Annotated in this window: 63 protein-coding genes, 1 pseudogene and 1 other annotated feature (1 of these 65 only partly in view); of the genes and pseudogenes, 45 read left to right on the top strand and 19 right to left on the bottom strand. The window is 50.2% G+C overall.

The window, feature by feature from the left end; translation table 11 throughout:
- On the top strand, positions 1-426 hold the 3' portion of the coding sequence (locus IEW70_RS10640; RefSeq protein WP_188647918.1) for a CBS domain-containing protein. It extends 3 nt beyond the left edge of the window; only the last 426 of its 429 coding nucleotides appear in the window; the start codon falls outside the window, past its left edge; its stop codon occupies positions 424-426.
- Between the two features lie 42 nt (positions 427-468).
- On the opposite strand, the gene IEW70_RS10635 is transcribed toward IEW70_RS10640, so the two are convergent.
- Positions 469-918: a YhcN/YlaJ family sporulation lipoprotein gene (locus tag IEW70_RS10635; protein ID WP_188647917.1), complete on the bottom strand. Its 450-nt coding sequence runs from the start codon at positions 916-918 to the stop codon at positions 469-471.
- Positions 919-1,011: 93 nt separating this feature from the next.
- Here IEW70_RS10635 and IEW70_RS10630 point away from each other — a divergent pair, with 93 nt between their 5' ends.
- From IEW70_RS10630 to spoVAE, 5 genes are read left to right on the top strand one after another with little or no spacing between them, the layout of a single operon-like run.
- Positions 1,012-1,218: a DUF1657 domain-containing protein gene (locus IEW70_RS10630; protein ID WP_188647916.1), complete on the top strand. Its 207-nt coding sequence runs from the start codon at positions 1,012-1,014 to the stop codon at positions 1,216-1,218.
- Positions 1,219-1,240: 22 nt separating this feature from the next.
- Positions 1,241-2,098: a DUF421 domain-containing protein gene (locus IEW70_RS10625; protein ID WP_188647915.1), complete on the top strand. Its 858-nt coding sequence runs from the start codon at positions 1,241-1,243 to the stop codon at positions 2,096-2,098.
- Positions 2,099-2,114: 16 nt separating this feature from the next.
- A complete protein-coding gene (gene spoVAC, locus IEW70_RS10620) occupies positions 2,115-2,597 on the top strand; it encodes a stage V sporulation protein AC (protein ID WP_188647914.1) in 483 nt (160 codons plus the stop codon).
- Positions 2,598-3,617 carry a stage V sporulation protein AD gene (spoVAD, locus tag IEW70_RS10615; protein WP_188647913.1) on the top strand — a complete coding sequence of 340 codons (1,020 nt, stop codon included), beginning with the start codon at positions 2,598-2,600 and terminating at the stop codon, positions 3,615-3,617.
- A complete protein-coding gene (spoVAE, locus tag IEW70_RS10610) occupies positions 3,614-3,964 on the top strand; it encodes a stage V sporulation protein AE (protein ID WP_188647912.1) in 351 nt (116 codons plus the stop codon). The genes spoVAD and spoVAE overlap by 4 nt, the downstream gene beginning before the upstream one ends.
- A gap of 57 nt (positions 3,965-4,021) precedes the next feature.
- On the opposite strand, the gene IEW70_RS10605 is transcribed toward spoVAE, so the two are convergent.
- The 3 genes from IEW70_RS10605 to IEW70_RS10595 all read right to left on the bottom strand — a co-directional run bounded on the left by IEW70_RS10605 (position 4,022) and on the right by IEW70_RS10595 (position 5,372).
- Entirely contained in the window at positions 4,022-4,699 is a 678-nt protein-coding gene (locus IEW70_RS10605; RefSeq protein ID WP_188647911.1) for a DUF421 domain-containing protein, read from the bottom strand.
- A gap of 132 nt (positions 4,700-4,831) precedes the next feature.
- Entirely contained in the window at positions 4,832-5,038 is a 207-nt protein-coding gene (locus IEW70_RS10600; protein WP_188647910.1) for a DUF1657 domain-containing protein, read from the bottom strand.
- A 127-nt stretch (positions 5,039-5,165) separates the two neighbouring features.
- The gene (locus IEW70_RS10595; RefSeq protein ID WP_188647909.1) at positions 5,166-5,372 is read right to left on the bottom strand and encodes a DUF1657 domain-containing protein; all 207 of its coding nucleotides are present in this window, start codon (positions 5,370-5,372) and stop codon (positions 5,166-5,168) included.
- 338 nt (positions 5,373-5,710) lie between these two features.
- Here IEW70_RS10595 and IEW70_RS10590 point away from each other — a divergent pair, with 338 nt between their 5' ends.
- The 4 genes from IEW70_RS10590 to IEW70_RS10575 all read left to right on the top strand — a co-directional run bounded on the left by IEW70_RS10590 (position 5,711) and on the right by IEW70_RS10575 (position 9,661).
- Positions 5,711-6,589, top strand: coding sequence for an alpha/beta fold hydrolase (locus IEW70_RS10590; protein ID WP_188647908.1), 879 nt, complete (start codon positions 5,711-5,713; stop codon positions 6,587-6,589).
- Between the two features lie 271 nt (positions 6,590-6,860).
- Positions 6,861-7,949, top strand: coding sequence for a class II aldolase/adducin family protein (locus IEW70_RS10585; protein WP_188647907.1), 1,089 nt, complete (start codon positions 6,861-6,863; stop codon positions 7,947-7,949).
- A gap of 12 nt (positions 7,950-7,961) precedes the next feature.
- Positions 7,962-8,789: an SDR family NAD(P)-dependent oxidoreductase gene (locus IEW70_RS10580; RefSeq protein WP_188647906.1), complete on the top strand. Its 828-nt coding sequence runs from the start codon at positions 7,962-7,964 to the stop codon at positions 8,787-8,789.
- Complete coding sequence (locus IEW70_RS10575) at positions 8,789-9,661, top strand: diacylglycerol/lipid kinase family protein (protein WP_188647905.1); 873 nt, start codon at positions 8,789-8,791, stop codon at positions 9,659-9,661. Before IEW70_RS10580 ends, IEW70_RS10575 begins: the two co-directional genes overlap by 1 nt.
- Positions 9,662-9,673: 12 nt before the next feature.
- Here the strand turns inward: IEW70_RS10575 and IEW70_RS10570 are convergent, their stop codons facing one another.
- On the bottom strand, positions 9,674-9,907 hold the full coding sequence (locus IEW70_RS10570) for a hypothetical protein (protein ID WP_188647904.1): 234 nt from the start codon (positions 9,905-9,907) through the stop codon (positions 9,674-9,676).
- 161 nt (positions 9,908-10,068) lie between these two features.
- Between IEW70_RS10570 and IEW70_RS10565 the strand changes: the two genes are divergently transcribed.
- The 4 genes from IEW70_RS10565 to IEW70_RS10550 all read left to right on the top strand — a co-directional run bounded on the left by IEW70_RS10565 (position 10,069) and on the right by IEW70_RS10550 (position 12,461).
- Positions 10,069-10,473 carry a YhjD family protein gene (locus IEW70_RS10565; protein WP_188647903.1) on the top strand — a complete coding sequence of 135 codons (405 nt, stop codon included), beginning with the start codon at positions 10,069-10,071 and terminating at the stop codon, positions 10,471-10,473.
- A 22-nt stretch (positions 10,474-10,495) separates the two neighbouring features.
- Positions 10,496-10,684, top strand: coding sequence for a hypothetical protein (locus IEW70_RS10560; protein WP_229751933.1), 189 nt, complete (start codon positions 10,496-10,498; stop codon positions 10,682-10,684).
- Between the two features lie 288 nt (positions 10,685-10,972).
- Entirely contained in the window at positions 10,973-11,323 is a 351-nt protein-coding gene (locus IEW70_RS10555; RefSeq protein WP_188647902.1) for a cupin domain-containing protein, read from the top strand.
- Between the two features lie 445 nt (positions 11,324-11,768).
- Positions 11,769-12,461 (top strand): SGNH/GDSL hydrolase family protein, encoded by a 693-nt coding sequence (locus tag IEW70_RS10550; RefSeq protein WP_188647901.1) that lies wholly within the window; start codon positions 11,769-11,771, stop codon positions 12,459-12,461.
- A gap of 118 nt (positions 12,462-12,579) precedes the next feature.
- Here IEW70_RS10550 and IEW70_RS10545 read toward each other — a convergent pair whose 3' ends face one another.
- Positions 12,580-13,365: an HAD family hydrolase gene (locus IEW70_RS10545; RefSeq protein ID WP_188647900.1), complete on the bottom strand. Its 786-nt coding sequence runs from the start codon at positions 13,363-13,365 to the stop codon at positions 12,580-12,582.
- 340 nt (positions 13,366-13,705) lie between these two features.
- Positions 13,706-13,952, top strand: a binding site (T-box leader).
- Between the two features lie 69 nt (positions 13,953-14,021).
- Here IEW70_RS10545 and aroF point away from each other — a divergent pair.
- The 5 genes from aroF to IEW70_RS10520 all read left to right on the top strand — a co-directional run bounded on the left by aroF (position 14,022) and on the right by IEW70_RS10520 (position 19,921).
- A complete protein-coding gene (gene aroF, locus IEW70_RS10540; protein ID WP_188647899.1) occupies positions 14,022-15,038 on the top strand; it encodes a 3-deoxy-7-phosphoheptulonate synthase in 1,017 nt (338 codons plus the stop codon).
- A 544-nt stretch (positions 15,039-15,582) separates the two neighbouring features.
- Positions 15,583-15,966 carry a DUF2642 domain-containing protein gene (locus tag IEW70_RS10535; protein WP_229751949.1) on the top strand — a complete coding sequence of 128 codons (384 nt, stop codon included), beginning with the start codon at positions 15,583-15,585 and terminating at the stop codon, positions 15,964-15,966.
- A 165-nt stretch (positions 15,967-16,131) separates the two neighbouring features.
- Positions 16,132-17,538, top strand: a complete 1,407-nt coding sequence (locus tag IEW70_RS10530) for an amino acid permease (RefSeq protein ID WP_188647897.1) — start codon at positions 16,132-16,134, stop codon at positions 17,536-17,538.
- A gap of 249 nt (positions 17,539-17,787) precedes the next feature.
- Entirely contained in the window at positions 17,788-18,864 is a 1,077-nt protein-coding gene (locus tag IEW70_RS10525) for a S8 family peptidase (protein WP_188647896.1), read from the top strand.
- A gap of 346 nt (positions 18,865-19,210) precedes the next feature.
- Positions 19,211-19,921, top strand: a complete 711-nt coding sequence (locus tag IEW70_RS10520) for a phosphoadenylyl-sulfate reductase (RefSeq protein WP_188647895.1) — start codon at positions 19,211-19,213, stop codon at positions 19,919-19,921.
- Between the two features lie 110 nt (positions 19,922-20,031).
- Here IEW70_RS10520 and IEW70_RS10515 read toward each other — a convergent pair whose 3' ends face one another.
- The 3 genes from IEW70_RS10515 to mgtE form a co-directional block, all read right to left on the bottom strand.
- Entirely contained in the window at positions 20,032-20,832 is an 801-nt protein-coding gene (locus tag IEW70_RS10515) for a PHP domain-containing protein (RefSeq protein WP_188647894.1), read from the bottom strand.
- Between the two features lie 492 nt (positions 20,833-21,324).
- Entirely contained in the window at positions 21,325-22,674 is a 1,350-nt protein-coding gene (locus tag IEW70_RS10510; RefSeq protein WP_188647893.1) for a hemolysin family protein, read from the bottom strand.
- A gap of 159 nt (positions 22,675-22,833) precedes the next feature.
- A complete protein-coding gene (mgtE, locus tag IEW70_RS10505) occupies positions 22,834-24,201 on the bottom strand; it encodes a magnesium transporter (protein WP_188647892.1) in 1,368 nt (455 codons plus the stop codon).
- Positions 24,202-24,345: 144 nt separating this feature from the next.
- Here mgtE and IEW70_RS10500 point away from each other — a divergent pair, with 144 nt between their 5' ends.
- Entirely contained in the window at positions 24,346-24,801 is a 456-nt protein-coding gene (locus IEW70_RS10500) for a hypothetical protein (protein WP_188647891.1), read from the top strand.
- Between the two features lie 207 nt (positions 24,802-25,008).
- Positions 25,009-25,140 carry a hypothetical protein gene (locus IEW70_RS18160; RefSeq protein ID WP_268234861.1) on the top strand — a complete coding sequence of 44 codons (132 nt, stop codon included), beginning with the start codon at positions 25,009-25,011 and terminating at the stop codon, positions 25,138-25,140.
- Positions 25,141-25,182: 42 nt separating this feature from the next.
- Here IEW70_RS18160 and IEW70_RS10495 read toward each other — a convergent pair whose 3' ends face one another.
- Positions 25,183-26,067 carry a protease complex subunit PrcB family protein gene (locus tag IEW70_RS10495; RefSeq protein ID WP_188647890.1) on the bottom strand — a complete coding sequence of 295 codons (885 nt, stop codon included), beginning with the start codon at positions 26,065-26,067 and terminating at the stop codon, positions 25,183-25,185.
- A gap of 159 nt (positions 26,068-26,226) precedes the next feature.
- On the opposite strand from IEW70_RS10495, the gene IEW70_RS10490 reads away from it, so the two are divergent.
- From IEW70_RS10490 to IEW70_RS10480, 3 genes are all read left to right on the top strand, one after another.
- On the top strand, positions 26,227-27,909 hold the full coding sequence (locus tag IEW70_RS10490; protein WP_188647889.1) for a DNA repair helicase XPB: 1,683 nt from the start codon (positions 26,227-26,229) through the stop codon (positions 27,907-27,909).
- Positions 27,909-29,780 (top strand): helicase-associated domain-containing protein, encoded by a 1,872-nt coding sequence (locus IEW70_RS10485; protein WP_188647888.1) that lies wholly within the window; start codon positions 27,909-27,911, stop codon positions 29,778-29,780. Before IEW70_RS10490 ends, IEW70_RS10485 begins: the two co-directional genes overlap by 1 nt.
- 124 nt (positions 29,781-29,904) lie before the next feature.
- Positions 29,905-30,318, top strand: coding sequence for a YlbF/YmcA family competence regulator (locus tag IEW70_RS10480; RefSeq protein WP_188647887.1), 414 nt, complete (start codon positions 29,905-29,907; stop codon positions 30,316-30,318).
- Between the two features lie 8 nt (positions 30,319-30,326).
- Here IEW70_RS10480 and IEW70_RS10475 read toward each other — a convergent pair whose 3' ends face one another.
- Positions 30,327-30,644 carry a hypothetical protein gene (locus IEW70_RS10475; protein WP_188647886.1) on the bottom strand — a complete coding sequence of 106 codons (318 nt, stop codon included), beginning with the start codon at positions 30,642-30,644 and terminating at the stop codon, positions 30,327-30,329.
- 177 nt (positions 30,645-30,821) lie between these two features.
- On the opposite strand from IEW70_RS10475, the gene IEW70_RS10470 reads away from it, so the two are divergent.
- From IEW70_RS10470 to IEW70_RS10450, 5 genes are all read left to right on the top strand, one after another.
- Positions 30,822-31,079 carry a YlbG family protein gene (locus tag IEW70_RS10470; RefSeq protein WP_188647885.1) on the top strand — a complete coding sequence of 86 codons (258 nt, stop codon included), beginning with the start codon at positions 30,822-30,824 and terminating at the stop codon, positions 31,077-31,079.
- 104 nt (positions 31,080-31,183) lie between these two features.
- A complete protein-coding gene (locus tag IEW70_RS10465; protein ID WP_188647884.1) occupies positions 31,184-32,416 on the top strand; it encodes an MFS transporter in 1,233 nt (410 codons plus the stop codon).
- Positions 32,417-33,051: 635 nt separating this feature from the next.
- Complete coding sequence (locus IEW70_RS10460; protein ID WP_188647883.1) at positions 33,052-33,711, top strand: zinc ribbon domain-containing protein; 660 nt, start codon at positions 33,052-33,054, stop codon at positions 33,709-33,711.
- Between the two features lie 207 nt (positions 33,712-33,918).
- Positions 33,919-34,719, top strand: coding sequence for a septum site-determining protein MinD (gene minD, locus IEW70_RS10455; RefSeq protein ID WP_188647882.1), 801 nt, complete (start codon positions 33,919-33,921; stop codon positions 34,717-34,719).
- Between the two features lie 21 nt (positions 34,720-34,740).
- Positions 34,741-35,046 (top strand): cell division topological specificity factor MinE, encoded by a 306-nt coding sequence (locus tag IEW70_RS10450; RefSeq protein ID WP_188647881.1) that lies wholly within the window; start codon positions 34,741-34,743, stop codon positions 35,044-35,046.
- Between the two features lie 16 nt (positions 35,047-35,062).
- On the opposite strand, the gene IEW70_RS10445 is transcribed toward IEW70_RS10450, so the two are convergent.
- A complete protein-coding gene (locus IEW70_RS10445; RefSeq protein WP_188647880.1) occupies positions 35,063-35,908 on the bottom strand; it encodes a hypothetical protein in 846 nt (281 codons plus the stop codon).
- Positions 35,909-36,218: 310 nt separating this feature from the next.
- Here IEW70_RS10445 and IEW70_RS10440 point away from each other — a divergent pair, with 310 nt between their 5' ends.
- Positions 36,219-36,641, top strand: a complete 423-nt coding sequence (locus IEW70_RS10440) for a hypothetical protein (RefSeq protein ID WP_188647879.1) — start codon at positions 36,219-36,221, stop codon at positions 36,639-36,641.
- 37 nt (positions 36,642-36,678) lie between these two features.
- Here the strand turns inward: IEW70_RS10440 and IEW70_RS10435 are convergent, their stop codons facing one another.
- The gene (locus IEW70_RS10435) at positions 36,679-36,897 is read right to left on the bottom strand and encodes a hypothetical protein (protein WP_188647878.1); all 219 of its coding nucleotides are present in this window, start codon (positions 36,895-36,897) and stop codon (positions 36,679-36,681) included.
- 426 nt (positions 36,898-37,323) lie between these two features.
- Between IEW70_RS10435 and IEW70_RS10430 the strand changes: the two genes are divergently transcribed.
- Positions 37,324-37,482 (top strand): hypothetical protein, encoded by a 159-nt coding sequence (locus tag IEW70_RS10430; RefSeq protein WP_188647877.1) that lies wholly within the window; start codon positions 37,324-37,326, stop codon positions 37,480-37,482.
- A gap of 70 nt (positions 37,483-37,552) precedes the next feature.
- On the opposite strand, the gene IEW70_RS10425 is transcribed toward IEW70_RS10430, so the two are convergent.
- From IEW70_RS10425 to IEW70_RS10415, 3 genes are read right to left on the bottom strand one after another with little or no spacing between them, the layout of a single operon-like run.
- Complete coding sequence (locus IEW70_RS10425; RefSeq protein WP_188647876.1) at positions 37,553-38,122, bottom strand: manganese catalase family protein; 570 nt, start codon at positions 38,120-38,122, stop codon at positions 37,553-37,555.
- Between the two features lie 20 nt (positions 38,123-38,142).
- Entirely contained in the window at positions 38,143-38,388 is a 246-nt protein-coding gene (locus IEW70_RS10420) for a spore coat protein CotJB (protein ID WP_188647875.1), read from the bottom strand.
- The gene (locus IEW70_RS10415) at positions 38,385-38,639 is read right to left on the bottom strand and encodes a spore coat associated protein CotJA (RefSeq protein WP_188647874.1); all 255 of its coding nucleotides are present in this window, start codon (positions 38,637-38,639) and stop codon (positions 38,385-38,387) included. The genes IEW70_RS10420 and IEW70_RS10415 overlap by 4 nt, the downstream gene beginning before the upstream one ends.
- A gap of 251 nt (positions 38,640-38,890) precedes the next feature.
- On the opposite strand from IEW70_RS10415, the gene IEW70_RS10410 reads away from it, so the two are divergent.
- The 6 genes from IEW70_RS10410 to IEW70_RS10385 all read left to right on the top strand — a co-directional run bounded on the left by IEW70_RS10410 (position 38,891) and on the right by IEW70_RS10385 (position 44,648).
- A complete protein-coding gene (locus tag IEW70_RS10410; protein ID WP_188647873.1) occupies positions 38,891-39,109 on the top strand; it encodes an alpha/beta-type small acid-soluble spore protein in 219 nt (72 codons plus the stop codon).
- Between the two features lie 133 nt (positions 39,110-39,242).
- Positions 39,243-40,829 (top strand): acetate--CoA ligase, encoded by a 1,587-nt coding sequence (locus IEW70_RS10405; protein WP_188647872.1) that lies wholly within the window; start codon positions 39,243-39,245, stop codon positions 40,827-40,829.
- Positions 40,830-41,123: 294 nt separating this feature from the next.
- A complete protein-coding gene (locus tag IEW70_RS10400; RefSeq protein ID WP_188647871.1) occupies positions 41,124-41,681 on the top strand; it encodes a hypothetical protein in 558 nt (185 codons plus the stop codon).
- Positions 41,682-41,880: 199 nt separating this feature from the next.
- Entirely contained in the window at positions 41,881-43,368 is a 1,488-nt protein-coding gene (gene zwf / locus IEW70_RS10395; RefSeq protein ID WP_188648051.1) for a glucose-6-phosphate dehydrogenase, read from the top strand.
- 22 nt (positions 43,369-43,390) lie between these two features.
- Positions 43,391-44,026, top strand: a complete 636-nt coding sequence (locus tag IEW70_RS10390) for a cyclase family protein (RefSeq protein ID WP_188647870.1) — start codon at positions 43,391-43,393, stop codon at positions 44,024-44,026.
- Between the two features lie 268 nt (positions 44,027-44,294).
- Entirely contained in the window at positions 44,295-44,648 is a 354-nt protein-coding gene (locus IEW70_RS10385) for a hypothetical protein (protein WP_188647869.1), read from the top strand.
- Between the two features lie 50 nt (positions 44,649-44,698).
- Here the strand turns inward: IEW70_RS10385 and IEW70_RS10380 are convergent, their stop codons facing one another.
- On the bottom strand, positions 44,699-45,160 hold the full coding sequence (locus tag IEW70_RS10380) for a hypothetical protein (RefSeq protein ID WP_188647868.1): 462 nt from the start codon (positions 45,158-45,160) through the stop codon (positions 44,699-44,701).
- Between the two features lie 83 nt (positions 45,161-45,243).
- Between IEW70_RS10380 and IEW70_RS10375 the strand changes: the two genes are divergently transcribed.
- On the top strand, positions 45,244-46,377 hold the full coding sequence (locus IEW70_RS10375; protein ID WP_188647867.1) for a S8 family peptidase: 1,134 nt from the start codon (positions 45,244-45,246) through the stop codon (positions 46,375-46,377).
- Here the strand turns inward: IEW70_RS10375 and IEW70_RS10370 are convergent.
- Positions 46,367-47,659, bottom strand: coding sequence for a S8 family peptidase (locus IEW70_RS10370; protein WP_188647866.1), 1,293 nt, complete (start codon positions 47,657-47,659; stop codon positions 46,367-46,369). The two genes, IEW70_RS10375 and IEW70_RS10370, sit on opposite strands and share 11 nt — an antisense overlap.
- Before the next feature lie 202 nt (positions 47,660-47,861).
- On the opposite strand from IEW70_RS10370, the gene IEW70_RS10365 reads away from it, so the two are divergent.
- A complete protein-coding gene (locus tag IEW70_RS10365) occupies positions 47,862-49,853 on the top strand; it encodes a peptidoglycan D,D-transpeptidase FtsI family protein (protein WP_188647865.1) in 1,992 nt (663 codons plus the stop codon).
- Between the two features lie 17 nt (positions 49,854-49,870).
- Positions 49,871-50,506, top strand: coding sequence for a DUF502 domain-containing protein (locus IEW70_RS10360; protein WP_188647864.1), 636 nt, complete (start codon positions 49,871-49,873; stop codon positions 50,504-50,506).
- A gap of 26 nt (positions 50,507-50,532) precedes the next feature.
- On the opposite strand, the gene IEW70_RS10355 is transcribed toward IEW70_RS10360, so the two are convergent.
- The gene (locus IEW70_RS10355) at positions 50,533-50,817 is read right to left on the bottom strand and encodes a gamma-type small acid-soluble spore protein (protein WP_188647863.1); all 285 of its coding nucleotides are present in this window, start codon (positions 50,815-50,817) and stop codon (positions 50,533-50,535) included.
- Positions 50,818-50,907: 90 nt separating this feature from the next.
- Here IEW70_RS10355 and asd point away from each other — a divergent pair, with 90 nt between their 5' ends.
- The 5 genes and pseudogenes from asd to IEW70_RS10330 all read left to right on the top strand — a co-directional run bounded on the left by asd (position 50,908) and on the right by IEW70_RS10330 (position 54,736).
- Positions 50,908-51,795: an archaetidylserine decarboxylase gene (gene asd, locus IEW70_RS10350; RefSeq protein ID WP_188647862.1), complete on the top strand. Its 888-nt coding sequence runs from the start codon at positions 50,908-50,910 to the stop codon at positions 51,793-51,795.
- A gap of 4 nt (positions 51,796-51,799) precedes the next feature.
- Positions 51,800-52,408, top strand: a complete 609-nt coding sequence (locus tag IEW70_RS10345) for a rhomboid family intramembrane serine protease (RefSeq protein ID WP_188647861.1) — start codon at positions 51,800-51,802, stop codon at positions 52,406-52,408.
- Positions 52,409-52,485: 77 nt separating this feature from the next.
- The gene (locus IEW70_RS10340) at positions 52,486-53,697 is read left to right on the top strand and encodes an MFS transporter (protein ID WP_188647860.1); all 1,212 of its coding nucleotides are present in this window, start codon (positions 52,486-52,488) and stop codon (positions 53,695-53,697) included.
- 143 nt (positions 53,698-53,840) lie between these two features.
- Positions 53,841-54,216: pseudogene (locus tag IEW70_RS10335) on the top strand (response regulator transcription factor); the annotation flags it as partial.
- A 19-nt stretch (positions 54,217-54,235) separates the two neighbouring features.
- On the top strand, positions 54,236-54,736 hold the full coding sequence (locus tag IEW70_RS10330) for a cell wall-binding repeat-containing protein (RefSeq protein ID WP_229751932.1): 501 nt from the start codon (positions 54,236-54,238) through the stop codon (positions 54,734-54,736).
- The last annotated feature ends 428 nt before the right edge of the window (positions 54,737-55,164 follow it).

Below are 55,164 nucleotides of genomic sequence, written 5' to 3'. Positions count from 1 at the left end.
AGCCAATTGCGCGATATCATGAGCCAAAACGTGGCTTCCGTATCTCCCCAGGATAATGTGTATCAAGCCGCCACCCTGATGAAACAACACAATGTGGGTATGATTCCCGTGGTGGAAAACGGGGCGCTGCGCGGAGTGATCACCGACCGGGACGTGGTCCTGCGGTCGGTAGCCACGAAACAGCCGAACTCCATGAGCGTGAGCGATGTGATGACCAACAATGTCATTACCGGCACGCCGGAAATGAGCGTCAACGAGGCTTCCCAACTGATGGCCCAAAACCAGATCCGCCGCTTGCCTGTGGTGGAAAACAATCAGCTGGTCGGTATTGTGTCGCTCGGAGATATGGCGGTGCGTGAAAACTTCGCTAACGAGGCAGGTCAAGCACTCAGCAATATCTCCACTCCCAGTTCTCCGCAAATGTAAAGAAAAAGCCTGCCGTTTTTTTCGGCAGGCTTTTTCTATGGATCATCCCTTCATGTCATCGTTTATCTTTTGCAGTTTTTGGTGCACTTTGGTTTTGTCGATCGTGGGATTTTTTTGAATGGATGACGCTACCTGTTGTAATTCTTTAAAGATCTTGGAGTCGGTCGTCACATGAATATCATGTTTGGGAAAACGCTTGCGTAAAGCACTAAAAACTTCTTTACGAATGCTTTTTAAAAACAACCGGTTCACATTGCTCACGTTCAAACCGACGGATAATTCATCATTCACAGCGACTGCAGCCGCTTCATCCACACGGGGATGTTGCTGGGCGATTTTTTTTGCTGTCTCCGCTGTGGTGTTTTGATGGATGGTAATCTTTTGTGCCGTTTTTTTCGTCTCAGGGGGTTTGGATTTGCTTTCTTCCTTCAAGGAAGAACACCCGGCGATGAGAAGGGGGAAAATGATACACAGAGTTAACCAACGTTTCATGTCGAAACTCCTCCTTTTCATGATGTAGTATCTCCATTTTTGATGTATAAAGTGGATCTTTTTTTCACAAAATGACTATTCGAGGAGGAAAATATGACCAGTTACTCAAAAGTGAAGCAAACCACAGTCAGTCTGGAAGGGGTTAAAACCACCCTGGAGATGTACAGTCAGGTGGCTCAGACAGAGGATGCGCGCAATACTTTTCGGCGGAACGCGCAAAGATTAGAAACGATTCTTGAGCGGTTGAACCGGCGCTTACAGTCCATGGAATTTGAAGAACCTCAGTATAAAGGGAATTGACACATAGAAAGGGGGTGCCGAGGTGCCGCCATGGCTCGATATGATTCTGCGTTCCCTGGGTTTGTTCATCCTGCTGATCTTGTTGATGCGGGTGGTAGGAAGGAAAATGGCTGCCAGGCTAACCTACTTTGACGTCGTGTTTGCGGTGTGTATGGGTGTCATAGCTGCGGCCATCACACTCCATATTGTGGAAAACCTGGTATATGGCTTGATTGCTTTGCTGACTTGGGGATTGTCCGGAATCGGTTTAAGCTATCTGATATTGAGAAGCAAATGGGTCCGGGACCTGGTTCATGGGCGGGAAGCCGTAGTGATCAAACACGGGAAAATTATGGAAGACCAGCTGAAAAAGGTACGGTATACACCGGAAGACTTGTTGCAGCAGCTGCGAAGCAAACAGATTTTCAATGTGGCGGATGTGGAGTTTGCAGTGATGGAATCCAACGGAGAAATCAATGCGGTACTCAAAGCAAACCGGCAGCCGATCACTCCCCATGACTTGGGAGTATCCACCTCTCCCCAAACCGGTACGCAGACCGTCATCTTAGATGGGAACATCATGGATGAACCGCTGACCACGATGGGGTTAAACCGCGGCTGGCTCAAAACGGAGCTGGATAAAATCGGGGTTTCTCCTGAAAATGTATTTATTGCCCAGGTGGATGCGATGGGCGAGTTATACATCGATCTCTTTGATGATGCCATCCAAACGCCGAAACCGACCACCCGGCAACTCTTGTACACCACTTTGAAAAAGTCCAAAGCGGATTTGGAGGCTTATGCCCTGGACACGGACGATGTGCAGGCCAAGCAACTCTACCAACAGTGTGCGAAAGAATTGGCATCCATTCTGTATGACGTACGGCCGCTGTTGAAATAAACGGAGGTGATGGAGGATGTCGAGCAAAAAAAAGAAAAAGCTGACACCGGTTCAGCAAGAGTACCAGGATTTTGCGAAAAAAAGGGAACCCCAACGTCCCATACTGCAAAATTGTGTTCGGTCGTTTTTGGCGGGAGGAACCATTTGTCTAATTGGACAATTGATCTCCACTTTTTATATGCGTTTTTTTGATTTTAATGAAAAAACGGCGGGGGATCCCACGGTAGCCACTCTCATCTTTTTGGCGGTATTGTTGACCGGATTGGGAGTGTACGATCATATCGCCCAATGGGCGGGTGCCGGGACGATCATTCCCGTGACGGGTTTTGCCAATGCCATGGCTTCGTCGGCGATTGAACACCGGTCCGAAGGATTTGTTCTCGGGGTGGGGGGCAACATGTTTAAGCTAGCGGGTTCTGTGGTTGTGTTCGGAGTGTTTGCTGCTTTTGTGGTTGCACTCGTAAAAATGTTGATTCTCAAGGGATTGGGAGGGGTGTAAATGCTCCAGGGACGAACTTGGGTGTTTTCCAACAACCCGCCCCGGATTGTCGCGACCGGGGTGGTTGGAGGTCCTTTTGAAGCGAAGGGGCCCTTGGCGGATGATTTTGATGTGCTGCACGAAGACCTGTGGCTGGGACAGGACAGCTATGAAAAAGCCGAGAAAAAGCTGTTGGAACAAGCTTGTGAACAGGCGATTGACAAAGCGGGGATGCGAAAAGAAGACATCCAGTTCTTTTTGAGCGGAGACTTAATGAACCAAGTGATCTCCAGCAGTTTTACCGCGCGTACCTTGGGAGTGCCTTATTTGGGGATTTTCGGTGCCTGCTCTTCTTCGATGGAAGGATTGGCACTAGGTTCCCTGATGGTAAACGGAGGGTACGCCCAACGCGTGTTGGTCGGCACATCCAGCCACAACGCAGCGGCAGAAAAACAGTTCCGTTATCCGACGGAATACGGATCGCAAAAACCGCCCACAGCCCAGTGGACCGTCACAGGAGCGGGAGCTGCAGTAATTACTCCCGACAAGGGGGATATTCTGGTGACTTCAGCTACCGTCGGCCGGGTGGTGGATATGGGAATTCAGGATCCTTTCAATATGGGAGCGGCGATGGCTCCAGCGGCAGTGGACACGATCGAAGCCCATTTTCGTGATCTGCGGATTTCTCCGTCCTTCTATGATTTGATTTTGACCGGGGATTTGGGAAGAATCGGTCATCATACTGCGGCGGATTTGTTAGAAAAGCATGGATTGAAACTGCCGAATGACCGGTTCGGAGATTGCGGATTGATGATTTACCAGAAAGACCAACCGGTACAGGCCGGGGCGAGTGGTTGTGCCTGTTCCGCCTGCGTCACTTACGGCCATGTATTTAACCGGATGCGCAAGGGCGACCTCAACAAAGTGTTGATCGTAGCCACGGGGGCTCTGCTTTCCCCATTGAGCTATCAGCAAAAGGAAAGCATTCCTTGCGTTGCGCATGCAGTGGCGTTGGAAGCGAAGGGAGGAAAGGGTGCATGATCTTTTTTTGGGCGTTTGTGGTCGGCGGGCTTATTTGTGTAATTGGGCAACTGATGATGGACGGGCTCAAGCTCACACCGGCTCACGTGACCAGCATATTGGTCGTGGTGGGAGCGCTATTGGACGGGCTCGGGTTGTACGAGCCGCTGATCGATTTTGCCGGTGCGGGAGCCACGGTTCCCATCACCAGTTTTGGCAACGCCTTGGTTCACGGTGCCATGGCGGAAGCGGAGCAGCATGGACTGGTGGGGATCATTACCGGTATTTTTGAAATCACCAGTGCCGGGATTTCTGCTGCCATCGTGTTCAGCTTTTTAGCTGCTTTGGTGTTTCGGCCAAAAGGATGACTCCCATATTCAAAGCGAAACCTCGTTTCCATACGGGGGCTTATAATACGAATGGAGTCAGCTGCCCTTACCTTCCCCATTATCTACATAAAGATCGGGTTCATGGTCCCGAGTGGCCGCATACATCACATGCCGGACATCGCGAACCCCTTTCTTGTTCAACTCTCGTTTCAGCCACTCGGTGCTTTTACCGATTAGCTTGAGGTTGTGCTGTTGAATTTGTCCGTCGATCACCAGAGATAGGGCTAAGCCGCGATAAGGAATCTTCAGATTCAAATCTTTGGGAGTCACCGGATATAATTCCTCCCATGGCAACACACTGATCGTACCTGTGGGCTCCAGGATGGCATATTGCACTTGGCGGATATCCGGATAACCGCGGGAACGGATATCCGCCAGCAATTCGGATAGCGAAAGTTCACAGCGGCGCAGATTTTTTTTAATGATTTTTCCGTGTTTGACCAAAATGGTCGGTTGGCCTAACACCCATCGATTGACCCATTTGTACAGAGTTAATCTGGAATAAAGTATATGGATCCCGGTAACCAGAGCAATAGCCCAAATCGACTGGGTATAATCGTTTACCAAGATGGGTTTGGTGGCCAACGCGGCAATGATGACAATGGCCATTAAATCATGGGGAGTTACTTGGGCTAACGTGGATTTTCCCATAAAACGGAGGGCTGCAATGGCCAAGGTAAACATAGTAACCACTTTGAACATGTACAGCAGCACTTTTTATCACCTGCCTTTTATCATATATCCAAGACAGTCATCATCATAAGGAATGGATGAAAATCTATTAACGGGTTCTTTGTTGTTCATGAGAATATAAAAACCTGCACGACAACGTGCAGGTATTTAAGGTTATTGTTGGTTGTACTGAGGTTCTTCTTGCATCACTTGTTGTTCACGGGCTTTCAATTGTTGAATGATCGTTTCCGTATTTTGAGCCAACTGATTGTACATTTGTTTGGCTTGTTGATTGTCGGTATCCAGAGCAAATGTTTTCAGATTGGCAACCACTCCTTCGGCACTAGCGATGGTTTGTTGGATCTTTTTTCCAACAGTCATGGATTGTGCACCTCCTTACATTGTACGGTTATAGAATGCCCGGATTTTAAGAAACCATTCGGTTCACTTTTATTTTGCATCTTACCCTATCTGAAAAACCTGCACGATAACGTGCAGGTTTTTGACGTTATTGTTGCTTGTATTGAGGCTCTTCTTGCGAGATTTGCTGTTCCCGCGAATTCAATTGCTGCACAATCATCTCCATGTTTTGCGCCAACTGATTATACATTTGTTTGGCTTGTTGATTGTCGGTATCCAAGGCAAACGATTTGAGGTTGGCGGCAACACTTTCTGCGCTGGCAATGGTTTGCTGGACTTTCGTACCAACGGTCATATTTTTTGTACCTCCTTTTTGAAAAGATGTCCGAACGGTTTCTAGGGTGTGTACTTCTTCGAAAGTTATGTGTATAGAAACCCCACAAAAATTTGGATGTAGGAAAATTGAATGGATAGTGATAAGGGTTTTCCATCCAGCAGCAATAAACAGTATCGGAGGAATCCAATAGCAAAGGGTTGTCACTTATTTTTTCACTATAAGGATGGTCTCTATAGGTGAAGACCTATATTATCCGATGGTCCCATTTTATTACAGATGATGCGCCATGTTATTTTTTAACGTGTTTTGTTCAATTATATAAAGGTCACCAAAAATTGATGAGATGGAGAAAAAAAGTGAATGGGTCGGTAAGAGTGGAAGAAGGCAATTACCAAACACGGGACAGGATATGTATCAAATACCGGGTTTGGCTTCCTGAGAAGCCGAGAAATGCGGTCATTCTCATTCATGGGGCCGGAGAAAATATGGATATATTCCATCATTTGTGGTCTTTTTTTGTCCAAAGCAAAATGGCATTCATTCTTTTTGATCTTCGAGGATTCGGTGCTTCAGGTGGGCAATGTGGCCATGTCACCACTTTCCAGGATTACCTCGACGATGTGAACGAGCTGTTTCACTATTTTCAAGAGAACCTGAAGGTTTTCCGTTTTTATGTGATTGGACACAGCTTGGGTGGTCTGATTGCCACAAGGCTTGTACAGGACGGATTTGATCACATTGAAGGGATTGTTTTGTCTGCCCCCGCACTGGAACTTCGGTTTCAGATTCCTGTTATCGTTCAACGGATTATTGCTGCTTTGAGTAGAACGGTACCCGCCTTTAGTGTCAATCCAACCCGATTAGTAAATGGTGTGATGCGGTTTCCCGCATTGAAAAAACACTTTCAATGGGATAATTGGGACAATGTGTTTGTTCCATTGAAATATTCCTGTCGTTGGACGCACGAACTGCTGACTGAAGCGAAAAAAGCAGTACTCTATGCCGAAAAATTTACGATCCCCGTTTTGTGTATTTGCGGTAAAAACGACACCTTGATTCATTCCGATAAGGTAGAGGCATTTATCAACCGGGTAAGCGCTACAGACAAAAAGTGGGTGGTCATCCCTGATGTGGGCCATCGTTTACTTCATTCAGACGAATCTGCGGCGACCATTGAGATGATCATCGATTGGATTCAACAGCGATTAGACAAGCAACCCCTTCCTTCGACGTAAGAAGGAAACCCTCTCCATACAGTGATACGAATAAGAAGGGCACAGACTCCCGTTTCACCATATTGTAAAGGTATGTAACATTCATGAAGACGGTAATTTTCGTGTGTTGAACAGAGAAAAGGATTTCCCGTAGTGTGGGTGATCCTTTTTTTATAGTATACAGCATACCGGAAAGGGAGTGGGTTTTGGTTGAAGTGGTTAAAGATAGTATAATCCATTTTCTTCATTGGAAAAATAGTGAAGGTAATAAATATAGAGGAGCTGAGGCTGTATGAAAACTTTTGCTATCGTAGGCGAACAGGGAAAGACATCCTCCCTTGAGTGGTTTGCTTCGGGACTTCGCCGCGAGATGGAGAAAAAAGGGTATCGTTTGGATTCCGAGGATAACCCTCATTTGCAGCTGGTGTTTAATTTTGTCGATCCTCAGAAACCTCGCCATTTCCGGAGAAAGGGAAAAGGGGTCTTTGTAGTAACGGTGACGGAAAACGATCAACCCACCGATAACATTTTGTACACCGGGTATCCCATCCTCATCCGTTCACTCGGCAACATGATGGTGTATTTGGATCGTTCATCCGGTTGGCTGGAGCCGTATTTTATTACTCTAGAACAAGGTTGTTACCGTTTGACGGCGGATGAAGAAGATCCGGCTTTTTTCCATCGCGTCTTTGAGCGGATCCGCCCCCTTGCCACTTCCCAACTGGTTATCGACAATACCTTTCATCGAGATATGCCGGAAAGGTTATGGGAAGGGGATTCGATTTCGCAGAGCATTACCCGGGCAGGGAAAAAGTTGGATCAAATGAACCTGCTTCCGGCGCCGTTTCCCATTCAGGAAATTCTTCCGCCGGAAGATTATCGTTTGATACAACGCTTATACGGCATTGGAGGGCTGAGTTACGGAAACTTGAGCGCCCGAAGGGAGGGCAACCAGTTTTGGATGAGTGCACGGGGGGTGAATAAAGGCAATCTGCAAAAAATCGGACAGGATATTCTCCTCATCAAAGGATTCGATGAAAAACTGCCGGCTATTGATCTCAGCGTTCCCCCCCATGTGGAGCCGCGCCGGGTATCCGTGGATGCGATCGAACACTGGATGATCTATACGGAACACCCGCAAGTGGGAGCCATCGTTCACATCCATGCCTGGATGGACGGGATTCCCTCGACGGAAATCAACTATCCCTGCGGTACGGTAGAACTGGCCAAAGCCGTTGCGGATAAAATCCGGCAGGCAGAAGATCCCTCTCGAGCCGTGGTAGGGTTGAAAAATCACGGCCTCACCATAACTGGTCGTGATTTGGATGATATCTTTGAGCGGATTGAGGGTCGAATCATTCCGCAAGTTCCGATGTTCTGAGGAGTGAAGTCCGTGAACGATCGAATCGTACTGATCACCGGTGCATCCAGCGGCATCGGAAAGGAAATCGCAAGAATAGTGGCGGCCCGGGGCCACACTCCCTTGTTGGTGGCACGCAACAGGAAGCCACTTGCTGCATTGCAAAGGGAGTTGGGCCGTGGAGAATGCTTTTCCTGTGATGTGACCTCTCAGGAGGATGTGAAGGATTTGGTGGAGGAGGTGATTCAGCGATACGGAAAAGTGGATGTGTTAATGAACAATGCGGGATATGGCTGCTTTGGTGGGGCATTGGATGTACCGATCCATGAGGTTGAGGGTATGGCGGAAACGAACTACTTGGGTACCGTCCGCATCATCCTTGCTTTTCTTCCCCACATGTTGCAGCAAGGAGAAGGACGCATTGTAAACATCGCTTCGGTAGCCGGTCTGACCGGCATTCCCAATCTTGCTGCTTATTCCGCTTCTAAATTCGCCTTAATGGGCTTCTCCGAGTCGTTGCGATTGGAATATTCCCCGCGTATTCAGGTAGGGGTGTTGTGTCCCGGTCCGGTGCAAACCCCGTTTTTCCGGGGGGAGGATCCCGCCCGGCTGTTTCCGGGGCCGATTGCCCGCCAGCTGTTGGATGTAAAGACGGTAGCCGAAGAAGCGGTTCGCTTGATCGATCGTCCCCGTGTCAAAGTGATCCCCTGGAGCTTGCGTTGGGCGATAAGGATCCGGAACATGGCACCGGGAGTCTATTTCTGGGCAACGAAGCGGATGTATGATGCTTCCCGCACTCCCCCGCTTCCCCATCCGGCAGACGGACCCAACCCATCACATGGTGCGCGGAGGGATACGTGATGCGCTGGTTTATTGTCAATCCGGTTGCGGGGAATGGCCGAGGTCAAAAAGTGTGGCGCCAACTGAAAAAAATCATGGATGAGAGACAAATTCCTTATCGGGTGCTGTTTTCCGAACAAGCCGGACATGCGGAAGAACTCGCCCGCAGGGCGGTTTTACGCTCGGATGTGAAATCTGTGATCGCTGTCGGCGGGGATGGAACGGTTCATGAAGTGGGCAACGGATTGGTCGGCTCCATCATGCCGATGGGGTTCATTCCTGCGGGATCAGGAAATGACTTCGCACTGGCCCATCGAATTCCGGCCAATCCCGGACAAGCATTGGAGCGGATATTGCAGCATCAGGTACGCCGGGTGGATACAGCCGATATCGACGGAAAAACGATGATCGGTTTTGCGGGGATCGGTTTTGACGGAAGAGTGGCGGAGGCGGTTAATCTTTCCTCTTTCAAGCGATGGTTGGGAAAATTGAATTATATATGGGGGGCATTACGGGTGTTGCGCAGCTTCGAACCAGCCCAAGTGTCCGTCTCTATTGACGGGAAAAAGATAGACGTCGGTGGGGTATGGTTGATCGCGGTTGCCAACAATCCATATTATGGTGGAGGAATGAAAATTTGTCCTTTCGCAGTTAACGATGATGGGAAACTGGATATTTGTTGTGTCAACAATTTGTCGCGTCATCAGTTTTTAAAGATTTTTCCCACTGTGTATAAGGGGGTTCACATTCATCATCCCTCAGTGACCATGCGACAGGGAAAAGAGATCATCATTGATTCTGATACCCGAATGGTGATCCATGCCGACGGTGAGGTGATCGGTGAAACTCCGCTGACTGTTACCGTACGGCCCCGATCCCTTTCCATTCTCTGAACCCCGTGGCCGTTAATCTTCCCGGGGTTCTCCCCGCCATTCATACCCCCATCTGACCCACCCGTGCATAAATCCAAATGAAAGGATGATGACCCCGACATACATCCAAATCGTCAAGCCCAGCCGGAATGGTTCCATTCCCGTGATTGCAATCAACAGCCCGGATTCGATGCTCACTGTGAAAATAATAGCCGCAACAGCCAAGACCAAATCATACAGAAAAAAGGTTACCCGGTTTTTTGCCATCCTCTTCGATCCTCCTTTCCCTTTTATATTTTCTAAAAGGATCTGCTCTCATTCCTGAAAAACCGGGGACCAGTTCTGCAAGAAAGTACCAGGAAAACAAAACATATGTTCGCATATAATGAGAACAGAGCAAATCCACCAGGAAGAGAGGTGGAGGATCCGTGTTGCTTTATCCGGAGGAGTATGACCGGTTTGCTGAACTAGTTCGGCAGGCGGTGATACTGGAAGTGTTGGAGCGGGTGCTTGTGCTGGACTGCGCCCGTGTGGGTCAATTGCCCGTCAAAATGCAGCGTCCACTCAAACGATTGTGGATGAAAACGTTAGGCCGTGTGCAGGAAGACTTGGCGGGGTGCCGGCGGGAACTGAACCGCTGCGGGGGAAAAATCATTGCCGTTCGCCAACTTCCCGATGCCCGGGAAGTGCAGGCCAAATTTCGCGGATTTTTATATACGCAGTTTTATGTGAACGAAATCATACGCAATGAGTGTGAAGAGATATTGTGGAATTATTGGTCGGGATCGGGTAAAAGTTCCAGACAACAATCTTTTCACGAGGGGTCACATTAATGGTAAAGGAGGCGATGATGCGATGAGGATGCAAAAAGGATGGATGTCTATTCTTTTAGGCGTGGTGGTTTCCGGGCTGGGTTTGGCCCTGTTGAACCGGGAAAAACCGATGATTCAACAACGCCATTATGACAATCCCTTCGGCTGGGGTGTTGTCGGCTTTGGCCTTGCTCATATCCTGCTGGGCTCGGTCAATGCCCTCCGGGACTGAAGGAGAGACTGCTGCAGAATTTTTTGGTGCTTTCTTTCGCAAACGGAAAAGAACGAGGTTCCGGGTGTTTCATGGATGATGGTGAGCCGTTTTCTCATGGAGCTTTTTGTCATTTAAAAGAGTGAGATGGGAAAACGGCGCCACAAATCGAATACATGCGTTGCCCAAAGGAAAAGGCGGATGAAGACCGGATAGGGTTCATTAACGGTTTCTTAAAGAAAAGACTGACTTGCATCACCTTTTTGTATTGAAGTACAATGGACCCAAATCCACAAGGGGGTTGGACAGATGGAAGGGTCTTATGTCCTACGCAATGGAGAACACAATTGGATTCCGATGAGCAACGGAGTGCGTTTCAGCTATTTACGCAAGAACCGCGGGGAATTCAGCGTGTTATTGAAAATGGAAGCCGAAGGACGCCTTCCCATACATGAACACATCGGCGGGGAAGAGTTTTTTGTGGTGGAAGGTGACGTCGAATTGGACGGCCATTCTTTGCATCAAGGGGATTACTTCTATGCACCCCCAGGAGTGAATCCCGTTGTTCAAACTCGCTACGGTTGCACGTTGCTGATCACTTCCGCCCGAGGGGTGGAATCTGCCGCAGGAAAAGAGCGGGTAGAAGCCACCACCACTTGATGAGCCAGAAATTATCCAGGAGGGATCCTTTAAACATACACCCCGAATCCAGACCAACCGGTTTGGATTCTTTTTTTATGATCGCATCTGTGATGTCGCAGAGGAAGCGACGGGAAAAAAGCTCTTTGGCCTGTAGTTCAACGGGAATAAAAAGGGGCCCATTTTCGCAGGATATGAAGGAATTCAGAGAGGATTGGGGAGCGGAAGGGAGTGACAGCATGGATCGGATAAAGGGGAAACGGCGCTGAAGAAAACCGGTCAGCGAACGTATCAGCTTTCCGGGCGAGTACATGTTATGGCCGGGGTACTATAGTTAGGCCCAAAAGAAGGGGAAGGCGGTTAAAAGAAGTTTGTTGACCAGGGCGTATCCCGACTTATATGCCGGTTAAGATTCCTGGGAAAAGAGAGCGAAATGCTCGGGACGGTGAGGGAGGGGGAGAATGAGATGAATGCGGTTACTTATTTAGCTTTAGGTGATTCCATCACGGAAGGTTTGGGGGCATCCGGCCCGGAAACCCATTTTGTCTCCCGATTGTTTCGCCATCTCCAATCCACTCCCCAGTGTCGTCTGCGCAATATGGGGATTTCCGGTCTTACGTCGGTCGAGTTGTACGGGCTGATGCAAACTCCGGCGATGAAAAAGTTGTTGCCCCGGGTGTCTCATATCACGATTACCACGGGTGGCTGTGATTTCATTGAATGGTATGAGGCCGGAATGAGCCTGACGGGTTTACCCCGAACGATGCGCCAGGTTTGTCGTCATGTCCAATCCATACTGGAACGGACTCGTCAGGATAATCCTTCGGCTGTAATTCAAATGATGGGATTTTACATGCCGCCGCCGGCATACGAATTGGGGTACAGTCTTGCTGCACGAGTACTGCAGTCGATGAACAAAAGCTATCAAAAAATATGCAGCAAATACGGCGTACAGCTGGTGAACCCTTACAAGACGTTTTTGCATCGCACCGATTATTTTGCCGACGAGGTTCATCCAAACCAAAAAGGGTATGATAAGTTGGCTCGATTGTTTATTCAGCATTGTCCCCAGCATTGTCCACCGAAGCATCCCGTACGGAACAACAAGGAAGCAGCTCTTGCAAAAGAGATTTCCGATGACCTTTCGCCTCTTCGATAGGGATGCAGAATCTAGCAGGGTCATGAACATCATCGCTATTCGGTTCTGAGGTGTCCGTCCCAATGCTAAGCTAAAGTGACGTCGGAGCGGGAATACGGGCAGTCAACGCATCCTGTTGTCATCCGGCAGACTCGCTGAAGCGGCTTCTTTCTCGTTTCCAGACGGGAAGCAGCTCTTTTAGGCTGACGATCACATAATCAGGTACGTACTCCGAAGACAAGGAGCCGGTATGCCCTTCTTGGTGAAGACGCTCGGTTAAGACCCGGTGGAAATCAGGGTGAAGCTTTCTCTCTGCGGCATTCATGCCGTGCCAGCGTTCATCCAATTCCCGATAAATCCAGACGGAGGTCACACCTGCCCGGTTGGCACCCAGGATGTCTTGATTCAGACGGTCACCGACGTGAATAAGAGAACGATGGCCGCGAAAGTCGAAAAAGGAGGCTTCCGGCTTAACTGCTCTACAATTGACCGGCGTGTGGTATTCGCTGAAAAAGGATGTGATCCCCAGGCAATCCGTCACTGGACGTTGATAACACTCCCAACCGTTGGTAGCAGCGATCAAGGGGATCTTTTCCTTTTTCAAGCAGCGCAGGGAGGGCAAGGTATCGGGATACAGCCATACTTTGCCGATGACAGCATGCTTGTGAACCAGATCTTTTACGGTAAACGGCGGTGTGGATTGCACCTGTCGGCAGACTGTTTCCAGAATACCATCCCAATCGTAGGCGGCAACTTTGTCCTGGTGTGCCAGTCGGTTGCGGTGCTCACGGAGAATGTATTCCATAGCCGTAGAAGACGCTGGCAGTTGCGGGGACAGCCAGGCTTCGATTTCCGGAAACACCCACCGGCGAAAGGGGTTGATCATCAGGGTGTGATCCAGATCAAAGCTGATAACAGGTTCCATCCAAACCATCCCCCTTTTTGGTGAAGCAATTCCTCTCCTTTTTATTGTACGATGGAGAAAAGGATACTTGAATAAAAAAATGGGACACCAAATGGATTCAAGCCCCATAGGATAAAAAAGCCGGACCATAGATATTGCATTCGCACGGCTCGTAACTTCAATTCTTGGGCATAGGTTCAGCGAACTTCCCCGTAAAAAATTCCCTCCAAGTCAACAGTAACGAGTTGCTTGTTACTGTCCACCCGGAGAGGATCATATGATTAACGGGGACTTGTTCAAAAAAGTGGTTGACAGCGGGAAGTTCTTCATGATAATTTATCACCAACATCCAATTTAACACCCAAAAGCGTTGAAGGGGAAAAGTAGTCGGGTGGGCATGGATCTCAGAGAGCCGGTGGTTGCTGCGAACCGGTATCATCCATCCGACGAATTACACCCTGGAGCAGACGGCTGAACCCGCCTGTATAGGTGGCAAAGGCCGGACCGGTGATCCGCCGATATCGGATCGCACGCAGCTTGGCGTGCGCTAAGGGGAATCCGGCATGGGTTCAACAAGGGTGGTACCGCGAGCAAACCTCGTCCCTTTTTCGGGACGGGGTTTTTTGTTTTATCCCAATACAAGCACCAACCGAATTTTTTGAGGGGAGGTCAACAAGGTGATCATCGTATTGGAACAGGGGGCGACCCGGGAACAAGTGGATCGCATCGTAAAAACCTTGGAGGAAAAGGGGGTGCAGATCCACTATTCCAAAGGGGTGGACAAAACGATCCTCGGACTGATCGGCAATAAGCAGACCTTGGCCAATCTTCCGGTGGAGCGGTTTGAAGGCGTGGAAAAAGTGGTGCATGTGAGCGAGCCTTTCAAATTGGCAGGACGATCGTTCCATCCCGAGCCGACACGGATTCAGGTTGGGGATATTACGATCGGGGGAAATGAGCCCGTGGTGATCGCCGGGCCCTGTTCCGTGGAGAGCCGGGAGCAGATTCTGGAGACCGCCAAAGCCGTGAAGAAAGCTGGAGCCCATATTCTGCGCGGCGGGGCGTTTAAACCTCGTTCATCCCCGTACTCTTTCCAGGGGTTGAAGGAAGAAGGGCTGAAGCTGTTGGCGGAAGCCCGAGAGGTCACCGGCTTGCCAGTCATTTCCGAAGTGATGGATCCGGAAAATCTGGACCTCGTAGCAGAGTATGTGGACATCCTCCAACTGGGTGCCCGCAATATGCAAAACTTCCACCTGCTGAAAAAAGTGGGACAGACCAATAAACCGGTGATGTTGAAACGGGGATTGTCCGCAACCATGGAAGAGTGGCTCATGTCGGCGGAGTACATCCTGAGTGAAGGGAACCCCAATGTCATCTTGTGTGAGCGGGGAATCCGCACATTTGAAACCTACACCCGCAACACCTTGGATTTGAGTGCGGTTCCGGTGATCAAACACTTGAGCCACCTGCCGATTATCGTCGATCCGAGTCACGGCACCGGCAAATGGCGTTATGTCACTCCGATGGCCCGTGCGGGACTGGCTGCCGGTGCCGACGGCCTGATGGTAGAAGTCCATCCTAATCCGGAAGCCGCTTGGTCCGACGGTCCCCAGTCTCTTACGCTGGACAATTTTGCTTCCATGATGGAAGATTTGAAAAGCATGCAAGCTCTTTTTTCCGCCTCGACGCGGTAAACGATCGGTTGATATCATACCCTTAGTATGAAACCGCACCCCTTAAGCACGACAAGGGGTGCTTTCTTTTGACGGGATTAGAAGTCCTGGCGGTGATATGGAATCTTGCATAAAAAAAGCCGCCGCTTGACGGCGATGCTGCTGACAAAGTTTCCCGGAAATGAGCGGAAGAACTCTTTTGCCCGAGAAGCGACTTTTGACGACGAACTCAGCGACAAGAGAGGAGACGAGACAAAAAAGCGGCACATAGCACGACCTGGGAGCTTGCGACCAAGGCGTGACTTGTACTTTTGAGTACACCTCCGCATTGTGCCGCGTCTCGTTGGATCTCTTGGAGCGGACAGTATGGACTTCTGCGTCGGAGGAAAGGGAGCAACGGGCAAAAGAGTCGAAGCCAATCCTGCAGGTTTGCCGTCAATCTGGCCACCGCTTGGCGGCTGTCTGCCGTCAGATCCTGAATATGGGTTTTTGTGACACCGAACCGAGGTCATCTGCATAGGGTATAGGTGTGTAGACCCATGAGGGGGTGAGACGTGTGGACTTTATGAACCCGGGTTCTCCTCAGTATGAGATGATGCCAGGATACCAGGAATCATCCCAGTTTTATATGCCGCCCTACGGACAACCGCCGTATATGATGCCCCAAATGCCGCCGATACAGCGGCCTCCGCAGCGGCAGGAGCGGCCGAAACGATCCTCCAGGCTGGCCCGCTTTATGATGCGGCGGCACAGCCGAGATCCTTTTTTGGCAAATCAGTTGTCGGACATTGTCGGTCAGGATGTACATGTTACCACATATATGGGTGAGATCAGCGGGACGTTGTCGGCTGTATTTCCCGATCATCTGTTGATAGAAAGAGAAGAAAAAAAATATCATGTGCGGCTGGATGCCGTTGGATATATCTCTCCGACAAACGAAAACGACTGAGCTGACGGGTGGAGCCTTCGCGCCCGTTTTTTGTTGTGCGGACGCACTTTTTGTGTTGCGGAGGGAAGGACATCTGTCTGCTGTTTGTGGATGATCGGACTTTTTGTGTATAATCATACATGATGAGTAGCGTGTCAGTATGTTTAATGAGAGCGAGGGGATTAGGTGTCTAAACATGAACAGCAAGAATTTTCACGCGGATTGAAAGAGCGGCACATCCAGCTGATTGGGATCGGTGGTGCGATCGGTGTAGGACTGTTCTTAGGATCGGCTACAGCTATTCAAACAGCCGGACCTGCACTGATTCTCTCTTACGGAATCGGCGGCCTCATCCTTTATTTCATCTTGCGTGCATTGGGGGAGTTGGCGGTTTACAAACCGGTAGCAGGGTCCTTCAGTGCTTATGCGGAGGAATTCATCGGGCCCTGGGCCGGTTTTGTGACGGGATGGACCTATTGGTTCATGTGGATCGTCACAGGGATGGCGGAAATTACGGCAGTGGGTGTCTATGCCCGATATTGGTTTCCTGAAGTGCCCCAATGGATTCCGGCATTGATCGCGCTGGTCGTTATTTACGGGCTCAACCTGATTGCGGTGAAACTGTTTGGAGAGTTGGAATTCTGGTTTTCCCTGATCAAAGTGGTAACCATACTCGCCTTGATCGGGATTGGATTAGCGGTGATTACCACCGGCTTTGGCAATGGGGGCCACCCTGTCGGCTTTTCCAACCTGTGGGAACACGGCGGCTTTTTCCCTCATGGTGCGGGAGGCGTTCTGTTGACATTGCAAATGGTGATGTTCGCCTTCTTGGGCGGCGAACTGATCGGTGTGACTGCGGGAGAAGCGGAGAATCCCAAAAAAACACTGCCATCGGCTATCAATAAATTTGTCTGGCGGATTCTCATCTTTTATATCGGTGCACTGGCAGTCATTATGGCGATGTATCCTTGGAACGAGCTGGATGGAAAGACGAGTCCTTTTGTTTTGATTTTTGAAAAAATCGGGATCGTCGGTGCCGCAGGGATTGTAAACTTTGTTGTCATGACCGCTGCTCTTTCTTCTTGTAACAGCGGCGTGTTCAGCACCGGGCGGATGATTTATACCTTATCCAATGCTCGGCAAGCTCCGCAGTTTTTGGGACAGCTCAATAGACGGCGAGTGCCGGCCAGGGCGTTGACCGCATCCACTGCCGTTTTGTTGGTCGGTGTGTTTTTAAACTATGTGATTCCGGAGGAGGCTTTTATCTATGTAACCAGTGTGGCAACCGTCGGAGCCTTGTGGACTTGGGGGATTATTGTCTATGCCCACATGAAGTACCGGCGCAAGGTGGAAGCGGGCGTGTTGCCGGAAGGGGAATTTCGATTGTATGGAGCCCCCTGGGTTAACTGGCTGGTGATGGCGTTTCTCCTGTTGGTTTTGGTTCTCCTTTGGTTTGACGAAGGGACGCGTGTCGCTCTATATGTAGCACCGGTCTGGTTTGGTCTGCTGGCTGCGGCCTACCAGTTTGTTCGCAGAAAGCGGGCGACTGTGGAACAGGATGATACGGAACACATCAAAGATCATCATCTATGATAGAAGGACGAATGGCCCTCTGCACGAGGGCCGTTTGTCTATTATCATGAGCGCTTCACCCTTGATGAAGGGCTGAGTCTGTTTTAGAAAGAAGAAGAGAGCTTTTCTGCCGAGGAGCCACGGGCAGAAAAGCTTTTTTTGTGTTCAAGAGGATTGTCCGCGCTCGTTTACCAAAATCAGCGGATTCCGTATGGGATTGGTCCACACCCTTCTATCAAATTCCTCATACATTGCAATAGAGGTGATAGTATGGGGAAAAAGCGAGGTTACTTTACCTTTTTATTTCGAACAGCTCCTCGCCCTGACTGGATTCGGAAACACGGTGGAGTGATTTATCACGTGGGCCGACACAGCCGGACCGTCTCCGCGATGCTGGAATCTCCCGCTCAACTGAAGCGGATTATGCTGAAAGAAGACTTACTTTACGCTGAACCCGATCGTATCTTAATCCTGCCTCAGCCTCGAGTGAAAAAAGTGTTCGGTATGGAGGAGTTGAAAAGATATGCCAAAATAAACCAACAAACTCTGACCTGGAATGTGCAAAAGGTATGGGGCGGTTCCCCGAATCCTTATGCAGGAAGCGGAGTGCGTGTAGGCATTATCGATACAGGTATCGACCTGGATCATCCGGATCTGAAAGCCAACATCGCCGGAGGGATCAATCTGGTTAACACGGGTCGCAAGCCCAATGATAACAATGGACACGGCACTCATATAGCGGGGATTGTCGCAGCGGTGAACAACAAAATCGGAGTGGTGGGCGTGGCTCCGGCTGCCCGTCTATATGCCATCAAAGCTTTCGATGCCCGCGGAGCGGCCACCATCACCAACATCATTCGAGGCATCGAGTGGGGCATCGACAGCGGCATGGATATCCTGAACATGAGTTTCGGTTCCCGTACAGGTACGCCGGCGTTAATCGACGCAGTCAACGCTGCGAACCGGCGAGGCATTGTGTGTGTGGCCGCTGCAGGAAATGAAGGCAATGCCTCGGGAACAGGAGACAATGTCAGCTTCCCGGGACGCATCCCGGCGGCAGTGGCGGTGGCCGCTCTCAACCGGAACAACAAGCGGGCCTCTTTTTCTTCGACAGGCAGCTCTGTGGATATTGCTGCGCCGGGGGTTAATATTTTCAGCACCTATTCAAACGGCAAGTATGCCATCTTGAGCGGCACCTCCCAAGCGACTCCACATGTGAGCGGGGTAGCAGCCGTCTACCGGCAAAAGAGAGGGGGCGCGAGTACGGTCAAAAAACGGCTGAGGGCCCGGGCTGTCTCCTTGGGACCCGATCGACTCTACGGTGCCGGGTTGGTTCAGGTCAAATAACGAATGCACTTGCAAAGTGGCAGGATCCTCTTTGAGTGACAATAAAAGCAAGCTCCTTGCTGCTGAAATGGGAGGGGATATTTCTATAGATAAATTCACAGGTTTCGCTCGTATTTGAAAGAAACGGCCGTTTTTTTAAAGATCATCAAAGCGGGTGCTTCTTTTTTTATGGATGATTTGGGCACTTACCCAACCTGCCCGCATAGTATGGTAAAAGTGATTGGGAAGTAGGTAGGTCTACGGGAGACGTCTCCCGGGCGATTCAGATCTTTCTGCTCCTTTCGTATCCAATCTGGGATAATTCATATCCTGCCCTTTTATCTGATATGGAGGTGTTGGCGGATCCATGTCTTTACGTGAATATACGCGACAATGGAATGAACAAGTGCAGGGAAAAAGCGCGGCGGACGTGATTCGGTTTGCAGCGGATCGGGTGGATGGCCCAGTAGCATTGGGTTGCAGCTTTGGTGCGGAAGATGTAGCCCTGGTTCATATGGTGACGCAGTTGGAACGGAAAGTGGATATTTTTTATCTGGATACGAATTTGCACTTTCAGCAGACCTATGAAACTCGGGATCGTCTGGCACAGCGGTACGGTTGCCGATTTATTCAAGTGTTGCCCGCCTTGACATTGAAGGAACAGGCCGAACAATACGGCAAGTCCCTGTGGCTACGGGATCCTGATGCTTGTTGCCGTCTGCGGAAGGTGGAGCCTTTGAGGTGGATACTGGGGAAGTATAAGGCATGGATAACCGGGGTCCGCCAGGAACAGTCGCCCACCCGGGCCGATACGGATTTGATCGAGTGGGATCCGGTTTTTGATCTGGTCAAGATTAATCCGCTGGCTTATTGGAATTCTGAACATGTGTGGCGATATATTCGAAAACATGATATTCCATATAATCCATTGCATGATCAATATTATCCCAGCATTGGCTGTTTTCCCTGTACTCGGCCCGTGAAGCCGGGAGAAGATCTCCGTTCAGGCCGCTGGAGCGGCTTCAGCAAAACCGAGTGCGGGCTCCATCAGAGAGCAGATACCGTTACCAAAAAATAAGCAAACCCAGAAACCTCTCCCTGGGGGTTTCTGGGTTTGTCTCCTCTGTCCGACAAAGCAAGTGGGGTGCCTGTCGCATTGCAAACGCGCATGCTGCTATTACCGTTTTTCTATTCGCTTTGATCCGGAATGAATTGTCCCAGCGTGTGCTCATCCGAGTGAAAATCGGAACCGCCTGTAACCAGTAAGTTATACTGGTCGGCCATATCCAGATAGCGTTGGACATCGGCAGCACGGTGATGACGGTGCCAGACTTCGATCCCGTCAAAGCCTTTTGTCAGCAGTTGTTTGACCAGGTTGTCGTCATGAAGCAGAACTGGATGGGCCAATACTGCCTGACCTCCGGCTTCCTTGATCCAACGGACGGCTTCGCCGGTGGAAATAACCTCCTTTCGAACGGCAGCGGGTTTTCCATCAGCGAGATATCGATCAAACACCGTTTGTACGTCAGATACATATCCTTTGGCAACGATGGCCTTGGCGATATGGGGTCGAGCGATGACCCCGTTTTGACTGAAGGCTTTCACGTCTTCCAAAGTGATCGGCATGCCCAGTTCCTCAAACCTTTGAATAATTCGTCGGGCACGAGTTTTTCTCTCCTCTCTAAAGGGGGCGAGAGCGTTGTGTAACCCAAGACAGTCCTGGATGTTGTAACCTAACACATCGATGCCTTTCCCGTGATAACGGGTGCTGATTTCCACTCCGGGGATCACATCCATTCCGACAGCTTTGCCTTCCGAAACGGCTTCTTCCACGCCGGCCAAGGTGTCGTGATCGGTGATGGCGATCGTACGGAGACCACAGTCTTTTGCTTTGCGGACCAGCGCTTTCGGAGAATAAATGCCGTCGGAAGCGGTGGTGTGCATATGCAAGTCAAAAGTGCCTGGTTGATAATCGTTTAATATTCGCATGCCATTGCTCCTGTTTATAGGGATGGGATATTCTCTTTACATTATATCGTCTAGAGACCCAAGGATGTCATCGCCTTTGGAAGGAAAACGGGTTTCGGGTCAGGTTTGCCCCGGGATCCATGAATGAGGTACAGCTTCCCAACAGCTGATGGATTACTTTGGTGGACACACGAGGATCCATATAACCTTCCGGGTATTTCCACGCGCTGGATAATCCGTCTATTATCCTACCCCCTTCCGCTATTCGAAAGGGATACAATCTGTCCCGCAGCCGAGGGTGTGTGCTCACGATTAGGCTAACTTTTTACCGGTGCAATCGGTGGAAACTTGGCATCATTTGTGATACTGTATTTCTGTTTTACAGAAGGTGCTTGGGGAGTTGTCTGATAATAAACCATGATGGTTATTTCGCAACAAGTTTTCTTGTTTAAGGGACTTCAGTGTTTTTGGGAAGGCGGAATAAAAAACAGCCACCGTCATCAGTGGCCGCCTTTAATCATCAACCCCGGCTGGGTCGGGGTTTTCGTTGGTTTTTTCTTCTATTCGAGTGACCAACAACCGCGAAACGCTCCGCTGATCGATTTCCTGCACGGTAAACTTGAGATCGTTGTAGTACACTTCGTCCCCCAGCTCGGGAACTTCCTGCAGTTGCGAAAAGATCCAGCCGCCGATCGTATCGTTGTCCGGGTCTTCAATGTCCGTTTTGAAGTAATCGTTCACTTCTTCGATCAGGAGGCGGGCATCGATGGACGTTTCTGTACCGGCCGGTTGGAAGAAGGGTTGTTCATCGTCGAATTCGTCTTGGATCTCCCCAAAAATTTCTTCGATGATGTCTTCTGTGGTGACCAAGCCCGCCGTGCCGCCGTATTCATCGACTACAATAGCCATTTCAGAGTGATTCTTTTGCAACACCCGCAGCACGTCTTTGATTTCCATCGTTTCCGGTACCATGACCGCGGGGCGTGTCAGTTTGGCCAAATCCGGGGTTTCGCCTTCCAACATCTGCTCATAGATGTGTCGGATGTGGACGATCCCGACAATGTCATCCTTGTCCTCCCGGCACAAAGGGAAGCGGGTATGACGGGCATCCCGGATCGTTTTCAGATTTTCTTCAAAATCATCTTCCATGTAGAGGCAGATCATGTCTACGCGGGGCACCATGATTTCACGGGCCACCCGGTCGGTAAATTCAAATATATTATCGAACAGGGACAGCTCTGTCTGGTCGATTAATCCGCTTTTATGGCTTTGTGCAACCAGCATCCGGATTTCCTCTTCGGTGTGAGCGTGTTGATGATCGGGATCCAGCTTGACACCAAACCACTTTAGAATCCGGTTGGCTGTTCCGTTTAAGATAACGATAAAGGGATAGAACAGCTTGTAAAACCAATCCAACGGTATGGCCGTCCACAAGGTGGTTTCTTCTGCCCGGCGGATCGCTAAGGACTTGGGAGCCATTTCCCCTAACACAATGTGAAGGAATGTAATAATAGCAAAGGCGATGGCAAAGGAGACCGTTTGAATCAGCCATGCCGGCATCTCCAAGGGGATCAGCGACAACAGCGGTTTCACGATCAGGTGGGCGATAGCCGGCTCCCCAACCCACCCGAGTCCCAGGGACGCCAAGGTGATCCCCAATTGGGTAGCGGACAGGTAAGCGTCCATATTGGCGATAACTTTCTGGGCTATCTTCGCCCGCATATTCCCTTCTTGCCGAAGCTGGGCAATACGAGTTGCACGAACTTTGACGATGGCAAACTCCGATGCCACGAAAAAGCCGTTGAGCAACACGAGAAAGATGACCAACACGATATTCCAGGCAATTTGTAAAAAGTTTTCCAACGTATCTGTTTCCTCCCTAACACCGATCCCGACCCAATTTATTTTTATTCTGCACGGAATGTTGCGGAATAACCTCCCAATATTCCCAGCTTAGCAGAATTTCTGTCAGCTTTGTAGAAGAAAAACCCCTTCCTGGGGGAAGGGGGAAGGGGGAAGCGATCACAGCAAATAATGCAAAAACATGGTCGCAAAACCGAAGTAGATCATCAAGGAAAACACATCATTCAATGTGGTGATCAGGGGACCCGATGCCACGGTGGGGTCGACTTTTAATATGTGCAGCAACAGGGGAATCAATGTGCCGCCGATGGTTCCGATCAAGAGGGTGCACCATAAAGAGCCGCCTACGACAAGGCCCAGATACGGATTCCCCTGCCATAGGGTGACGAGTGCGATAATCAGCAGGCCGCATACGGTACCGATAATCATACCGACGATGCCTTCCTGCCGCAGGATCTGCATGTATCTTTCCCGTGTCAGTTGGCCGGAGGACAACCCCCGGATCACCAGGGCCAGGGACTGGGTTCCAGTGTTTCCGGTCATACCGGCAATCATGGGCATAAACAAGGCTAGAGCGGAAACTTGTTGAATGGTGGTCTGGAAATATCCGAGCAGATTGGCTGTAAACATACCGATAAACAACAGAAGGATCAGCCAAGGGATACGACGTCGCGCAGATGAAAACGGGTGTGTAAGGACATCCATTTCCGTCTGCCCGACGGCGGAGAGCTTTGCCAAGTCTTCCTGCGCTTCTTCGATCAAGACGTCAATGATATCGTCTACCGTGATAATACCGAGTAACCGTTGATCGTCATCCACGACCGGAATGGCGAGGAAGTCGTAGCGTTCCAGCAGTTTAGCTACTTCTTCCTGGTCCATGTCTGCTGGTACGGAAATAATCCGTTCATACATAATATCCGTAATTTGCGTGTTAGGCTGTGCAATCAGAAGCTCCCGCAACGAAACGACGCCCACAAGTCGATCATTGGCATCGATGACGTAAACGTAATACACTGTTTCCGCCGTCGGTGCTTCCCGGCGTAAATATTGAATCGCCTCTTCGACCGTGTAATAGTCGTACACGCTGACATACTCCATCGTCATTTTCCCGCCGGCGGTATCCTCCGGGTAATGGAGCAGTGCACGCACTTTGTCGGCTTCGTCCCGTTCCATGTTCTTCAACAAGCTTTGGACGTTTTGCTCTTCCAATTCCCCCAGCAAGTCGGCAGCCTCGTCCGAAGACATCCGATTGAGGACCTTGGAGGTTTTTTCAGCGCCCAGGTGAGTGAGAATCTCCCGCTGTTCCTCAAAGTCCAACTCTTCCAGGAGCTCTGCGATCTCATCCGGGTTGAGCATATCGAGGAAATGTCGCCGATATACCTTGTTGAGTTGAAAAAATACCTGCCCGAGGTCATAGGGTTGCAACTCTTCAATCAGCGGCCGCAAAAACTTTTGTTCCCGTTTTTGCAATGCGATTTTGACAGCGTCAAGATCTGTTTCCACGCGGCGTTCTTCTTGTTCTGGCATTGTTTCCCCCTCCTTTCTGTCAGCGATATGGTAAACCTTCATCATCATATCAAATCGAAGATGCCTTTGAAACCGGGATTTTTTCGTAGAATATCGGTTCTTTTAGACACATAGTAATAGGTGATAGTGGAAAGGAGGATCCGTATGGCGGAAAAATGCGGCTGCCAGTCCCCGGTAAACCAGTTTGACGGGGCAGCTTTCTCTGGTTCTTTCCCATTTCAGCCGATGGCATGGCCCTTTCCGACAGAGTACCCTCCCTTATCAGGATGGATGCCCGCAACGTACCACGGGTGGCATGGTCCGGCACTCGCCGGTCAGTATCCTTGGACAGGGGCAACCCACGGGTACATGACTCCTCAGGTATCCGGCTGGCCGTATTCCCATCTGACCGTTCCTGTGTGGTCAGCCGGCAGTTATCCTGCTTATCCGTCCTATTCTGCCCAAGCAGGTCCAGGTTCTGCATGGGATGCTTCTCATCATTTTGAAGGCACTCTTTCCCAACACAGTCAAACATCCGCTTCTCGTCGCCCCTTGTGGGAATCTCCGGAATCGCCGGAGTCCCCCTGGCTGCATCAACAGGAAGAAGGGGATGGAGGATGAAAATTGTTCTGTGTTTCGGGTAGTATCCCCTTTTAACGGCTCGTCATATGGTATGAAATCGGCCGTCATGTGTGATCTTTTGCCCGCGGTGAACAAGCGGCTGCTGCTGTATTAAGGTCTTCGTATTCCGTTTTGCAGGGTCCTGATGGTAGGTGAAGGGAATGGTTAACCTAAACGGTATCACCCATCAGGAAAGGAGGGAAACGGATGCGAATGCGGATGCCCGAAATCGGCACCCCACAGCGGGAACCAGAGATTTTTACTCCCCGGGAACCGTTGACCACCTCACCGGAACAGCCCGATCGAGGCGAGGACCCGAAGGAACCAAAGAAGGACTAAAAAAGGGATCAACAAAAGGCACCCGTTCTCGGGTGCCTTTTCCTATTCCATCGCTTCTCTGCTTGAAGGGGTCTTTGATTGAATATGAAACGTAAACTTCGGGGAACCTTCCAGGGCGGGAATCGAGGCGATCGTTACCGGATAGGAAATCGCTTGGGTCGTGACACTGTTTTGAGAAGGCGGAACTTCTTCCGCATAGATGTGAATGTGATTTCCCTGTTTGACAACGTTATGCACCTTGATCCGGTAGCCGCCCGTTTGACGTTCTCCCAATGCCATGATGAGGTAGGCTCTCCCCTCGGCGATGACGACGGTTTCGCCACCCGTTTTCCTTTTCTGAAGAGATTTTGCCTTACTTTTCACCACTTGCGGCAGTCCAGGATCCGCTTCGATTTTTGCTTTCATCTTCATCCCCGTTTCCTCCGCCGGCGGAGACTTGTCGGGAGAAGCGGCGGGGTCGGGGGACCAGTTCAGGTCCCACTTGAAGGAAATCCGATCGGGGTTGGGGATGGAAATGACAGCGACTGGCGTATCAATCGCTTGATGGGTGACGGATTTCTTGGGCGGGGCGGTTTTCGATGCGGAGATTTGGATTTCCTTACCGCGTTGAACCACTTGTTCCACTCGAATGCCATAACCGCCATGGGGAGTGTTTCCCTTGGTGACGATCACATACGTACGGCCGTCTTCCTGCAAGGAATAAACGCCTGTTTCATTCTGACCCCGCAATTGATTCACTTTTTTTTGCACGGATTTGGGCCAGTGTGCCCGAGATTCTTCCTGAAAAGAAAACGTCCGTTCCTTTTGAATGGCATCCACTTCTTTTACACCGGGAGAAGATGCGGGAGAGGAAGGGGCTGAACAGCCGGCGGCCATCAACAATCCCCCCAACAAAACGATCCATCTACTGGATAACCGTGGGCGCATGATTTGCTCCTCCTGGATTGGTTTAAATTTACTGTTATAGACGAAACTGTTCTCGGAAAAGTTGCAATCTCTAACGATTCGTTATTTTACCATGTTGGAATTCTTCCGTCATGATTCTTCTTTCCTTGTCTAAACTAAAAGATGAAGGAGGGATAACAGATGAACGAACCGCATTCATGCCCCCTGGTGGTGCAGAGTAATCGGACTCTGTTATTGGAAACGAATCATCCCTGTTTCGAAGAAGTGAGAGAGGGGATTGCGGCTTTTGCTGAGCTGGTGAAAAGTCCTGAACGTATCCATACATATCGGATGACATCTTTGTCTCTTTGGAATGCGGCAGCAGCGGGTTTGACCGCGGAGTCGATCATCGGTTTTTTGAAGCGGTACAGTAAATGGGAGATCCCGTCTTTCTTGTTGGAAGAGATCCGGCAAACAGTGATGCGGTACGGAAAAGTGAGGTTGGAACGACGATGTGATGCTCTGCTGCTGGTGTGTTCGGATCAGGAGACACTGGCGGAGGTTACTTCCTTGCCGGTATTGCGTGAATGGGCTGTTCCGGTGGGGGAAAGGCGTTTTCATATACCGCCGGAGAAGAGGGGATCTCTCAAACAAGAGCTGCTCAAATGCGGATTTCCGGTAGAAGACGTGGCTGGCTATACGGAAGGGGAGCATCTCCCGATGGAACTGCTCCCCCAATGTGCAGACGGCACTCCCTTCCGCTTGCGGGAATATCAAGTTCAAGCAGTAGACGCCTTTTATCGGGAAGGAACGGTTGCCGGAGGCAATGGAGTCGTGGTTCTGCCGTGCGGAGCCGGCAAGACGGTGGTGGGACTGGCTGCGATGGCGCGGGTGGGAAGGGCTGCCTTGATCTTAACACCCAATACGACTTCCGTACGCCAATGGATTCGGGAAATCCTGGATAAGACAACCCTTTCTCCCGAACAAGTAGGGGAATATACGGGTGAAAAGAAACAAGTGCGTCCGGTAACAGTAGCCACCTATCAGATTTTGACGCATCGGGGACAAAAGGATGGGGAGTTTACCCATATCGATCTGTTTGATGAACGGGATTGGGGACTTATTATCTATGATGAAGTGCATTTGCTGCCGGCGCCGGTGTTTCGGGCAACGGCCGATTTACAGGCAAGACGGCGGCTGGGTTTGACGGCTACGCTGGTACGGGAGGACGGTCGGGAAGAAGATGTGTTTTCGCTGATCGGCCCTAAAAAATATGACGCGCCGTGGAAGACATTGGAACGGAGCGGGTGGATCGCCGCTGCCCGTTGTACCGAATTGCGCGTGCCGATGTCCCGGGAGTTGCGCTTGGAATACGCCCGTGCTCCCAAACGGCAAAAATATCGGATCGCAGCCGAAAACCCGGAAAAATGGGCGGCATTGGAACGGATTCTCCAAAAACATCAGGGACAGCCGCTCTTGATTATCGGACAATATGTATCCCAGCTGGAAGAGATCGCCGAGCGGTTGTCCGTTCCGATCTTGACGGGAAAAACTCCCCACCAACAGCGGGAAGAACTGTATGCCCGTTTTCGCCGGGGGGAGATCCCGGTATTGGTCGTATCCAAAGTGGCCAATTTTGCTGTCGATTTACCCGATGCGCAGGTGGCGGTTCAGGTATCCGGTACTTTTGGATCCCGTCAGGAGGAAGCCCAGCGGCTGGGAAGGATCTTGCGTCCAAAGAAGGAGCGAACGGCAGCGCATTTTTATCAGATTGTTTCCCGGGATACAGTGGACCAGGAATACGCTCTTCACCGGCAGTTGTATCTGGTGGAACAAGGGTACCATTATGAGATTGTGAACGGTGAGCAATGGGGGAATGACTGATGCATCCATTCCATTGGAAACTGAAGGACTGCCTTGAAGAATTGTCTTTAGACATTCGAGGGCAGTTGTTGCAGGAGAATCAAGCATCGGATGACCAAGAACTGATCATCCGATGGACGCGCCCCGAAAACCTGTCGAAACAGATGGCAGGGTGGTCATCCGAAGCGAAGCGGGTATGGAAGGAGATGCTGTTTCGCTGGGGGGCTTCCCCCCTGCCGGAGTCCTATGCCGCAAACCAACAAACCGGATTGTCCCCTGCACGGTTTCGCGCAGGATTGACGCATCTGCGGCAATACGGGGGTGTGTATCAGTTGCGGCGGGCTTTTGGTGAACCTTGTTACGGAGTGCCGGTGGATGTGCGCTATGCCGGATACGAAGAAAACCTTCCTGCTCCAAAGGCGGTGATGCAGAAGGAACTGGGAAGTGCACCGGCGGTTCCGCTATGGCAGCTTTTGCTTCCCTTTTTGCTTTTCCTCGATCGGGAGGAAATCACTCTGACCAAAGAGGGACAGATTCACAAGCGCTGGCTCCGCAAGCTGGATGTGGAGTTGGATTCGGATTTTTCCGGCTTGGAATATACCCCATGGGGTGGGCAGGAGGTACCCGGGGTTGCCATGCTCCGCACGTTGGGTGAAGAGATGGGATGGATGGAAGAAAAATCGGGTCGGCTTTGTTTGCAACCCCAGCGTCTCCATCCCTGGCTGTATCTCCATGCGCGGGATATGAGCGCATCCTTGTACCAATGGTGTAAAAAGAAACTGTTGTCCATGCATCCCGAATGGGAAGGTCTGTGGTGGTGGATGGAACGGTACGGGTCCCGGCGGTGGCGCTCGCTTCAAGAGGGGGTAATCGGATGGTGCCATGCAGCAGGTGCTACTGCACATATTGGAAAGATGAGGGAAGAAGTGGAAAAGCGTTGGCTTCGCCCGCTGGCTGCTCTGGGTTGGATGGAGTTGATCAAACAAGGTGGAGAAACTTGGTGGCGGTGGTCTATTTGGGCACCGTTCATGCTGCCGGAGACCCCGACATGGGAGGGATTCGTCCAGCCTGACCTGGAGGTGTTGATATCCCCTCTGTTTCCGCTTCATCGGCAATGGATGCTGGCCCAGTTTGCAGACCCCATGGGCGGGAACCCGATGGCGGTCTATGAGCTGAACGCTGCTTCCATTCGGCGCGGGTTGGAGAAAGGATTAGCGTTAAAGGACATGCTGAAGGTCCTTGAAGGGATTGGCGAGGGACCGCTCCCCGATAACGTATCGGTGATGCTTCGTGCCTGGGCCGAACAGGCGGGACGGATTCGCTTTCGACGCATGCTCCTGATGGAGTTAGGAGATGAGGGGATCGCTGATGAGATTGGGGGCAACCCCGATCTCTCCCCTTATATGGAGGAGGAGCTGAGTTCCCGTGTATTTGCGGTAAAGGAAGATAAACTGACTGATTTGGTGCAGGTCTTGGACCAGCTGGGATATTCTCCGCAATCTGAGCCGGGAGACGAAGATACTCCCTGGTGGATGAAACCGCCGGAACAGAAGCTGTTAGCGAAAGGGCGGGCAGAGGATCCGGAGATCACGGTCGTCAATGCACTTCCCACCCTGGAACAAGCCATACCTGGATTGCAGCAGATCCCCCGGATGTGGACCGCTCAGATGCGCAGTTACCATCCGGGAACCGTGCAGGAGATGATGCGGCGGGCGATCCAGTTGGAACTGGATATCCGGATGGAGTTGAAAAGCAATAAGAAAGGATATTTCACCCCGAAGTATATAGTACAGGAAGGAAGAGATTGGAGCATTGAAGGTGTGTGGGAGGGAGAAATCCCGGATCGGGTAGGGATCCGCGAGATCCAGCAAATCCAAATCGTTTCTTTTTAATAAAAAAGGTAAAAAAAGTAGTGCGGATAAAAGCCTTTTGCACAGGTGCAGGGGCTTTTTCATTTGTTAAAAAATGTCGTTTCTTTTTTTTTTATGATACAATCAACCTGTGGAGGGATTGTGGATGAATACGATTAATATGGCAGATCTTCTGCTTGAAGCATATGATTTGGCGGATGCGATTAATGAATCGGAAGAGGTTCGCCGGTATCTTGCAGCCAAAAGGCGGGTCCAGGAAGACGCACAGGCGCAGCGATTAATTCGGGAATTTCAGCGAAAAAAAGAGCTTTTTGATGATGCTCAGCGATTTGGACATTTTCACCCCGATTATCATAAAGCCAAGGAAGAAGCGGAGGCTTTCCTGCGCCGGATGCGTGAGAATCCTGTGATCGGCGAATACATGGAAGCAGAGGAACAGCTGGACGAGCTGTTGGGAGAAGTCAGCCGGATTATCGCCCGTTCTGTTTCGGATACCATCAAGGTGCCCGTCAACGATCCACGGGGGCTCAGAAAGGCGAACAAGCGCCGCTGTGGCTGAATCTGGCATCAGCTGTTCAGCAAGATACAATCGGGGCACTGATTGCCGCAGCAGAAACTTTTGCCTTCGGGATAACGAAATCGGAAGCGATATACCCAGCCGCGGTCCGATTTTCGTACAAAGGTGGATTCATAAAAAAGTTCCGTTCCTTGGGTGAGCAAACCCGCTTGCTCTCGTATGAGCGCGTCGACTTGTCCACGGGTCGCACTATCAACCGTCACCACATACAAGAAGGACGTTCCTGCGAAATACCGGAACCACGCCTGACGGCACAAAGGAGATTGGGTCAATCTCCGAACGAGGAGATCCATTATTTTTTCCAGCATGGGCATTCCCTCCCGGGAAAGTGGCGGTAGCCGATTTGCGCAGATTCCAAATGCATGTTACCATAGATTAGGATGCTATATAAATGTTTACCGTTTTGATTTTTGTAGTATCGGATGTACTAGAACGACAGATCAACGATTGCGCCCATTGATTACCGGATAAAGGGGTTTTCACGAATGGCTTTGCAGACCGCGGAACGGCTCGGCTTGGCTGTTTGGGTGAAGGATCTGAAGGCGGCTCGGTCTTTGGGCCGGATGGGAAACATCCATTACATGTCCAAGAGGCTGAAATATGTGTTTATGTATATCGACGGTCGAAGAGCAAACCAGTTGATCCGGCGCATCGAGAGACTGTCTTTTGTAACACGGGTGGAGCGCTCCCTTCGCCGGGAGCTGGCTACTGAATTTCACAAACCCCAGAAGAGCACGGTTTGAAAAAAGTGTGTACATGCTGCCTGAGCAAGAGGCAGCTTTCTTTTGTTTCTATATTTCGATAGACGAAATAACTATGGATCACAAGGAGGAGATGAACGAGGGTCATGGAAACATGGAGACGCAATTTGTACATTTTAATGGTTTCGCAGTTTTTGGTAATGGGCGCGATGTCCATGATCATTCCGTTTTTACCGCTGTATCTGAAGGAAATGGGAGTGACGGATCCCGACCAGACACAGTTGTGGTCAGGGCTCATTTTCGGAATCAACTTCCTGTCTGCCTTTGCAGTGGCCCCTGTTTGGGGTTCTTTGGCGGATAAAATCGGGCGAAAAATCATGGTGCTTCGCTCCGGTTTTGGTATGGCGGTGGTGATCGGTTTAATGGGATTGGCCACCAGTCCGCTGCAATTGTTGATTCTGCGGCTGGTAAACGGCACAGTATCCGGGTTTATCCCGGCTTCGATCTCATTGACGGCTACCAATACACCAAAAGAACGTGCCGGATATGCGTTAGGAATGTTACAATCGGGAGCGGTTGCCGGTTCGATCATGGGTCCGTTTTTTGGAGGGATCATGGCGGAGTGGATCGGATTTCGGGCGATCTTCTTCATTACGAGCTTCCTGATTGTGCTGGCGACATTCGTCGTTCTATTTGCGGTGAAAGAGGATGTTCAACCGGACAAACATGCTGAGCGCGCCGGTTTTTTCAAGGAAGGTTCCTTTATCTTGCACTATCGACCCTTGCCGGTTCTGTTCATGGTCGGATTTCTGTTGCAGTTCGCGATGTTGGGGCCGATGCCCCAGATGTCCCTGTTCGTATCCGAGCTGGGCGCTCCCGGCGGGTATGTGGCCTTTTTTGCCGGTTTGGTTACTGCGGTAACAGGAATGGCCAACATGTTGGCGTCTCCATGGCTGGGACGGTTTGGTGACCGACACGGATCCGAGAAAGTCCTCTTTTACGCGATGTTGGGAGCGGCGATCTTCTTTATCCCTCACGCGATGGTTACCTCGGTATGGCAACTGCTGGTGCTGCGCTTTTTGTTGGGCTTGTCTGTAGGAGGACTGCTCCCCTCCCTCAATGCCTTGATCCGGGTGCATGCTCCGGAAGGCAAGGAAAGTACCGCCTATGGATACAGCACTAGTGCCGTATTTCTCGGAAATATGCTGGGGCCCATCATCTGCGGCTATCTGTCCGGCTGGATCGGGATACGAGGGCTGTTCCTGACGACTGCAATCCTGCTGGTGACAGGTGCCTGGTGGCTGCGTCACGGTTTGCGCGCGGCTCAGGAGGAGAAAGCTCATGGAATGGTACAACACAAGGTGTCTTCGGCTCAGTGAGTGATTACCATCAAATCCAGCGATCGCTACCGGCAGGCTTATACCGGCGAGCTGTTCTGCTATCGGTAGGGGGAGTTTTCGGGAAAGAGAGCTCCCTACAGTGTTGTAAATTCCGCCAATGACGCAAGAGGATTGACCACCCCATTCCTCTTCTTTCGCATAGGATAAAAAGACCGTCCACCCAGATACAAGAGGATGGAACAGGGGAAGGAGTGAATAGGCGTGTTGGGTTTTCTATTTGGAAAAAGACCCAAGGGATTGGGCTTTCCCCCGCGGAAGTTGGGTAGAAAAGGGTTTGGTTCAGGTCCGAGGCGTCCTGGTTTTGGCCCGGGTCCCGGTTTCGGTCCCGGCCCGGGATTTGGTCCCGGTCCCGGTTTCGATTCGGGACTAGATGATTTTGGTCCCGGTCCCGGCTTCGGTTCCGGATTGGATGATTTTGGTCCCGGCCCCGGTTTTGGCCCCAGATCACAGGGCGGTTTTGACGATTTTGGTCCGGACGAATTTTGATTTAGCCTGATACTCTTTACCAACCCTGCGTAATCGGGAGCGAGCGCAGGGTTTTTCTTGTTGAACCGGAATATTTCTCGTTAAAATAAAGAGAAATAAGTATTTGATTTGCAAAAGGAGCGAGAGTTGTGGGAATCCTGTCCGACTTAAAAAGCAAGGTAAAGCGGGGAGTGGAAAGGACCGAACATAAATCAAAACAAGTGCTGGAGATTAGCCGTCTTACCATCCTTATTCGGAGAAAACGGGAAACGGAGCAAGAGTTGTACCGGCGCTTGGGACGAGAAGTATACACCAAGTGGCAGAGAAAAGAGACAGAAGCCTTGGAATGGGGACAAGTGGAAGCACCTTTGAAAGAGGTGAATCAGGTTCGGAAAAAAATCGCCGAGTTGGAAAAGGAATTGGAAAAGGTAAAGAACTCTCAGGTTCAATATTCGGAACCGAAACCTTTGACAGCGGCCTCCACAAAGAATCCGTTGCCGTCTCCGGATCAGGATGACGCTTCCGGCCAATCTGCCCGGCCGGAAACGGAGGAGGGGGTGAACGCAAATACCGCCCACCCATCTGATGGGATGAACGGTACTGTTTCACAACCGAAAACTTTCGAAGCGGTTCCTTACTCGATGAATGCGGTTTCCAAAAAAGAGGGGGAGCAGCAAAATCACAAGTTAGGCGGATTGGATGAGGGCACGGCCATTTTTATTTGTCCCCATTGCGGGGATCAAGTGGAAGAGGATACAGAAATTTGCCCCCATTGTCGGAAAAACATTTATCAAGATGTCTGGATTTGACGAATCCGCTTCGAAAGATGTCGAAAAAAATGGCATAATACAGGATTTTCTCCATTCCCTTCTAATGGATGTTCAGATTTGATACAATAATAGAGAAATTGTTGGGGAGTGTCAAAGTATCACTCAACGTAAAAAGCAAAGGGTCGGTTGAGAAAACGGCTGTTTAATCCACAGATAGAAATGGGCAAGGGGAAAGGGGCAAGAGTTATGAAGCACAAATCCGTGGCCATTACCATCACCAGCGGCAAAGGCGGTGTAGGCAAATCGACGACGGTAGCTTCCGTCGGTCTTGGTCTGGCGCAATTGGGAAAAAAAGTGTGCGTGATGGATACGGACATCGGTTTGCGTAAGCTGGATCTGATGCTGGGGTTGGAAAACCGGATTGTGTATGACTTGGTGGATGTGATTGAGGGTACGGCCAAGTTACGGCAGGCTTTGGTTCGGCACAAAGAATTTCCGGAACTGGCGTTGTTGCCTGCAGCGCAAACCCGCTACAAGGAAGAAGTGCTCCCTAGTCAGGTCAAAGATTTGGTGAATGAGCTGCGGGAGGAGTTTGATTATATTCTTATCGATTCACCTGCCGGTATTGAAGGGGGCTTTCGCACTGCGATCGCACCTGCGGATCGGGCAATTCTCGTGGTCAATCCCGAGATTCCGTCGGTTCGGGATTCTGATCGGGTGATCGGGCTGCTGGAGTCTGCGCATCTGGATCAAATCGATCTGGTAGTAAACCGGGTGCAGCCGGGAATGGTAAAAGGCGGAGAGATGCTCAGTGTGGAGCGAGTGCAAAGCCATCTGGCTATCAATTTGTTGGGCGTGGTTCCGGAAGATCGGCGTATCATCCGTTCTTCCAACACGGGTGAACCTGTCATCCTCGACGACAAATCGACGGCCGGTCGTGCTTTTAACCATATTGCCCGGCGGATCAACGGAGAAGATGTTCCCTTCATGGAATTGGAGGAAACAAGTTTGATCAGTCGAATCAAGCGGATTTTCCACATCGCCTGACAATGATTGAGGTGAAGCCTTGTGGCATTTTTGAACATGTTCGGTAAAGAGAAAGAACGCCCAACTGCGGAGACGGCAGATGATCGGCTGGCTCTGGTTCTCAGTTACCAACGTTCGGACATCGATGAGCGCAAGCTGAAGGAGTTTCAGTCCCGCTTAGTCGAGTTGTGTAACGACTTTGGATACGATGTGGTGGGACAGGTGGAAGTACGTCCCCAATCGCAAAAACGGAATAATATGACGGTATTAAATGCCAGTATTCCGGTCCGGATCCGGACGGAGGCGAAAGAAGATGATCCAACGGTGAAAAGCGCGGGGCTTACATAAAGTCCCGCGCTTTGGTTTAATACGGCTTATTTTTTTCCAGGTATTTCTCCAAAAATTCAACAACCGTGGCCGGAAATTCTTTGTCTTCCGGCAGTGTAAACAAGGCGATGGATACTCGGGTGTGTCCAAAGCGTTTCATTAAGCGGAACAGCTTGTCCCTCGTCGCAGGGTTGGTGTGTCCGTATCGGCTTTCGAAAGCCTTCAGCACCATCGACTCTTCCGTTTCATCCGCTTCCTGTTCCGGCTCGGAATTCTTGGAAGCGGCTGTAGGGGAGAAGTCACGAAGATCATTCACTTGCTCCAAAGCGGCGGCGACTTCCGATCGGCCGTTGGTGTCCCCTTTCCATTCATCGTACGGAGAGCTTCCGTCCAAGGAACGGATGACCGGCCGTTGAATTTGCCAATCCTCCAGCTTGCGCCGTCGCCGGGGACGAGGTTCGGGCATTTTGTTGAAACGTTCAGGATACTTTCGACGCAGGGTGTAGATCCGTTGATATATCGCACCCTGTGTGCGGTTCAATTGCTTCTCCAGCTCCATGATGGCTGCAGAAAGCGGTTTTCCTTCATCCGTATATTGATTGACCAATTGTATAACCTTGTCTTCCTCTTGATCTGTCCAACTGTTCAAACGGGTATCCGGGGGTTGGATCGAAGAATTGTCTTTGGAGGCAAAGCGCTCCGGATATTGGTTCCGCAATTTGCGGACGTGTGACATGATTCCTGCAAAACCCCGGTTTAACTCGGTGGAAAGTTCCTTCAATATTTCCCGTTCCCGCCGGCCCTGCTCAATGCCCTCGTTTATTTTTTGAATTATCTGTTCATTTTCTTCATCCGAGTACTTCCCCTTTTTCGTGTCGAACATCAAATTCCTCCCCATTTGGTACATACTTATTAATTAATATAACAGTGAAAAAACCTACCTTCCACCGAAAAGTTAGAAAAAGGTACCTATTAAACAACAGGAGAATCCACTATCCATTCTACAAGTGTAAAAGTTTATCTATTATAAGGATGGTTTACATCTAATTATAAACAAACATTGGATGAACAAAAAGGGGGAACCCGGGGAGAATCTTCATAAACACGGTATAAATACTCTTATTTCTGGCGATACAGATGATAGGGATTAAAATATACATAATTTGTTATCTATTTAAATAGGAGGGAAAGGCATGGCTGATTTATCTGTACAGTCCCTCAGCACCTATTTAAGCGCCAGAAATGCCGTAACGCCCAAGAAAAATCCGATTCCAAACGATCAGTCGATCCGTGCTGCCATAGTGATTTTATGGGGACGTTTGGTATATCCTCAACTGGATCCGGAAATGAAAGAAACAAAAGGGAAGCAAAACGTCAGCATTTCGGAGATATACCGGCTGTTTCATGAACATTTGGGAAGCAAAAAAGAGTGGGATCACATTTTAACTGTGTTGCACCGGTTGGACTACATCCGGATGCAGGGGGAAGATACCGTGACAGCGGGAACCCGCTTATGGACAGCGGTGGATGGTTCCAAACTGTTTGCGGTGTTTCGCAGTTCCGTACTCGCTCGCAAAATGTACCAATCCGAAAAAAAACAACCGGATGAAACATAAGGCGCTGGATAGGATCGGCGCCTTTTTCATGCTGAGGTTAAAGTTCACGAATCGATTCCAAAAATTGACGCAACGTCTTGCGTTGTTCCGGGGAGAGTTGGAGAGCGATTTCAACGAGGTCTTGAATATCTTCGGGAAGTTGCATTTCGGGTGCTTGATGCTTACCCATACGGTTGATTACTTCTTCCAGCAACATCCGTGCTTCGTCTACATGTTTGTAAGTTTGGACCAACAGTTTTTCCGTAGGGAACTTCATCCAATCACCTTACTTCTTGGAGGAGTGGAGGAGATGATCCAATTCCTTTTGAATTTTTGCCAACTCATCGGGGTTCATTTTGTGCAGGTCACGAATGATGCTTTTTAGTTTCATCAACCGAAACTCCTTAAGGAAGGAGGGAGTGGATTGGGTGTTGAGAGACATGGATAAAAGCTCCTTTCTCCACATCGGGATCTCTCATACAAAGTCGCGCGGAATTTTATTGTAGTCAGAATTTCCATGGCGGTCAACGGGGACCAATCCTCTTTTTACTGTCCTTTTTGTCGGTTTATCCCGTTAGTAGTTCATTATTCGCAAAGATTCGCAACACGGTCGACAAAAATTGCCTCTCGAATAAATAGAGGGGTTTGTTTGCGGTGAAGGATGGGTAGAGAAAATTAACCCAATCGAATCGAGGTGTTCCCTATGGATCCTGTGTTGGAGTTGAAAAACAAGCTGAGGGATAAAAAAGAGGAGTACAAACAGGCGGTGGAACGCCATGAGTTTTTGGAACAGCAAGCGATCCAAGAAGAGATTGAACAGTTGAAAATACAGTGGCACCAGTTGACCAAAGGGGTTAGCTGAAATAGGAAAACGCTATATAGAAGTATGGAAAGGCACCGGGATCCCGGTGCCTTTTCCGATTGTTGTTTCATTAAAAAAAATTCTTCTGCTCATTGTACTCCTTGATCAACTCGACGGCCTCCCGGAAGCGTTGGGAATGAACCACCTCCCGTTCCCGCAGAAACTTCAGCCCATCGTTGATATCCGGGTCATCGGAGATGTCGATTAGCCATTGATACGTAGCCCGTGCTTTTTCTTCTGCAGCGATGTCTTCATACAGGTCGGCAATAGGGTCGCCTTTGGCCTGAATATAGGTAGCGGTAAATGGGTTGCCTGCAGCATTGTGATAAAACAGGGCCCGGTCATGATCCGCATAATGATCTCCCAGACCGGCCTCTTTCAGCTGTTCCGGTGTGGCGTCTTTGGTGAGCTTGTAAACCATGGTCGCAATCATTTCCAAGTGGGCGAATTCTTCGGTCCCGATATCTGTAAGCAGTCCGGTTACTTTGTCTGGCAATGTGTACCGTTGATTGAGGTAGCGAAGTGCGGCTGCTAGCTCTCCGTCAGCGCCGCCGTACTGTTCGATCAGGTACTTTGCCAATGTGGGGTTGCATTGGCTGACTCGAACGGGGTACTGCAGCTTTTTCTCATAAACCCACACGTGTTCTCACCTTCCTTTTCTCAAACCTGCCAAGGCCAAGGAGAGCTGGACCAGTTGCCGAAAGTCGGACTTGCTCCGTAATTGTTCAATGGACCGAATGCGTCTTCAAACCGCTCTTTTAATTGCTTACGGACGCGACTGTATTCATCGTATTGCTGCCGGGCCTGGGGATCGTCGGGATGGGTGTCCAGATACAAGTTTAATTCAAGGATGACAAAATCGATCGCCTGCAATTCGCCCAACATGCGGTAATAGTCTTTGTTCATGGATCCTTAATCTCCACTTTACCGGTCTTTTTATATGGGCTGAAGAGAGCCGGCCAGAGTGTACCTTTCATGAGCGCCTGAGCAGGGGGAAACTGCAGCAGATTAGGGGGTTGAAATCCCAAAAATTGGTTTGGGGGAACCACATAGCGCTTAGCACGGATGGGAGGACACGGATCAAAAGGGCTGACAAAAGGATACCAAAAACGGTCCTGATGGACGAAAGGATTCACGGTGTAAGGGTATGGTTCCATGGCCATCCTCCTTCGTAACATTCCGCTTGATCTCTTTATAAGGTACGAAGGCTATGGGCAGGTGTTCCGGCAGGGCAAGCCCAAATTCCGAAGAGAAACAACAGTGTATGGGAAAGGAGGAATTGTCACAAGATATGAATCGGATGCTTGGATATCGCCATTCCCCTGGGCCTTGGCAGAAATTCACACGCATGGGAAACAGGTGTCCTTCGCATTCTAAGAATACCATCTACAAGGAGGTGAAACCGAGGATGCAACAGCAACAACAACGTCGGGAGCGTAACACCAACCAACTGCTGGTTCCAGGTGCTGCTCAAGCTCTGGATCAACTGAAGTATGAAATTGCTCAAGAATTTGGCGTACAACTGGGTCCTGACACCACTTCTCGTGCCAACGGTTCTGTAGGTGGTGAGATCACCAAGCGTCTGGTTGCTTTGGCTGAACAACAATTGGGCGGTGGCGTGCAGTAATCAGGTAAATAGCTTGGTTTCGGAAAAGGCGGCGGGGAAACCCGTTGCCTTTTATTTTTGCATTTGTTAAAAGGAAAGGGCTTTCTTTTTGTCGAATAATTGAAGGGCATATCCTTTGCGAGGGGGGACCGGTATGACTCTAGAAGTGAAAATTCCCGAATATTACAATATGGCGCAGGATGTCGATCATCATGCAGTAGTGGACGCTAATAAAGCAGCCATTCGTTGGGAAAATGACAGAGGAAGCACACGCATGTTGACTTATGGAGAATTAAAACAGAAGTCGGACCGTCTGGCCAAAGGTCTGATCGGAGCCGGGCTGCAACCAGGGGAACGCATCATGATTCTCCTCCCCCGCGTTCCGGAAGCATATGTTGCGTATTTAGGCGCACTGAAAGCGGGTCTGACAATATTACCCGGGCCGGAGATGTTGCAGGCGGTCGATATTCGTTATCGGTTGCAACATGCCGGTGTGAAAGCCGTCATCGCTGACGAGACGCTGACATCCCGGGTGGATGAAGCAGCCGCCGAGGGGAATGAGCTAAACTACCGTTGGGTCAACGGAGCTCCCGACGGGTTATGGCAAGCCCTGGAGGCATTGGGGGAGGGTAAGGAAAATGTACCGCTTCCCAAGACCCGCAGTGACGATGTGGCCTTTATTTCGTATACCTCGGGAACGACCGGTGGGCCCAAGGGCGTCATCCATCACCACAGTTGGGCAATCCCTCATCAACGTGTGGCAGCCCGCGAGTGGATGGATATTCGTTCGGAGGATACCGTTTGGGCGACGGCGGGTCCTGGTTGGGCCAAATGGGTGTGGAGCCCCTTCATTTCCACCTTGGGAACGGGAGCCACCGCATTGGTATATCATGGAAGGTTTGACGCCGCGAAATATTTGTCCCTGATGGAAAAGTATCAGGTCAATGTCCTTTGCTGCACCCCTACGGAATATCGCATGATGGCCAAAGTGGAGGGCTTGGACGCCTATCGCCTTCCATTTTTGCGCAGCGCGGTCAGTGCAGGAGAGCCTCTCAACAGGGAAGTGATTGATACCTTCCGCAAATATTTTCATGTAGAGGTGCGGGACGGCTATGGACAGACAGAGAACTCCCTTTTGGTGGGCACACTAAAAGGCATGAAAGTAAAGCCGGGTTCGATGGGGCGGCCGACACCGGGCAATCGGGTTGCCATTATTGACGAAGACGGAAATCCGGTTCCAGTGGGACAAGTGGGGGATATTGCCGTTCACCGCGATGCCCCGGCCTTATTTAAAGGGTATTACCGGGATCCCGAACGTACGGAACGGGCCTTTCGGGGAGAGTGGTACCTGACCGGGGATCAAGCACGGATAGATGAAGACGGCTATTTCTGGTTTGAAGGGCGGTCGGATGACATTATCATCAGTGCCGGTTATACAATCGGTCCTTTTGAAGTGGAGGATGCCCTGGTAAAACACCCTGCTGTGCAGGAATGCGCTGCCGTCGCCAGTCCGGATCCGGAACGCGGTTCCATCGTAAAAGCATTTGTTGTATTGAAAGCGGGTCATCACCCTTCCGAGTCACTGGTTAGTGCTTTGCAAAACCATGTTAAACAAGTGACAGCTCCTTATAAGTATCCCCGGGAAATCGAATTTGTTGACGAACTGCCCAAAACTACCAGCGGAAAAATTCGGCGGGTGGAATTGCGCCGTCTGGAGAAAGAGCGGAAAGCGGTCACATAAAAAGTAAGCCAAGGGTCTTGAGAAAAGCGAGACCATGAAGCGGCACATAGTACGGTCTGGGAGCATGCGATTATGGTGTGGCTTGTCCCAGCGTCTCGTAGAATCCCTTGGAGCGGACCGTATGGACTTCTGGGTCGAAAGGGGAGCAACGGGCGAAAGAGTCGAAACAATCGTACAGCTTTGTCATCAAGCTGAACCGGTCCGGCGACCGGTTTTTCTTTTGTGTAGGATATCTACATTTGCTCGAGTTGAATCATGGATATGGACTGGGGTATAATCGGTGGGAGGTTGGTTGTGAAGGAGCCGGTGTACATGAAATGGTTTCCCCATGGAAATGTGGTCAATTTCCAAGCCTCGGTTCGGGAAATGACCCCACCTGAGCTGGAACAGTTGTTGCGGCGGGTGATTGGCCAAAAGGTGCCCGTCTTGACCGGGACGCTGGATTGGGTACGACAGGAACTGTATTTGTACGGACAAGCCCTTGAAGTGAAAACCGAAGCCTTCGAAGGAACCTGGCTGATAAAAAGCCAAGCGGATGACGGTTCAGAGCATGTCCATACATATTCCTTGGATGAGCTAAAATTGAGTCACGAAGCACATTTTGATATCGAGGATGCCGCTGCGGGCTTGATCCGTTATTCGGTATACTATGTGACATTCGGCCCGGAAGAGGGGAAGAGCGGAGAGATCACGCTTTTTTTTGCCGACCAACGTGCCGAAAATCCGCTGGACTGTGTCGTCGAGTTTTGGGAGCAGGCGAAAGACGTAGGCAGAGACACACAATTCACCAGCGCATGCGGTCTGCCGCCCGGGTTTAAAGAATTGCTCAAAGGGGAAAAGAAACCTTCGTAACTAAGGGTCTGGAGGAACGCACTGGTGCGTTAACGGATATAGTGAAAGCTGTTGGCCCTATTTGGCAACAGCTTTTTCTGTAGGGGGTAATCCTCCCTGGTTATGGCACGCTAAAAGAACACACCTTCTCTTTTTTTATATTCCCTGACAGGAGTGAAGAAGCTTGTCTAAGTCACGGCAATCATTGCAGCCTTTTGTGATGGTCCTCTTTGGGGCCAATGGGGATTTGGCAAAGCGGAAGCTGTTCCCTGCGCTGTTCAGCTTGCATAAAAACCGATTGCTTCATGAGAACTTTGCAGTCGTAGGGTTGGGCCGTTCCCCGAAAGATGATGCCCGTTTTCGTGAAGCCGTCCGTGAATCCGTTGAAAAGTATGCCCGCACTTCGGTGGATGAGACGGACTGGGAAGGCTTTCTCCCGCATTTCAGTTACCGCTCGGTGGATATCAACAACCCGGAAGATTTCCGTCCGTTGAAAGAGCATGTGGAATCCCTGGAGAAGAAGCATTCCATTTCAGGGAACCGGCTGTTTTATTTGGCGATTGCACCGGATCTTTTCGGCAATGTCTCCACGCATCTTAAAGCCTCCGGGTTGACGGATACTGCTGGTTGGAAGCGGTTGGTCATCGAAAAGCCCTTCGGTCACGACCATGAATCAGCGCAGCGTTTGAATAATCAAATCCGACAGACTTTCCAAGAGGAAGAAATTTACCGGATCGATCACTATTTGGGGAAAGAGATGGTACAGAACATCGAAGTGATCCGGTTTGCCAACTCATTGTTTGAGCCCTTGTGGAACAATCGTTATATCGACAATGTACAGATTACCGCCAGCGAAACGGTGGGGGTAGAAGAGCGGGCCGGTTATTACGACCACGCCGGTGCTTTGCAGGATATGGTACAAAACCATATGCTCCAAATGGTGATGATGGTGGCGATGGAACCACCGAGCCGCTTGAAACCTGAAGCGATACATGATGAAAAAGTGAAGGTTCTTCGTTCCTTGCGGCGCATTAAGGAAGAAGAAGTGGATCAATATGTGGTTCGCGGTCAATATCATGCCGGTACGGTCGACGGGAAACCGGTGGTTTCCTACCGGCAAGAAGAGGGTGTTTCCTCCGATTCTCAAACGGAGACCTTTGTAGCAGCCAAAATGTACATCGACAATTTTCGGTGGTCAGGTGTGCCGTTCTTTGTGCGGACCGGAAAACGGATGGCACAAAAAGCAACGGAAATCGTAATCCAGTTTAAGGAGATGCCCAAAAATCTCTACTTTAACCGGGAAGGCGATCTGGGTCCCAATCTGCTCGTAATCAGCGTGAATCCGACGGAAGGACTTTCTCTCCGAATCAATGCGAAGAAGCCGGGTTCCGATAATGACGTCGTTCCCATTGCACTCGACTTCTGTAACAACTGCGGGGTCGATTCCCCGGAAGCTTACGAACGCCTGTTGCAGGATGCGATCGAAGGCGACTTGACATTTTTCACCCGCTGGGATGAAGTTTCTCTGGCCTGGAAATATGTCGACCCCATTCGCAATGCTTGGGATCAAACGGAACGTTCCATCCCTCTTTATAAAGCAGGGTCGTGGGGGCCGAAAGAGGCGGATCGTCTGTTGGCCCAAGAAAATAAATCCTGGTGGCCAGTTTCCGGGCTTCGTCCCGAAGGCTTCTCCAATCGCTTGCGATAAACCTGAAGGATGGTGGTAAACCATGTACAAAATTTATGATGTATCCATGCCGATCCGGGAAGGGATGCCTGTTTACAAAAACAAACCGGAAAAACAGCCGAAAATCCAAGTCGTACAGGATTTTGACACCAGCCCGGCACGTGAATCCCGCATTGACCTGGATGTTCACACCGGAACCCATGTCGACTCTCCGCTTCACATGATGCCGGATGGCGGCACCGTGGAAACCCTCTCTTTGGAACAATTGACCGGTCAGTGCCGCGTACTGGATTTGACCGGCGTGGAGGGTGGCATTACCCGCGCGGATCTGGAAACTTATCAGCCGCAAAAAGGGGAATTTCTACTTCTAAAAACCCGGAACTCTTATGAAGATGCCTTTCAATTCGAATTCATTTATCTGGCGGAAGATGGAGCGAAATACTTGGCTGAAATCGGTGTACGGGGTGTGGGCATCGATGCTTTGGGTGTAGAGCGAAGCCAACCCGGGCATCCCACTCACAAAACGTTGTTCCAAGCCAACGTGATTATTGTGGAAGGTCTTCGCCTGGCGGAAGTACCGGAAGGAACTTACTTTATGGTTGCGGCTCCGATCAAGCTGTTGGAGACCGAAGCCGCTCCGGCACGGGTCTTGCTCTTTGATGGACTGTTGCCCGCATAAATGCTACAGAGAGACACGGGAGACGAACCCTGTGTCTTTTTTCATGAAGGCAACCTAACGCCTTTTAAGCAGTCAGATATAATATCCTGAATACATTCTTAAGCTACTTTGTCAGCAGCTTCTCACTGCCTAATTCGGCAGTGTTTTTTTTATGGGCTTATGCCTTTTTAAAGGGATGGTGGGTGTATAACGGGTGCATTGTCCCAGGCATTTCATACATGTATGGTATGGATTTGTGTTTTTACCGGCAACAAGGAGGATGGTTGAGATGAAGGATCACACCCCGTCCAAAAAAGATTTTGCGAATATGATCAATCAGTTGGTCGGAGAAAAGGTGATGACAGAACGCAAGTTGGATCTGTTGCTGGAACAGGCCAAGAAGAGTTACGAGCAACAGGGAGTCAATGGGTTGTTCGATTATATGCGGGAAGTCACCCAAGCACCAGTGGACAACCAGCAGATGAAACTGCTGATGGATACGATGATTCAGTCCGGTGAGCCGAGTAGGGCTTTTGACCGGTTGTCACAGCAACAATGGTTATCACCGAAGATGATAAAGGAGCTTGAAAAGGGATTATCTCCCCAATCGCACACGGGTCGAAGAAATCGGAAGAAGAAGTAGTCAAACAAAAAAGGGCTGTTTTTTCCTGACAAACAGCCCTTTTTTCATCGCTACATCCGCTTCTTGTTCCGTTTTTTCATAACCGTTTCCACAATGTCATTGAAGCTGGGAGAATTGATGAGGTCAAAGAGACTGTCACCATCTTTGGAAACAGGAAGCTTCAAGGGGGAGTTTTGGCTGTTGTCTTGATCCTTGCCCGATCCGGGGGATGGGTTGCTGTTACCGCCGCTGCCCTGTTGTTTTCCCAGCTGCATCTTAGCCAGAGCGGACACAATGTCTTGTAATGCTTGCCGGTCTTTTGCCGCATAGGAAATATTGTTCATCGCCTTTAGCCATTGCTCGATTTTGGAAGTGGCGGAGCTGACATGATTCGAAAGCTGCCGAAGTTGATCGATGTGACCGGATAGCTGGGCGGAATCCGGTTTTGAAGAATCGGCGGAAGCGGGTTTGGAATGTGGCTTCCGTCGACGGTTCGGCGAAGAAATATAGAGCTTGGGAGGCTTGGGTTTCATTAAGATCTCTCCCTCCTTCCATTGCCATCCGACCTAATATATTCATCTTTTCGCCCAAATGTGAGATAGGGAGTGAATTGGTTATGATGCATCCGCGTTGGTTTCCAGAAGAATTTCCTTCTTTTGGGCGGAAATCGCGGTTTCGCAAAATCTTTCACTTGAGGGATTATCGATCCCCGCATGAATGTATTCGCGAAATGCAGCGGGTCGGTGGGCGGCCACTGCGTGTATTGCCGCATCTGGGGATGGTGATTGGTGAATTTTACCAGGAATACGGAGCACAAAGTTTTCACGGGCACCCAGATATTGCTTTTTGGGAACCGGATATCAAAGTTACCATTACAGACCCCTTTTTGGGAGCGATTGCTGATCGGACGGCTTCCCTTCCGTGGGGGATTCAAAGAGTGGAAGCCCCGAAAGCCTGGAACTATACGCAGGGACGGGGCATTAAAGTAGCCGTGATCGATACGGGCATTGCGAACGACCATCCTGCCTTGAAGGGAAATTATAAGGGTGGAGTCAATATTTTGTCGCAGATGTTTACTCCTTATGATTACAATGGGCACGGAACCCATGTGGCAGGCACCATCGCGGGAAGAGCCAACGATATGGGGCTTGTGGGGGTTGCTCCCCGTGTACATTTGTATGCGGTAAAGGCCTTTAACCGTAAAGGCAGCGCGAACTTATCTGACTTGTTGAGTGCGATCAACTGGTGTATCGAAAACAAAATGGATGTCATCAATATGAGCTTTGGAATGGCGAAAGTGAGTGACACCTTGCGTCAAGCGATTGTTACCGCATACCGGAAAGGGATCGTCATGATAGCTGCGGCAGGAAATCAGGGTACGAACAATGTCGAATTTCCTGCCCGGTTTAAGGAGACAATCGGCGTGACATCGATATCGAAGGATGGAAAATTATCATCTTTCAGCAATGTAGGGCCGGGTGTTGACATCGCCGCACCTGGTGATAAAATCACTTCATCCTGGTTGAACGGAACCACCCGGGAAATGAGCGGTACCTCCATGGCCGTTCCTCATGTAGTCGGCACTGTAGCTTTATTGCTTTATTTGCGCCCCGACTTGACACCGGTCCATGTGCGCCAGATTTTGACGTATTCATCCGTTGGCGTGGCAGGGGAAACGAAGGTTCGCTCTATTCATGCTTATCGATCGGTTCAGACATTGGCTCGGCTGATGGGGCGGCTTATTCCTTGAGGTTGGCCAAATTTGCCTGCACATGGCCGGAGCCTTGAGTGTTTGGAGGGAGTCCGAGATCTTCCGCTGTGGAGATCAAAGCCTGCTTCACTTGATCCGGTGTCCAGTTCGGGTTTTTGGTCAGAAGCAAAGCGACGATTCCCGCCACGATAGGGGTAGCCATGGATGTACCGGAAAGAACGGTATAGTATTGGTTGACACGGGAATGGGGGGACATTTTGTCGATATACGAATGGATTACACGGAGGGAAGTAATATTGGTCCCCGGTGCGAGAAGATCCGGTTTGACGACACCATCGGCGGTGGGGCCGCGGCTGGAAAAGGGCGCGATTTCATCGTCGTTTCTATCTACGCTGTTTTTGTTATCACTGGCACCTACTGTGATGATTTGGGGATGAATTCCTGGACTGGAGATGGTGTTGGATTCGGGACCTTCATTGCCTGCCGCGGCAACGACAGTGATACCCGCTTTCCAGGCTTGTTCCACGATTTGGGCTACGGGATCATCTTTATAGGAGGTGCCGGTTCGGCTTCCCAAAGAGAGGTTAATCACCCGAATGCCGTATTTGTCTTTATTGTCAATGCACCATTGCACACCGGCGATCACATCGGACAAGTTACCGGAACCAGATTTGTTCAATACCTTGATCCCCACCAGCTTGGCATTGGGAGCCGTACCTTTGTATTTTCCCTTGGAGGAAAATCCGTTTCCCGCGCAAGCTCCTGCGACATGGGTGCCATGGCCGTTGTCGTCATAGGGATGGCTTTTTCCTTTGACGAAGTCTTTAAAAGCGATAATCCGGTTTTGGGGACGAGTCAGGTCGGGGTGAGGGTGGATGCCTGTATCAATGATGGCGATAGCAGCATTTTCACCGAAATTGGGCACATCGGATCCTTTCCACACCTTAGGAGCTCCTGTTGCCGGGACGGCCGTATCCAAAAGGGCATACACCTTACGGTCCAGGTATACTTTCTTCACTTCCGGCATGCCCATAAGCTCTTGTAATTGGGACAGGGACACGTTTAATCGATAGGTATGAATGCTGCTGTAATAGGTGCTGCCCACTCCCATCCGTGTGAGCTGAAGTCTTCCTGCGGCCTCGGGATCCAACTGAACCAACACTCGTGCGCGGGACAAACGATGCAGAGCTTGAATCACTGTTCCATGCAATACGCAGGGAACCCAGCGTAAAAAGCGGAGACGATGGATCAAGGAGGAACGAAGCAGACTGTCCATGCGGCGGCCGTTATCACGAATCCACTGGATATGGGATTGGTACATGTGAACCTTCCTTTCATTTCTATCTATCTGTAATAGTTGTAAAATATGATTGATAGAACCAAGGTGTCACCGCGCATGCCCATGCCGACTCAATTTCCATGTTTGTCTGAATCGTGAGCTTTCTGCAAAGCCTGCTTCTTTCTATCCCATTTGTGTTAAACTGAAATGCAAATCGGTAAAATTAAGAGAGGTTGCAAGATCCATGATGTTGAAGTCCAACCGTTCTCCTCATGTACATAAAGAGATGATTTTCAACCGATTTCATGGCTTGTGGCTGATTGTTTTTCTCTTGTTTGTGGGGTTGATTCTCCGCCTCAGCTGGGTTCAGCTGGGAGGCGGTGACAAGTATCATCAACTGGCCGCCGAAAACAACTTTAAACAAATTCCCGTCGTAGCTCCGCGGGGGAATATTTACGACCGGGACGGCAACAAGCTGGTGGGCAATCAATCCCTGTTTACGGCGATTTATCTGGAAACAGACACGTCTGAACAGGATAAGCTTCAGACAGCCAAACGGTTGTCCAAAACATTGGACTTGCCGGTGGGCGAAGTGTTGGAGCGCATGGATGTAGGGCTGGATGCCAAAGGGAAGACCGTTCCCCGAAAACAGCCTCCATACTATCCCAAAAAAATCAAGGATCGCCTGACGGAAAAAGAAGTGATCGCCATCTCGGAAAGTCCGGACCGATTCAAGGGAGTCAACATTATTCTGGAGCCTTTGCGGGAGTACCGGAAAGATACTTTTGCCGTGCAGACACTGGGTTATGTCCGGCCTTTTTCCGGGGCCAAAGCGTCTTTAAAACGATATATCGATGCCGGCAAAAAGCCGAATCAGGGTGGATACGTCGATTGGGAACAAGTCGGGATGGACGGCCTGGAATACAGCTTTCAAGATGTGCTGCGGGGTAAGCACGGCTATCGCTTGGTGCGGGTCAACTCCCAAGGAAAGCTGGTAGATGTATTGAAGGAAGTGCAGCCGAAGGCCGGCAACAACCTCTATACTACACTGGATGAAAAGATGCAGTTGGAGACGGAGAAGTTTGCCGAAAAGCATCTGCGTTATCTGCGGACGAAGGCACCGGGCAAACACCGGGCCCCTTACGCGCGCAATGCTTATGCCGTGGCGATGGAAGTGAAAACAGGAAAGGTCCGGACCATGATGAGCTACCCGGATTACGATCCGAACATTTGGAACCGGCGGGTTTCCCCCGAGGATTTTAAAGGTCTGACCTATGTGATTCGCAACGGCACCATTATGGAAGCGCCCTATGATGCACGGGGTTATGCCAATCCGGAAAAGGAATTTGGCAGACACCCGTTGTCCATTTTGCCGCTGGGGTCCACCTTTAAGCCGATGATGACATTGATGGCCTTGCAAAAGCAGCTGATTACTCCATATACGACTTTCAAAGATCCGGGGGCTTTTCGCTATGCCAAAGCAACCCCGCCGATACGAAACTCCAGCAATCACAACTATGGCTTGCTCAATGCAGCCAAGGCTCTGCAAAAGTCGGCCAATACGTTCTTTGCCTGGACCGGCAGCCGTTGGTATCAACGGGAAGGCAAAAAAGCTGTTGACGAGTTTCAAAAGTACACCCACCAATTCGGCCTGGGAGTAAAAACAGGCATTCCGCTCAAAGGAGAGCAGGATGGAACCGAGGATTATCGACATATCGCAGACAACGGTTCCAGTCTGGGAGCGATGGTACTCGCCTCCTTCGGCCAGGCCCAGCGATACACGGCGATGCAATTGGCCCAATATACCGCCACACTGGCCAATGACGGTGTTCGGATGCGCCCGCTCTTGATGGAAAAAATTACAGATGAAAAGGGCAAAACTGTTAAAAAAGCCAAGCCAGAAGTGTTAAGCCGTGCGGAAATCGACCCGCGTCACTTTGATACGGTGAAGGAAGGGATGCTCAAAGTGACGCAGCCTGGCGGTACAGCTTCCAATCTGTTTAAAAATCTGCCGTTTAAAGTAGCGGCGAAAACGGGAACGTCAGAACAGGATGTGCCGGGCCGCGGCCGGGTGAATAATTCCGTGTTTATCGCCTTTGCTCCGGCAGATGATCCGCAAATTGCTGTGGCTGTCATTGTACCTGAAGGAGGATACGGTTCGATCGCAGGCGGCCCCATCGCGGAGAAAATGATCGAAACGTATTATGAGCAGTTTATGAAGAACAAGCAGAAGTAAAGCGAGGCGTTGGTCTGATGCGTGTTTCGCGGTTGGTCAAGCGGCTCAGCCTGTATTTTTTCAACGGACTGTTGGTCATTTTGCCATTGGCGGGTACAATATATTTGCTTCATTATTTTTACCAGCTCATCAACAGTTTGGGGGTGAGCTGGTTTTCCAAAGGTGGCACTGCATCGAAGTGGTTCGATGTAGTGATACACTTGCCTGGTGCAGGTATTTTCTTGATTTTGGTAACTGTCACCTTGATAGGCTTCCTAGCCCGTTGGCTGTTTGTTCAGAAGCTACTGGCACTCCTGGAAAAGGGGATTCAGCGGCTGCCATTGGTCAAAGGTGTATATGGAACCCTAAAAGATACGATAAACGCCTTTATCGGCGATCAGAAATCTTTTGACACCGTGGTGTTTGTCACAGTGGCCGGTTCCAAGCGAATGGGGTTTTTGACGGTGAAAGAACCCCGGTTTACAACTCGGGACGGCAAAGAGTATATCGGCGTGTATTTTCCCCAGAGTATGCAATTTGCAGGGGATTTGCACTGGTTTGAAGCCAGCGAGGTGGAAGTGTTGGATCTCAGTGTGGATGAAGCGTTGCGAATGATCCTCTCTGCCGGTGTAGCGGGTAAAAATACAGACGGAAAGAAGCCCCACCCCCTATAGGGCGGGGCAAGGCTTCTTTCAAGAAGTTACTGTTGGTTTTGCTGCTTTTTGTTTTGAGATTGCTGGTTCTTTTGACGAATTTGTTGAGCATTCGTCTCAGAAGCAAACTCGGTTTGGTATTGCTGACCTCGTTGCTGACCTTGTTGTGCTTGAGCAGATCGTTGGTTTTGTTGACGAACTTGTTGAGCACTCGTCTCAGAAGCAAACTCGGTCTGGTATTGCTGACCTTGTTGTGCTTGAGCAGTCCGTTGGTTTTGTTGACGGACTTGCTGGGCGTTGGTTTTGGCAGCCCCTTTCGGTTGGTAAGCCATTTGTATCACCTCCCGTTAAGCATATTGTGTCCGGGACAAACCTGAATCACTCACTGGATTTTTAAGTATTTATTGCCTTAGGAGGCAGTTATGAGAGAGCGAATAATTACTGCTTTGATGCAAGCCATGCCAAAAAAAACGGTATCCCGATTAATGGGTCGAATCGCGCGCAGTCCTTGGAGTCGCCGTTTGATTCCCTATTACATCCGCCGTTTCGATGTCGACGTGTCACAAGTGGAAAAGCCGGTATCCCAATATGCGACACTGCTCGATTTTTTTGTTCGGGGGTTGAAAGAGGGTGCCCGACCGGTGGATCCGGATCCCCGCTGTGTGGTTAGTCCTGTGGATGGAACCGTTTCACAGTTGGGGTCGATCGCGGATGACACGATGTTGCAAGCCAAAGGGGTTACCTATTCTTTGGAAGCGTTATTAGGGGCCGATGCGGAACAAGCCCGCAAATTTTGCGGCGGCCAGTTTGTTACCATATACTTAAGTCCTCGGGACTATCACCGTATTCACACCCCCGTTCAAGGCAGAGTGAAGCGGTTGACCTATATACCGGGGACCCTGTTTCCGGTGAATGCCATGGGCGTTCGTTGCATCAAGGGGCTTTTTGCCCGTAATGAACGCTTGATTACCTATATGGATACACCGGCTGGATATATAGCCCTGGTCAAAGTAGGTGCTACCAACGTGGGAAGCATCAAAGTCCAATACGACCCCTTTATAAGCACCAACCGACCGGGGAAAAGACAGAAGGAAAACAAGGAGTATCCATCGATGCAGCCGATGGACAAAGGGGAGGAGATTGGACGTTTTGAATTTGGCTCCACCGTCATTTTGTTATTTGAAAAGGGGAAAATCGATTGGACGGACGGACTGGCTCCCGGCCGGTTTCTGCATATGGGCCAACCCTTAGCTTACATTCGTCATTCATCGAAGAACGATGTCCGTCTGAAGTCAGACAAAGGGGAATGATCCATTGTTTAATCATACACAATTGCCGTTGAGACGGTTTATTTCCTATTTTCCGGTGGTAACGGCTTTGCTGGCCGTTCAGTTGTTGGCTTTTGTCTTATTGACCCTGATGGGGGGATCGACCAACCCGCAAGCACTGCTTCGTTTTGGTGCTCTGGAAAGCACTCTGTTGCAAGCGGGAGAGTGGTGGCGGCTGATCCTACCTCTGTTTTTACATGTAGGTTTGATGCATTTATTGGTGAACGGTTTTATGTTGTATTTGTTGGGTCCGCAGTTAGAGTGGCTGTATGGTCGGCGCAACTTTTTGCTCCTTTTTTTCATGACCGGGATTATGGGCAATCTGGTGTTGAGTTGGTTAAGTGACACCTTCTTTACAGCCGGGGCCGACGCGTCTATTTACGGGCTTTTCGGGGTGTATCTGTATCTGTTTTTGTTTCGAAAAGGGGCGATTGATCCGGAAACAGGGACCGGGATTTTTATCTTTGTCGGATTGAATATCCTGTTTAATCTGGTCTTCAGTCAGTCCAATTTTATTGCGGATCTGGGCGGTCTGGCATCCGGAATGATGATGGCCGGACCTTTGCTCCGTATGCGCAAACCAAAACAGCGCTAAGGTACGCGCAGGATTTTCCGGGCGGTTCCATCGGTAATCTAGTGCTACTTTGGTTAAGCTAATTCATGGTGATGCAGATGCAGATCCTTGGGAAAACCCATCAGCTGGACCGAAGTGCATGGCTGCTGTTGATTATCAGCGGCTTATTTGCGACGGCGACCGCTTTGTCGAATACCTTCGTCAATGTGTATCTCTGGAAAATCAAACACGATTTCGCCTTGATCGGTTGGTTTAACTGGATTAATTATCTGGCGATGGCTGTTACTTTTGTATTTGCAGGGCGAATGGCCAAACAAGTGGATCGCGTGATCGCGATCCGTCTAGGAGTGGCTTTACAAGCCCTCTTTTATTTATCTGTGCTCATGTTGGGGACCCATGCCGCCGATTATGTCTTTTTTTTGGGCAGCTTTTTGGGAATCGGTTCCGGTTTCTTTTGGTTGGCCTACAATGTGCTTTATTTTGAGATCACAGAACGGCATAACCGGGATATATTTAATGGAATCAATGGGCTGCTCACTTCGGTAGCCGGCATCGCAACGCCGTTGCTTTCCGGATGGGTGATCACCCGGGTGGACCATTTTACCGGATACCGAATCATTTTCGGCATTTCCTTGGCCGTTTTTTTGCTGGCCGTCGTCGTCACGTTTCTGTTACGACCCCGGAGTGCGGCGGGAGTATACCGATTAAAAGAGATCCTGTCCTTGGTTAGAAATCGGGATAATTACTGGTATTGGGTTAATTTGGCCATGATTGCCCAAGGAGCCAGAGAAGGGTTGTTCGTATTTCTGATCAGCTTGTTGGTATATGTTGCGACGGGAAACGAATTGGCATTGGGCAGCTATTTGACGGCTGCCTCAGCAGTGGGATTGTTCTCTTATTTTCTCGTCGGCCGCTTTATGCGGCTTTCCTGGCGGGATGAGAGTATTCTGGTCGGATCCTTAATGATGGGAATCGTCGTGGTGCCGTTGATTTGGGACATAAACACATGGACCCTGGTCATACTGGGATTGGGAGCAGCGCTGTTTTATCCAGTGTATATGGTTCCGCTCACTTCCGCTGTCTTTGATGTGATCGGTCAAAGCAATGAAACGGCTCAATTGCGGGTGGAGTATGTAGTCGCCAGGGAACTGGCTCTGAACTTGGGGCGCATTCTTAGTATCAGTGCATTTTTGTGGTGGATTCAACGAAGCCCCGACATGACGCAACTGAAGTGGCTGGTGTTGGCAGTGGGATTTATCCAGGTATTGACCTGGGTGTTTATCCGGCGGGTTCCACTGCTGAATAAATAATCTCTCTATTGCAGCTCTGGGGCAAAAGGGCGATTGCCATGTTGACTAAAACATGATGCCTCCTAAGTGAGGTATTTTTGCTATTGGGGTAAACGAGCGATCGCTACATAAAGAATGAGAATCTTTTCATGCGAGTGATGCTTATGAAAACGATCCTGATTGTCGATGACGAAAAAAAGATTTGTGAAGTACTCTCCTCGTACCTTTCCCATGCGGGATATCGCACTCTGGAAGCAGGAACAGGAAAAGAAGCGCTTGATATCTATCGCAAAGAAGCGGTGAATTTCATCATTTTGGACCTGATGCTTCCGGACTATTCTGGAGAAGAGGTTTGCAGAGAAATTCGTCGACAATCCGCTGTACCCATCCTGATGTTGACGGCGAAGGTGGAAGAACGCCATCGACTACAGGGACTTTCCATCGGAGCGGACGATTACGTCATCAAACCCTTCAGCCCCCGTGAAATTGTCGCCCGCGTTCAAGCCATCCTGCGCCGTTCCGCCAATGATTTACTTACCCTGCAGACACTGCCGCTAAGTTGGATGCTTATTATGCCAAGACGAGCGGTGACCTTCCGCAGAGCGTGATCGTCGGCTCCATGGACGCACCGGAGTACACCCTACCCGCGGCCAACTGGATCGCCTATATGCCAGAACCGCTTCTGTATGTCGGCAAAGACAACGTCCCCAAAGAAACCGTCGATGCGGTGAAAAAACGGAAAAACAAGGCCCATATCTACATCCTCGGTCCGGAATCCACCGTCACCGCTTCTATGGAAAAAGAATTGAATCGATATGGCAAGGTAAAACGCATCAGTGGCAAAACCCCGGAAGAGAACGCCATCGCCTTTGCCAAATACAAGGATAACTCCACGAAATTCGGCTGGGGGATCACCGAGCCGGGTCACGGCCTGACCTTTAACCGTACGGACAACGTGGAAGCGGCGATCGCGAGCGCACCCTTCTCCCACATGGGAAAACACACCCCGAACTTCTGTTGGACAAGGGAACGCTGTCCGAACCTATGCACAAGTACCTAATGAGTTTGCAGCCCACATTTAAGGACGACCCCACCGTCGGACCATACAACCATGCGTTCGTCATCGGTTCTGAAAAAACACTCTCCTTTACCACACAAGGAATGATTGATCAGATGCTGGAGATCACTCGTGAAAACGGCGACGGTCACGGCGGACATTGATGTCTGGAAAGCACATTCTATAAAGCAAGAAGTGAACTTGAAAGACCATGGGATGAACAGACGCCCCCGCCGAGATCGGCGGGGGCACTGTCTTAGAGTAGTGATAGTGGAAGAATCTCCTCTGAACTTCCGCTTAGGGATGTCGGGTAGGGCAGGCCCCTTACGGGGCCGTTCCCCCCTAAGAACGGATCGTGCGAGTTTCCCCGCAATCCGCTCAAGCCTCTCAAACGCCCTGTGAGGGACGCGGCTTTTCAACGGTTAAATTTT

Source organism: Marinithermofilum abyssi, assembly GCF_014641195.1.
Lineage (GTDB): Bacteria > Bacillota > Bacilli > Thermoactinomycetales > DSM-45169 > Marinithermofilum > Marinithermofilum abyssi.
This window is presented reverse-complemented; position numbering and strand designations above follow the sequence as displayed.

Excerpts from the sequence above, each read along its gene's own strand:
- IEW70_RS10635 (WP_188647917.1), bottom strand. The coding sequence starts at position 918 with ATGAAACGTTGGTTAACTCTGTGTATCATTTTCCCCCTTCTCATCGCC.
- IEW70_RS10630 (WP_188647916.1), top strand. The coding sequence starts at position 1,012 with ATGACCAGTTACTCAAAAGTGAAGCAAACCACAGTCAGTCTGGAAGGG.
- spoVAC (WP_188647914.1), top strand. The coding sequence starts at position 2,115 with ATGTCGAGCAAAAAAAAGAAAAAGCTGACACCGGTTCAGCAAGAGTAC.
- spoVAD (WP_188647913.1), top strand. The coding sequence starts at position 2,598 with ATGCTCCAGGGACGAACTTGGGTGTTTTCCAACAACCCGCCCCGGATT.
- spoVAE (WP_188647912.1), top strand. The coding sequence starts at position 3,614 with ATGATCTTTTTTTGGGCGTTTGTGGTCGGCGGGCTTATTTGTGTAATT.
- IEW70_RS10600 (WP_188647910.1), bottom strand. The coding sequence starts at position 5,038 with ATGACTGTTGGAAAAAAGATCCAACAAACCATCGCTAGTGCCGAAGGA.
- IEW70_RS10595 (WP_188647909.1), bottom strand. The coding sequence starts at position 5,372 with ATGACCGTTGGTACGAAAGTCCAGCAAACCATTGCCAGCGCAGAAAGT.
- IEW70_RS10585 (WP_188647907.1), top strand. The coding sequence starts at position 6,861 with ATGAAAACTTTTGCTATCGTAGGCGAACAGGGAAAGACATCCTCCCTT.
- IEW70_RS10575 (WP_188647905.1), top strand. The coding sequence starts at position 8,789 with ATGCGCTGGTTTATTGTCAATCCGGTTGCGGGGAATGGCCGAGGTCAA.
- IEW70_RS10570 (WP_188647904.1), bottom strand. The coding sequence starts at position 9,907 with ATGGCAAAAAACCGGGTAACCTTTTTTCTGTATGATTTGGTCTTGGCT.
- IEW70_RS10560 (WP_229751933.1), top strand. The coding sequence starts at position 10,496 with ATGAGGATGCAAAAAGGATGGATGTCTATTCTTTTAGGCGTGGTGGTT.
- IEW70_RS10555 (WP_188647902.1), top strand. The coding sequence starts at position 10,973 with ATGGAAGGGTCTTATGTCCTACGCAATGGAGAACACAATTGGATTCCG.
- IEW70_RS10550 (WP_188647901.1), top strand. The coding sequence starts at position 11,769 with ATGAATGCGGTTACTTATTTAGCTTTAGGTGATTCCATCACGGAAGGT.
- IEW70_RS10545 (WP_188647900.1), bottom strand. The coding sequence starts at position 13,365 with ATGGAACCTGTTATCAGCTTTGATCTGGATCACACCCTGATGATCAAC.
- IEW70_RS10535 (WP_229751949.1), top strand. The coding sequence starts at position 15,583 with ATGAACCCGGGTTCTCCTCAGTATGAGATGATGCCAGGATACCAGGAA.
- IEW70_RS10525 (WP_188647896.1), top strand. The coding sequence starts at position 17,788 with ATGGGGAAAAAGCGAGGTTACTTTACCTTTTTATTTCGAACAGCTCCT.
- IEW70_RS10520 (WP_188647895.1), top strand. The coding sequence starts at position 19,211 with ATGTCTTTACGTGAATATACGCGACAATGGAATGAACAAGTGCAGGGA.
- IEW70_RS10515 (WP_188647894.1), bottom strand. The coding sequence starts at position 20,832 with ATGCGAATATTAAACGATTATCAACCAGGCACTTTTGACTTGCATATG.
- mgtE (WP_188647892.1), bottom strand. The coding sequence starts at position 24,201 with ATGCCAGAACAAGAAGAACGCCGCGTGGAAACAGATCTTGACGCTGTC.
- IEW70_RS10500 (WP_188647891.1), top strand. The coding sequence starts at position 24,346 with ATGGCGGAAAAATGCGGCTGCCAGTCCCCGGTAAACCAGTTTGACGGG.
- IEW70_RS18160 (WP_268234861.1), top strand. The coding sequence starts at position 25,009 with ATGCGAATGCGGATGCCCGAAATCGGCACCCCACAGCGGGAACCAGAG.
- IEW70_RS10495 (WP_188647890.1), bottom strand. The coding sequence starts at position 26,067 with ATGCGCCCACGGTTATCCAGTAGATGGATCGTTTTGTTGGGGGGATTG.
- IEW70_RS10490 (WP_188647889.1), top strand. The coding sequence starts at position 26,227 with ATGAACGAACCGCATTCATGCCCCCTGGTGGTGCAGAGTAATCGGACT.
- IEW70_RS10485 (WP_188647888.1), top strand. The coding sequence starts at position 27,909 with ATGCATCCATTCCATTGGAAACTGAAGGACTGCCTTGAAGAATTGTCT.
- IEW70_RS10480 (WP_188647887.1), top strand. The coding sequence starts at position 29,905 with ATGAATACGATTAATATGGCAGATCTTCTGCTTGAAGCATATGATTTG.
- IEW70_RS10475 (WP_188647886.1), bottom strand. The coding sequence starts at position 30,644 with ATGCTGGAAAAAATAATGGATCTCCTCGTTCGGAGATTGACCCAATCT.
- IEW70_RS10470 (WP_188647885.1), top strand. The coding sequence starts at position 30,822 with ATGGCTTTGCAGACCGCGGAACGGCTCGGCTTGGCTGTTTGGGTGAAG.
- IEW70_RS10465 (WP_188647884.1), top strand. The coding sequence starts at position 31,184 with ATGGAAACATGGAGACGCAATTTGTACATTTTAATGGTTTCGCAGTTT.
- minD (WP_188647882.1), top strand. The coding sequence starts at position 33,919 with ATGAAGCACAAATCCGTGGCCATTACCATCACCAGCGGCAAAGGCGGT.
- IEW70_RS10445 (WP_188647880.1), bottom strand. The coding sequence starts at position 35,908 with ATGTTCGACACGAAAAAGGGGAAGTACTCGGATGAAGAAAATGAACAG.
- IEW70_RS10440 (WP_188647879.1), top strand. The coding sequence starts at position 36,219 with ATGGCTGATTTATCTGTACAGTCCCTCAGCACCTATTTAAGCGCCAGA.
- IEW70_RS10435 (WP_188647878.1), bottom strand. The coding sequence starts at position 36,897 with ATGAAGTTCCCTACGGAAAAACTGTTGGTCCAAACTTACAAACATGTA.
- IEW70_RS10430 (WP_188647877.1), top strand. The coding sequence starts at position 37,324 with ATGGATCCTGTGTTGGAGTTGAAAAACAAGCTGAGGGATAAAAAAGAG.
- IEW70_RS10420 (WP_188647875.1), bottom strand. The coding sequence starts at position 38,388 with ATGAACAAAGACTATTACCGCATGTTGGGCGAATTGCAGGCGATCGAT.
- IEW70_RS10415 (WP_188647874.1), bottom strand. The coding sequence starts at position 38,639 with ATGGAACCATACCCTTACACCGTGAATCCTTTCGTCCATCAGGACCGT.
- IEW70_RS10410 (WP_188647873.1), top strand. The coding sequence starts at position 38,891 with ATGCAACAGCAACAACAACGTCGGGAGCGTAACACCAACCAACTGCTG.
- IEW70_RS10405 (WP_188647872.1), top strand. The coding sequence starts at position 39,243 with ATGACTCTAGAAGTGAAAATTCCCGAATATTACAATATGGCGCAGGAT.
- zwf (WP_188648051.1), top strand. The coding sequence starts at position 41,881 with ATGGTCCTCTTTGGGGCCAATGGGGATTTGGCAAAGCGGAAGCTGTTC.
- IEW70_RS10390 (WP_188647870.1), top strand. The coding sequence starts at position 43,391 with ATGTACAAAATTTATGATGTATCCATGCCGATCCGGGAAGGGATGCCT.
- IEW70_RS10385 (WP_188647869.1), top strand. The coding sequence starts at position 44,295 with ATGAAGGATCACACCCCGTCCAAAAAAGATTTTGCGAATATGATCAAT.
- IEW70_RS10380 (WP_188647868.1), bottom strand. The coding sequence starts at position 45,160 with ATGAAACCCAAGCCTCCCAAGCTCTATATTTCTTCGCCGAACCGTCGA.
- IEW70_RS10375 (WP_188647867.1), top strand. The coding sequence starts at position 45,244 with ATGATGCATCCGCGTTGGTTTCCAGAAGAATTTCCTTCTTTTGGGCGG.
- IEW70_RS10370 (WP_188647866.1), bottom strand. The coding sequence starts at position 47,659 with ATGTACCAATCCCATATCCAGTGGATTCGTGATAACGGCCGCCGCATG.
- IEW70_RS10365 (WP_188647865.1), top strand. The coding sequence starts at position 47,862 with ATGATGTTGAAGTCCAACCGTTCTCCTCATGTACATAAAGAGATGATT.
- IEW70_RS10360 (WP_188647864.1), top strand. The coding sequence starts at position 49,871 with ATGCGTGTTTCGCGGTTGGTCAAGCGGCTCAGCCTGTATTTTTTCAAC.
- IEW70_RS10355 (WP_188647863.1), bottom strand. The coding sequence starts at position 50,817 with ATGGCTTACCAACCGAAAGGGGCTGCCAAAACCAACGCCCAGCAAGTC.
- asd (WP_188647862.1), top strand. The coding sequence starts at position 50,908 with ATGAGAGAGCGAATAATTACTGCTTTGATGCAAGCCATGCCAAAAAAA.
- IEW70_RS10340 (WP_188647860.1), top strand. The coding sequence starts at position 52,486 with ATGCAGATCCTTGGGAAAACCCATCAGCTGGACCGAAGTGCATGGCTG.